The 57,671-nt window shown below is 37.1% G+C and carries 49 protein-coding genes and 1 other RNA gene (2 of these 50 cut by a window edge); 20 read left to right on the plus strand and 30 right to left on the minus strand.

Features of this window, described 5'->3' with window-relative positions:
- On the plus strand, positions 1-148 hold the 3' portion of the coding sequence (rlmB, locus tag FHT21_RS09085; protein WP_167294366.1) for a 23S rRNA (guanosine(2251)-2'-O)-methyltransferase RlmB. 620 nt of this gene lie to the left of the window's left edge; 148 of the gene's 768 nt are visible here — the last part of the coding sequence; the start codon falls outside the window, past its left edge; the stop codon is at positions 146-148.
- Between the two features lie 163 nt (positions 149-311).
- Here the strand turns inward: rlmB and FHT21_RS09090 are convergent, their stop codons facing one another.
- On the minus strand, positions 312-1,403 hold the full coding sequence (locus tag FHT21_RS09090; RefSeq protein ID WP_167294367.1) for a mannose-1-phosphate guanylyltransferase: 1,092 nt from the start codon (positions 1,401-1,403) through the stop codon (positions 312-314).
- Positions 1,404-1,418: 15 nt separating this feature from the next.
- On the minus strand, positions 1,419-2,387 hold the full coding sequence (locus FHT21_RS09095) for a KpsF/GutQ family sugar-phosphate isomerase (RefSeq protein WP_167294368.1): 969 nt from the start codon (positions 2,385-2,387) through the stop codon (positions 1,419-1,421).
- Positions 2,388-2,478: 91 nt separating this feature from the next.
- Here FHT21_RS09095 and recQ point away from each other — a divergent pair, with 91 nt between their 5' ends.
- The 5 genes from recQ to FHT21_RS09120 all read left to right on the plus strand — a co-directional run bounded on the left by recQ (position 2,479) and on the right by FHT21_RS09120 (position 9,514).
- The gene (gene recQ, locus FHT21_RS09100; RefSeq protein WP_167295535.1) at positions 2,479-4,668 is read left to right on the plus strand and encodes a DNA helicase RecQ; all 2,190 of its coding nucleotides are present in this window, start codon (positions 2,479-2,481) and stop codon (positions 4,666-4,668) included.
- 82 nt (positions 4,669-4,750) lie between these two features.
- Positions 4,751-5,563 (plus strand): 3-deoxy-8-phosphooctulonate synthase, encoded by an 813-nt coding sequence (gene kdsA / locus FHT21_RS09105; protein ID WP_167294369.1) that lies wholly within the window; start codon positions 4,751-4,753, stop codon positions 5,561-5,563.
- A gap of 221 nt (positions 5,564-5,784) precedes the next feature.
- Positions 5,785-6,408 (plus strand): 2Fe-2S iron-sulfur cluster-binding protein, encoded by a 624-nt coding sequence (locus FHT21_RS09110; protein ID WP_167294370.1) that lies wholly within the window; start codon positions 5,785-5,787, stop codon positions 6,406-6,408.
- Positions 6,405-7,388: a xanthine dehydrogenase family protein subunit M gene (locus FHT21_RS09115; protein WP_167294371.1), complete on the plus strand. Its 984-nt coding sequence runs from the start codon at positions 6,405-6,407 to the stop codon at positions 7,386-7,388. Before FHT21_RS09110 ends, FHT21_RS09115 begins: the two co-directional genes overlap by 4 nt.
- Before the next feature lie 2 nt (positions 7,389-7,390).
- Positions 7,391-9,514 (plus strand): xanthine dehydrogenase family protein molybdopterin-binding subunit, encoded by a 2,124-nt coding sequence (locus FHT21_RS09120; protein WP_167294372.1) that lies wholly within the window; start codon positions 7,391-7,393, stop codon positions 9,512-9,514.
- A gap of 100 nt (positions 9,515-9,614) precedes the next feature.
- Here FHT21_RS09120 and FHT21_RS09125 read toward each other — a convergent pair whose 3' ends face one another.
- The 4 genes from FHT21_RS09125 to FHT21_RS09140 form a co-directional block, all read right to left on the minus strand.
- Positions 9,615-11,228, minus strand: coding sequence for a S8 family peptidase (locus tag FHT21_RS09125; RefSeq protein ID WP_167294373.1), 1,614 nt, complete (start codon positions 11,226-11,228; stop codon positions 9,615-9,617).
- Positions 11,229-11,340: 112 nt separating this feature from the next.
- Positions 11,341-11,937: a DUF4142 domain-containing protein gene (locus tag FHT21_RS09130; RefSeq protein WP_167294374.1), complete on the minus strand. Its 597-nt coding sequence runs from the start codon at positions 11,935-11,937 to the stop codon at positions 11,341-11,343.
- 58 nt (positions 11,938-11,995) lie between these two features.
- Positions 11,996-12,442 (minus strand): GNAT family N-acetyltransferase, encoded by a 447-nt coding sequence (locus FHT21_RS09135; RefSeq protein WP_167294375.1) that lies wholly within the window; start codon positions 12,440-12,442, stop codon positions 11,996-11,998.
- Positions 12,443-12,500: 58 nt separating this feature from the next.
- Entirely contained in the window at positions 12,501-12,992 is a 492-nt protein-coding gene (locus FHT21_RS09140) for a YajQ family cyclic di-GMP-binding protein (RefSeq protein ID WP_113948827.1), read from the minus strand.
- 76 nt (positions 12,993-13,068) lie between these two features.
- Between FHT21_RS09140 and FHT21_RS09145 the strand changes: the two genes are divergently transcribed.
- The 3 genes from FHT21_RS09145 to FHT21_RS09155 all read left to right on the plus strand — a co-directional run bounded on the left by FHT21_RS09145 (position 13,069) and on the right by FHT21_RS09155 (position 16,734).
- Positions 13,069-13,692 (plus strand): hypothetical protein, encoded by a 624-nt coding sequence (locus tag FHT21_RS09145; protein ID WP_167294376.1) that lies wholly within the window; start codon positions 13,069-13,071, stop codon positions 13,690-13,692.
- A 100-nt stretch (positions 13,693-13,792) separates the two neighbouring features.
- Positions 13,793-15,853, plus strand: coding sequence for a polyphosphate kinase 1 (gene ppk1 / locus FHT21_RS09150; RefSeq protein ID WP_167294377.1), 2,061 nt, complete (start codon positions 13,793-13,795; stop codon positions 15,851-15,853).
- Positions 15,853-16,734, plus strand: coding sequence for an exopolyphosphatase (locus FHT21_RS09155; RefSeq protein WP_167294378.1), 882 nt, complete (start codon positions 15,853-15,855; stop codon positions 16,732-16,734). The genes ppk1 and FHT21_RS09155 overlap by 1 nt, the downstream gene beginning before the upstream one ends.
- 160 nt (positions 16,735-16,894) lie before the next feature.
- On the opposite strand, the gene FHT21_RS09160 is transcribed toward FHT21_RS09155, so the two are convergent.
- From FHT21_RS09160 to FHT21_RS09180, 5 genes are all read right to left on the minus strand, one after another.
- Positions 16,895-17,248: a DUF5655 domain-containing protein gene (locus FHT21_RS09160; RefSeq protein WP_243853936.1), complete on the minus strand. Its 354-nt coding sequence runs from the start codon at positions 17,246-17,248 to the stop codon at positions 16,895-16,897.
- A gap of 6 nt (positions 17,249-17,254) precedes the next feature.
- On the minus strand, positions 17,255-17,980 hold the full coding sequence (gene pgl / locus FHT21_RS09165) for a 6-phosphogluconolactonase (protein WP_167294379.1): 726 nt from the start codon (positions 17,978-17,980) through the stop codon (positions 17,255-17,257).
- 121 nt (positions 17,981-18,101) lie between these two features.
- Complete coding sequence (gene zwf / locus FHT21_RS09170; RefSeq protein ID WP_167294380.1) at positions 18,102-19,616, minus strand: glucose-6-phosphate dehydrogenase; 1,515 nt, start codon at positions 19,614-19,616, stop codon at positions 18,102-18,104.
- A gap of 30 nt (positions 19,617-19,646) precedes the next feature.
- Entirely contained in the window at positions 19,647-21,062 is a 1,416-nt protein-coding gene (gene gndA, locus FHT21_RS09175; protein WP_167294381.1) for an NADP-dependent phosphogluconate dehydrogenase, read from the minus strand.
- 86 nt (positions 21,063-21,148) lie between these two features.
- Complete coding sequence (locus FHT21_RS09180; protein WP_167294382.1) at positions 21,149-21,907, minus strand: ROK family protein; 759 nt, start codon at positions 21,905-21,907, stop codon at positions 21,149-21,151.
- 103 nt (positions 21,908-22,010) lie between these two features.
- Between FHT21_RS09180 and FHT21_RS09185 the strand changes: the two genes are divergently transcribed.
- From FHT21_RS09185 to FHT21_RS09215, 7 genes are all read left to right on the plus strand, one after another.
- Entirely contained in the window at positions 22,011-23,297 is a 1,287-nt protein-coding gene (locus FHT21_RS09185; RefSeq protein WP_243853938.1) for a sterol desaturase family protein, read from the plus strand.
- A 645-nt stretch (positions 23,298-23,942) separates the two neighbouring features.
- Positions 23,943-27,098 (plus strand): SusC/RagA family TonB-linked outer membrane protein, encoded by a 3,156-nt coding sequence (locus FHT21_RS09190; RefSeq protein ID WP_167294383.1) that lies wholly within the window; start codon positions 23,943-23,945, stop codon positions 27,096-27,098.
- 11 nt (positions 27,099-27,109) lie between these two features.
- A complete protein-coding gene (locus FHT21_RS09195; RefSeq protein ID WP_167294384.1) occupies positions 27,110-28,681 on the plus strand; it encodes a SusD/RagB family nutrient-binding outer membrane lipoprotein in 1,572 nt (523 codons plus the stop codon).
- A gap of 17 nt (positions 28,682-28,698) precedes the next feature.
- Positions 28,699-30,288, plus strand: coding sequence for a DUF5689 domain-containing protein (locus FHT21_RS09200; RefSeq protein WP_167294385.1), 1,590 nt, complete (start codon positions 28,699-28,701; stop codon positions 30,286-30,288).
- Between the two features lie 72 nt (positions 30,289-30,360).
- Entirely contained in the window at positions 30,361-31,770 is a 1,410-nt protein-coding gene (locus FHT21_RS09205; RefSeq protein ID WP_167294386.1) for a calcineurin-like phosphoesterase family protein, read from the plus strand.
- 147 nt (positions 31,771-31,917) lie between these two features.
- Complete coding sequence (locus FHT21_RS09210) at positions 31,918-32,817, plus strand: glycerophosphodiester phosphodiesterase family protein (RefSeq protein ID WP_167294387.1); 900 nt, start codon at positions 31,918-31,920, stop codon at positions 32,815-32,817.
- A 28-nt stretch (positions 32,818-32,845) separates the two neighbouring features.
- Positions 32,846-33,541: a GDSL-type esterase/lipase family protein gene (locus FHT21_RS09215; protein WP_167294388.1), complete on the plus strand. Its 696-nt coding sequence runs from the start codon at positions 32,846-32,848 to the stop codon at positions 33,539-33,541.
- A gap of 49 nt (positions 33,542-33,590) precedes the next feature.
- Here the strand turns inward: FHT21_RS09215 and bioD are convergent, their stop codons facing one another.
- The 4 genes from bioD to FHT21_RS09235 form a co-directional block, all read right to left on the minus strand.
- On the minus strand, positions 33,591-34,199 hold the full coding sequence (gene bioD / locus FHT21_RS09220; RefSeq protein ID WP_167294389.1) for a dethiobiotin synthase: 609 nt from the start codon (positions 34,197-34,199) through the stop codon (positions 33,591-33,593).
- Positions 34,200-35,321, minus strand: a complete 1,122-nt coding sequence (locus tag FHT21_RS09225) for a pyridoxal phosphate-dependent aminotransferase family protein (RefSeq protein ID WP_167294390.1) — start codon at positions 35,319-35,321, stop codon at positions 34,200-34,202.
- A 74-nt stretch (positions 35,322-35,395) separates the two neighbouring features.
- Positions 35,396-35,848, minus strand: coding sequence for a hypothetical protein (locus tag FHT21_RS09230; protein WP_167294391.1), 453 nt, complete (start codon positions 35,846-35,848; stop codon positions 35,396-35,398).
- A 79-nt stretch (positions 35,849-35,927) separates the two neighbouring features.
- On the minus strand, positions 35,928-36,704 hold the full coding sequence (locus tag FHT21_RS09235; RefSeq protein WP_086546492.1) for a LexA family transcriptional regulator: 777 nt from the start codon (positions 36,702-36,704) through the stop codon (positions 35,928-35,930).
- A 133-nt stretch (positions 36,705-36,837) separates the two neighbouring features.
- Here FHT21_RS09235 and FHT21_RS09240 point away from each other — a divergent pair, with 133 nt between their 5' ends.
- Positions 36,838-37,188 (plus strand): GIY-YIG nuclease family protein, encoded by a 351-nt coding sequence (locus FHT21_RS09240; RefSeq protein WP_167294392.1) that lies wholly within the window; start codon positions 36,838-36,840, stop codon positions 37,186-37,188.
- 191 nt (positions 37,189-37,379) lie between these two features.
- Here FHT21_RS09240 and FHT21_RS09245 read toward each other — a convergent pair whose 3' ends face one another.
- Both FHT21_RS09245 and FHT21_RS09250 read right to left on the minus strand, forming a co-directional pair.
- A complete protein-coding gene (locus tag FHT21_RS09245) occupies positions 37,380-40,553 on the minus strand; it encodes a basic secretory protein-like protein (protein ID WP_167294393.1) in 3,174 nt (1,057 codons plus the stop codon).
- A gap of 173 nt (positions 40,554-40,726) precedes the next feature.
- Positions 40,727-43,177, minus strand: coding sequence for a transglycosylase domain-containing protein (locus tag FHT21_RS09250; protein ID WP_167294394.1), 2,451 nt, complete (start codon positions 43,175-43,177; stop codon positions 40,727-40,729).
- 143 nt (positions 43,178-43,320) lie between these two features.
- Here FHT21_RS09250 and FHT21_RS09255 point away from each other — a divergent pair, with 143 nt between their 5' ends.
- Positions 43,321-44,199, plus strand: coding sequence for a polyphosphate kinase 2 family protein (locus FHT21_RS09255; RefSeq protein WP_167294395.1), 879 nt, complete (start codon positions 43,321-43,323; stop codon positions 44,197-44,199).
- Here the strand turns inward: FHT21_RS09255 and rnpB are convergent.
- The 10 genes from rnpB to FHT21_RS09305 all read right to left on the minus strand — a co-directional run bounded on the left by rnpB (position 44,200) and on the right by FHT21_RS09305 (position 52,122).
- Positions 44,200-44,598, minus strand: an RNA gene (rnpB, locus tag FHT21_RS09260) — RNase P RNA component class A.
- A 180-nt stretch (positions 44,599-44,778) separates the two neighbouring features.
- Positions 44,779-45,201, minus strand: coding sequence for a cytochrome c (locus tag FHT21_RS09265; protein WP_167294396.1), 423 nt, complete (start codon positions 45,199-45,201; stop codon positions 44,779-44,781).
- A gap of 66 nt (positions 45,202-45,267) precedes the next feature.
- Positions 45,268-45,918, minus strand: coding sequence for an SCO family protein (locus tag FHT21_RS09270; protein ID WP_167294397.1), 651 nt, complete (start codon positions 45,916-45,918; stop codon positions 45,268-45,270).
- 151 nt (positions 45,919-46,069) lie between these two features.
- On the minus strand, positions 46,070-46,330 hold the full coding sequence (locus FHT21_RS09275; protein WP_167294398.1) for a YHS domain-containing protein: 261 nt from the start codon (positions 46,328-46,330) through the stop codon (positions 46,070-46,072).
- Between the two features lie 87 nt (positions 46,331-46,417).
- The gene (locus tag FHT21_RS09280; protein WP_167294399.1) at positions 46,418-46,849 is read right to left on the minus strand and encodes a hypothetical protein; all 432 of its coding nucleotides are present in this window, start codon (positions 46,847-46,849) and stop codon (positions 46,418-46,420) included.
- A 10-nt stretch (positions 46,850-46,859) separates the two neighbouring features.
- Complete coding sequence (locus FHT21_RS09285) at positions 46,860-47,837, minus strand: transporter (RefSeq protein WP_167294400.1); 978 nt, start codon at positions 47,835-47,837, stop codon at positions 46,860-46,862.
- Positions 47,800-48,825: a cytochrome c peroxidase gene (locus FHT21_RS09290; RefSeq protein WP_243853941.1), complete on the minus strand. Its 1,026-nt coding sequence runs from the start codon at positions 48,823-48,825 to the stop codon at positions 47,800-47,802. The genes FHT21_RS09285 and FHT21_RS09290 overlap by 38 nt, the downstream gene beginning before the upstream one ends.
- Before the next feature lie 12 nt (positions 48,826-48,837).
- Entirely contained in the window at positions 48,838-49,608 is a 771-nt protein-coding gene (locus FHT21_RS09295; RefSeq protein ID WP_167294401.1) for an MbnP family protein, read from the minus strand.
- Positions 49,609-49,746: 138 nt separating this feature from the next.
- On the minus strand, positions 49,747-50,031 hold the full coding sequence (locus FHT21_RS09300; RefSeq protein ID WP_167294402.1) for a hypothetical protein: 285 nt from the start codon (positions 50,029-50,031) through the stop codon (positions 49,747-49,749).
- Positions 50,032-50,385: 354 nt separating this feature from the next.
- Positions 50,386-52,122: a phospho-sugar mutase gene (locus tag FHT21_RS09305; RefSeq protein ID WP_167294403.1), complete on the minus strand. Its 1,737-nt coding sequence runs from the start codon at positions 52,120-52,122 to the stop codon at positions 50,386-50,388.
- 262 nt (positions 52,123-52,384) lie between these two features.
- Here FHT21_RS09305 and FHT21_RS09310 point away from each other — a divergent pair, with 262 nt between their 5' ends.
- Entirely contained in the window at positions 52,385-53,698 is a 1,314-nt protein-coding gene (locus tag FHT21_RS09310) for an aspartate kinase (protein WP_167294404.1), read from the plus strand.
- Here the strand turns inward: FHT21_RS09310 and FHT21_RS09315 are convergent.
- Positions 53,687-53,851, minus strand: a complete 165-nt coding sequence (locus FHT21_RS09315) for a hypothetical protein (RefSeq protein ID WP_167294405.1) — start codon at positions 53,849-53,851, stop codon at positions 53,687-53,689. The two genes, FHT21_RS09310 and FHT21_RS09315, sit on opposite strands and share 12 nt — an antisense overlap.
- A 165-nt stretch (positions 53,852-54,016) precedes the next feature.
- Between FHT21_RS09315 and lysA the strand changes: the two genes are divergently transcribed.
- On the plus strand, positions 54,017-55,183 hold the full coding sequence (gene lysA / locus FHT21_RS09320; RefSeq protein WP_167294406.1) for a diaminopimelate decarboxylase: 1,167 nt from the start codon (positions 54,017-54,019) through the stop codon (positions 55,181-55,183).
- Between the two features lie 181 nt (positions 55,184-55,364).
- Here lysA and FHT21_RS09325 read toward each other — a convergent pair whose 3' ends face one another.
- Both FHT21_RS09325 and FHT21_RS09330 read right to left on the minus strand, forming a co-directional pair.
- Positions 55,365-56,060, minus strand: coding sequence for an ABC transporter ATP-binding protein (locus tag FHT21_RS09325; protein WP_167294407.1), 696 nt, complete (start codon positions 56,058-56,060; stop codon positions 55,365-55,367).
- A 12-nt stretch (positions 56,061-56,072) separates the two neighbouring features.
- On the minus strand, positions 56,073-57,671 hold the 3' portion of the coding sequence (locus FHT21_RS09330; protein WP_167294408.1) for a TonB-dependent receptor. It continues 657 nt past the right edge of the window; only the last 1,599 of its 2,256 coding nucleotides appear in the window; its start codon lies beyond the right edge, outside the window; the stop codon is at positions 56,073-56,075.

Below are 57,671 nucleotides of genomic sequence, written 5' to 3' on the forward strand. Positions count from 1 at the left end.
CTCAGAAGATGAAGGAATTTCTAACGATCTTTTAAGGGTGGCCGATCATTTAGCTAAAATACCAATGGCTGGAAAAATCGAATCGTTAAATGTTTCGGTAGCTGCCGGGGTAATTTTATACGAAGCAGTTAGACAGAGAACGGTTTAGAGCGGAAAAGGGAAGATGGGTGATAGAATTTAGATTTGCAGCTCCATCTCGCCGAGACTCGTTATCCTGAACTTGTTTCAGGATCTATAAAACGAACTTAATGTAGATAATGTAAAATGGATAATGAGAAATTATACTACATCATCCATTTTACATCATACCTTTATATAAACTTGTTTCCAAATCTGGATTTAACCTCCGCAACAAACTCTTTAACTCTTTGCTCTTCGTTTCTTGGGCAAATCATGAGCATATTATTGTTTTCAACTACAATGTAATCATGCAGCCCTTGTAAAACAACCAGTTTATCTTTTGGAACATTTACCATACAGTTCGATGAGTCGAACATCAATACCTGCTCTGAAGGAATAACGGCATTACCTACATAATCTTTCTCAGCCATTTCATAAATTGAGGCCCAGGTTCCTAAGTCAGACCAACCGAAATCAGACGGTAGCACATAAACATTCTCTGCTTTTTCCATAATACCAAAATCGATTGAAATATTGGTACATTGAAAATAGGCATTATTGATAAATTCTTTTTCGCCAGCTTTGTTCAATTCAGACCTTCCAATATTAAATATTTCGTACATGTCTGGCAGGTGTTTTTCGAAAGCGCTTAAAATCGCTTTTGCCGACCAAATAAATATTCCGGCATTCCATAAGAAATCGCCGCTCTGCAAAAATGATTTTGCCAATTCTAAATTTGGCTTTTCGGTAAAAGTTTTAACTTTATGCAGATCGGTATCTGTATTGAGCACATAATCTGTATGCTGAATATAACCATAGCCTGTATCAGGGCGGTTTGGTTTGATACCCAAAGTGATTAAACAATCATTTTTTGATGCAGCCGCTAAAGATTGCTCAATAGATGCTACAAATCCATCAATATTGGCAATGGTATGATCAGAAGGTGCAACCACAATTGTTGCATTAGGATTTAACTCAGCTATTTTTAAACTTCCATAAGCAATACAGGGTGCCGTATTTCTCATTAAAGGCTCAGCCAAAATCTGGTTATCTGTTAATAGTGGTAATTGCTCTTTAATTAAATCTGAATAAATTTCGTTGGTAACGATAAATATATTTTCAGGAGGACAGATATTTAGAAATCTTTCGTAAGTGCTTTGAATCAGGGTTTTTCCAACACCGAAAAAATCGATAAACTGTTTTGGATACTCCGTTCTGCTTACTGGCCAAAAGCGACTTCCGACACCACCGGCCATAATTAATGCATAATAGTCTTTATTCATTTTATAAATTAAAAATTACACGATACCTTCATTTAAAAGATCGTGTAAATGGATCATGCCAAAGTAAGTATTTTGTTCCAATACTAACAACTGCGTTATATTGTTTTGTTTAATAATATCTAAGGCATCAACGGCTAAAGCATCAAATTGTACGCTCTTTGGTGTTCTGCCCATGATATCTTCGGCTTTTAAGTTTGCAATAGAATTGTTATTTTCTAACATCCGCCTAATATCACCATCAGTAATGATGCCTAGTACCTTATCGTCGTTATCCACAACAGCAACAGCACCTAAACGGTTTTTACTAATTTCTATCAGCACATCTTTAACTGAGGCAGATGGATGTATAGCCGGTTTTTCGTTAGATAGAGCAAGATCGCGGGCTTTTAAATATAATTTTTTGCCTAACGATCCTCCTGGATGATACTTTGCAAAATCTGATTCATTAAAATCTCTACATTCTAATAAACAAATAGCTAAGGCATCGCCCAATGCTAACTGTGCCGTTGTACTGGTAGTAGGCGCCAAATTGTGTGGACAAGCTTCTTTTTCGAAAGAAGTGTTCAAAATCAGATCAGCCTGCTCCGCTAAAAAAGAATTCAGCTCACCAACCATTCCAATTAGAAGGTTGCCAGATGTTTTTAACAAAGGGGTAAGCACTTTTATTTCTGGCGTATTTCCACTTTTAGAGAGGCAGATTACAATATCATCTACCTGTATCATTCCCAGATCGCCATGAATAGCATCTGCAGCATGCATAAAAATAGCAGGTGTACCAGTTGAATTAAAAGTAGCCACCATTTTTTGTGCAATGATTGCACTCTTTCCTATACCCGTAACAATTACCCGTCCTTTGCCATGTAAAATGCTTGATACGACTTTTTCAAAATCGTTGTTAATATTCTTGGCAACATTTAATATTGCTGCTGCTTCAAGCTCTAATGTGCTTACAGCTGATTGGATTATTGATTTTTTACTTTTCAAAGAGAAAATAATTGTTTGTTAATACTTGAAATTCTTGTAAAATTATGTTATTTTGGATACAAAAATAGCATCGCATATTTTATTACACAAAATGGACGTGAAAAAGTCGTTATTTGATAACCTACAAAATTTCTTCGGGTTTGATAATTTCAAGGGTGATCAGGAGTCGATCATTACCAATATTTTAGAGGGCAATAACACGTTTGTTATTATGCCTACAGGCGGAGGGAAGTCTATTTGCTATCAGTTACCTGCTTTAATGAGCGAAGGAACAGCAATTGTGATCTCTCCACTAATCGCATTGATGAAAAACCAGGTAGACCAATTAAGGGCTTTTGGTGGAAATGACAGTATTGCTCATTTTCTTAATTCATCCTTAAACAAATCTGAAATTACTCAAGTTAAATCTGACCTCTTAAGCGGGCAGACTAAATTATTGTATGTTGCGCCCGAGTCTCTGGCAAAGCAGGATAATATTGAATTTTTAAATCTGATTAAAATTTCTTTCGTTGCCGTTGATGAAGCGCATTGTATTTCTGAATGGGGACACGATTTCAGACCAGAATACCGTAAGATTAAACAGGTTATTGCAGGATTGGGGAATAACATTCCAATTATTGCACTAACCGCAACTGCCACACCAAAAGTGCAACAGGATATTATGAAGAATCTTGGTATGACGGAAGCAACGTTATTCAAATCATCATTTAATAGGCCTAACTTATTTTACGAGATCCGCCCTAAAAGAGACATTACCAAAGAGATTATTAAATACATCAAGTCTAATCCAGGTAAATCAGGTATTATCTATTGCCTCAGCCGTAAAAAAGTAGAGGAAGTTGCCGAAGCCCTGAACCTCAACGGAATCAGCGCTTTGCCTTATCATGCCGGTTTAGATCCAAAGGTTAGGGCCGAAACGCAGGATAAATTTTTGATGGAAGATGCGGAGGTGATCGTTGCAACCATCGCCTTTGGTATGGGGATCGACAAACCCGATGTCCGCTTTGTAATTCACCATGATGTGCCTAAAAGTATGGAGGGTTACTACCAGGAAACTGGCAGGGCCGGACGTGATGGAGGCGAAGGTGTATGCATTGCTTTCTACTCCCAAAAAGATGTAGATAAGCTGGCCAAGTTTATGAAAGATAAACCGGTTTCTGAAAGAGAAATTGGTACACAGATATTAAAGGAGGTGATTGATTATGCCGAATCTGGCGTTTGCCGCCGTAAGCAGATTCTTCACTATTTCGGCGAAAACTTTAACGAAACAGGCTGTAACTGCATGTGTGATAACTGCAAAAAGCCTAAAAAACAGTTTGATGCCGAAAGTCAGTTATCTACCTTATTAAAGTTTATTGAGAAATCTGGAGAGAAATTCGACGATGCACATTTACTAAACGTTTTCTTAGGCTTAGAAACAGCGCAAACCATTGCCTACGAACATAGTAAGGTTCCAGAATTTGGAATTGGTAAAGAAGAAGGTGAGTTGGTGTGGAAATCGATTATCCGCCAGGCTGTTTTAAATAATTACCTTTTTAAGGATATTGATAATTATGGCTTATTAAAGTTAACTAAGCAAGGAAGAGATTTTATTGTTAATCCTTATAGCCTTAAATTTATACTAAATGAACCCATAGAGAACGGTGCTGATGACGATGATGATGATGTAAAACAAGGCACAGGTGCTTTAGACACCCATCTTTTATCATTGCTTAAAGAACTACGTAAAAAAATTGCGAAGCAGAAAAGCGTTCCGCCATTCGTAGTTTTCCAGGATCCATCTTTAGAGGAAATGTGTACCCATTATCCGATCACAATGGAAGAGCTTCGTCAGATTTCTGGTGTAGGCTCGGGTAAAGCAATGAAATTCGGGACACCTTTTATCGAATTGATCAAAAAGTATGTCGAGGATAACGATATCGAACGTCCTATTGATTTGATTATTAAAACTCAGGCCAATAAGTCGCAGATGAAAGTTTCGATCATTCAAAATATCGATAGACAGATTGGTTTGGAAGATATTGCCGATTCGAAAGGCATTACTTATGAAGAAATTCTGAAAGAAGTAGAATCGATTGTAAATTCTGGTACTAAACTTAACCTGAACTATTTCATTGATGAGGTGATTGATGATGATAGACAGGATGAAGTTTTTGATTATTTCAGAGCAGCCGAAAGCGATTCTATAGATGAAGCGCTTAATGAACTTGGCGAAACCGACTATACCCGTGAAGAAATTCAATTGATGCGGATTAAATTCATGTCAGAACTAGGAAATTAAAAACCAGATTTGAGATATGAGACATTAGATTTGAGACAAACTCATATCCAAAAGCTCATATCTCATATCTCACATCTCAAAAATGATAAACTACTTAGATAAATTAAAAAATACAGATTCAGGAAATTTCTTTTTAATGGCTGGTCCATGTGCCATTGAAGGCGAGGATATTGCCATGAGAATTGCCGAAAAGATTATTACGATTACCGATAAACTACAGATTCCATATATATTTAAAGGTTCGTACCGGAAAGCTAATAGAAGCAAAGGAAGTTCTTTTACCGGCATTGGCGATGAAAAAGCTTTACGTATTTTAGAAAGGATTGGCAGAGAATTCGGTGTACCAACTGTTACCGATATCCATGAAAGTGCTGAGGCTGCAATGGCTGCCGCGTATGTAGATGTGCTGCAAATTCCTGCATTTTTATGCCGCCAAACCGATTTGTTAATTGCTGCAGCAGAAACCGGAAAAGTAGTTAACGTTAAAAAAGGACAATTCCTTTCTGCAGTTTCAATGAAATTTGCTGTAGAAAAAGTAAGAGAAGCTGGTAACCATAAAGTAATCTTAACTGATAGAGGCAATACATTCGGTTATCAGGATTTGATTGTTGATTATCGTGGATTACCGGAGATGCAGAGTTTTGGAGTACCTGTAGTGATGGATTGTACACATTCATTACAACAACCCAATCAAAGCAGTGGGGTAACAGGGGGTAAACCAGAACTGATTTCAACCATTGCCAAAGCGGCAATTGCAGTTGGTGCAGATGGTTTATTTATCGAAACACATCCTGATCCTGCAAATGCAAAATCGGACGGTGCCAATATGCTACATTTAGACCTATTAGAAGAAACCTTAACAAAACTGATCCGGATAAGACAGGCGATATTATAATACATAAGATCGAAACAATACCTGAAGTAATTGGGTTTTATATTTATTGATGTTAGCTCCTAGGTGTAACTTTTCCTTTACTTACCAGTTTTAAGGGGGCTAGCCTTGGTTTTTTTATATTAAATTTAGAGATGGAAATACCTGGAAACCTAGCGTAGTTATATCAAAGAATTTATAAAAAAGGCGAACCTGGGCGCACATCCATATATAAATGTCCAACTATGAAATCTTCCGATCAGAAACCAAATCAAGGCGATAGCAGGCGCGATTTCCTCAAAAAAAGCTCAGTAATTACTGCCATTGCATTAACGCCCGGTGTTGCAGTTAAAGCAGCTGAAAGCAATGCGGACGAACGTTTTGCCGAACTTTTTGAAAAAATCCCCTTAAAACTTACGGTAAACAATAAAGCTTATCAAACAACAGTAGAGCCGAGGATAACACTTTTAGATTATCTGCGTGAAGAATTACACTTAACAGGTACTAAAAAAGGATGTGACCATGGCCAATGCGGCGCCTGTACCGTTCATGTTGACGGGCAAAGGATAAATTCTTGCCTCAGTTTGGCGGTAATGAATGAAGGAAAGAAAATCACTACGATTGAAGGTTTGGCGGATGGTAATACTTTACATCCCATGCAGGCTGCATTCGTTAAGCACGATGGTTTTCAGTGCGGTTATTGTACGCCTGGTCAGATCATGTCGGCTGTAGCCTGTGTACGCGAAGGCCATGCCAACTCAAGAGATGAGATAAGCGAATATATGAGTGGAAACATTTGTAGATGTGGCGCTTACCCTAATATAGTTGATGCAATTATTGAAGTGAAGGAAGGAGGTCAAATCATATGATCAACTTTCAATATCTAAGAACCACCACAGCCAAATCAGCAATTGCTTTGTTGGCAAAAGATAAAAACGCAAAATTCCTTGCAGGCGGTACAAACTTAATTGATCTGATGAAAAGAGGGGTTACTGCACCTGAAAAACTCATCGATATCAATCACGTTCCGCTAAAACAGATCGAGCAGATTGGGAATAAAATCCATATTGGTGCCCTGGCTTCCAATTCTGCGGTTGCAGATCATCCTCTGATTAAAGAAAAACTACCACTTCTTTCATGGGCTTTGCAGGCAGGGGCATCAGCGCAGCTAAGAAATGTAGCCACTGTTGGCGGTAACATGATGCAGCGTACACGTTGTGGGTATTTTTACGATATCGAAATGCCCTGTAATAAACGTCAACCAGGAACAGGGTGTGGTGCCATGGAAGGTTTTAACCGGATGCATGCTATTTTCGGAACTTCAGAGAAATGTATTGCCGTTCATCCCAGCGATATGTGTGTAGCTCTTGTTGCTTTAGATGCTGAAGTGGTATTGGCCCATGCCAAAGGGGAACGTAAAATATCATTTAAAGATTTTCATCGCTTAGCAGGAGATACCCCTCAGTTAGACAACAATTTAAAGGTTGATGAAATGATTATTCGTTTAGAAATCCCTATAAATAACCTGACTAAAAATTACCATTATCTTAAAGTTAGAGATAGGGCTTCTTATGCTTTCGCGCTCGTATCGGTAGCAGCGGCATTTGAGATCGTCAATAATAAAATTATTGATGTTCGATTAGCGATGGGTGGAGTAGCACATAAACCCTGGCGTTTAACTGCATCTGAGAATTTTCTAAAAGGAAAAGAAGCCATCTTAACCAATTTTGAGCAGGCCGCGCAATTGGCCATGAAGGATGCAAAAGGCTTTGGAGGAAATGACTTCAAACTAAAACTGGCACCCAATACGATTATTGAAGCATTAAATCTTGCAAAATCAAAAGCCTAGTTATGGAAAAGCGCATGTTAAAAGACGATAATGATCGTGTAGATGGAATCTTAAAGGTTACCGGTCAGGCTAAATATTTCGCTGAATATGAATTACCTGGCTTAACTTATGGTGTTTTGGTAACCAGTACTATTACCAAAGGTAGAATTACTGCACTAAATACTAAAGATGCAGAAAAAGCTCCAGGGGTAATTGCTGTGATTTCGCACCTGAATAAGCCATCGGCTGCTGCTTACGAGCAGGAGGGTGGTCCACAGATGAAGATTTTTTACACCGACAGGATTTTTTATAACGGACAGCCAATAGCAATCGTGGTAGCCAACACTTTTGAAAGAGCAACTTATGCCGCCTCATTGGTTAAGGCCACTTACACTAAAGAAGAATTTAATACCGATTTTGAAAAAGCGCTAAAAGATCCTAAGGCTAAAAAGCTGCAGGGGCAGGCTGATTATAAACGCGGTGAGGAAAACGCTTATAAAAATGCAGAAGTAAAGCTCGAAGAAAGATACTTTCTACCGATTGAAACACATAACCCTATGGAACTTCATGGGATTATTGCCGATTGGCGACCAAATAACCAACTCACCGTTTACGCCAAAACACAAGGGGTAAAAGCTACTCAAGGTACTATTGCAAATGTTTTTAAAATTCCGATGGAAAATATCCAGGTGAATTCGGAGTTTGTTGGAGGTGGTTTTGGCATGGCATTACGCACGTGGCCGCTTGAAATTGCAACGGTGATGGCTTCTAAACACATTGGTAGACCTGTAAAAGTGGTTATTACGCGGATGCAGATGTTTACCATGGTAGGAAATCGTCCGGCAGCGATACAAACTATTGGTTTGGGCGCAAATAAAGATGGTAAATTAACAGGTATTACGCATAGGGCTTATGGCGAAACTTCAACTTATGAGAACTTTACCGAAGGCGTGGTTAACATGGCGAAGTTTATGTACCAATGCGATAACGTAAATACTTCTTACGCGATTGTACCAGTTGACCTTGGTGTACCCATATGGATGCGCGGACCAGGTGAAGCAACCGGAGCTTTTGCGCTCGAAAGTGCAATAGATGAGATGGCGCATGCTTTAGATATGGATCCATTGGATTTTAGAATCAAAAATGATCCAGAAACCGATCAGCAGAAAAATAAACCATTTTCGAGCAAGAATATTAAAGAAGCCTATAGAATCGGGGCAGAGAAAATAGGATGGAACAACCGGAAAAATAAACCAGGCAGTTTGGTAGAAGGACCATGGCAAACGGGTTATGGAGTGAGTGTTGGCGTGTTTAACGCCAATAGAGGTAAGGCCAGCGTGAAAGGTACTTTAAAGGCTGACGGGTCACTGCTTTTACAAAGTGCAACCAGCGATATTGGTCCCGGAACAGGAACTGGTATGACTTTAATTGCCAATAAATTAATGAAGATCCCTGTAAATAAAATTACATTTGAGCTTGGCGATTCTTCTTTGCCACCAGCACCAAGTCAGGGTGGTTCGGCTACATTATCTACGGTAGGCTCGGCCGTAAACGACGTTTGTGTAGCGTTAAAATCTGCAATTGCAGAGCTGGCCGCAAATTCAAATATGGATGCAACGGCTAATTTTGTTGATGTTTTAAAAAAGAACAATCTTCCACAAATAGAAATAACCAAAGAGAGCCAGAGCGGTAAGGAAAAAGATAACTACTCCATGTACTCTTTCTCCATCCATTTTGTACAGGTAAAGGTTCATTCACTAACAGGTGTAGTAAAAGTTAGTAAAATTGTTTCTGTGGGCGATTCGGGCACCATTGTAAGTCCGAAAACAGCCCGAAGCCAGATGCTGGGTGGTGCTGTTGGCGGCATAGGAATGGCTTTAACCGAAGAATCAATAATCGATCACCGCTATGGAAGATACATTAATAACAACTTTGCCGACTACCATGTTCCGGTAAACGCCGATGTACCGGAGATCGATGTTAATTTCATTAATAAACCCGATCCCTACATTAATCCGATGGGAGCAAAGGGCATGGGCGAAATTGCCTTAATCGGTTTTTCTGCGGCTGTAGCCAATGCCGTTTTTAATGCCACCGGAAAAAGAATCAGGACATTACCGATTACACCGGATAAAATATTGGCATAATCATTCGTTGAATAATACCCATAACAAAAAATGCGTCCCAATTTTAAAATGGGACGCATTTTTATTTGTTTAAACTTCGCTCGGACAACAAACCGAATAATTATTTAGCAACAGCTTTACCTGAGTAAGTTGCCGCTAATTTTAATGCATTGTAAGCATTCACAATACCACCGCTTATACAAAGATCAGAGAAAGGAACAGAAATTTTTTCTGCACCAGGTTCTTCACTTTTGGCGTATTCTACATTATGATTAACCTTCGTAACCGATTTAACAATAATTTCTTTCACCTGGGCAGCAGATAATTTTGGGTAATAAGAGCGGATTAATCCAGCTAAACCAGCTACAACAGGAGAAGCCATACTGGTTCCATCTAAGTTTTTGTATTTAGAACCAGGTACTGTTGAATAAATTTTAACTCCTGGAGCAAAAACATCTACCTGCGTTTTGCCGTAATTAGAGAAACTGGCTTTAAGTGTTGCATCATCTTTAGGACCAGACGCACCAACAGTTATCCATGAGGCAATGGTCTTCTCATCTAAATCTTTATGATTAGGAAAATTGTTTTCCACATCAATATTTTTGTTTTCGTTACCTGCAGCCTGAACGATCAGTACATCTTTAGATGCAGCATATTTCATCGCTTCGTTAACAATGGCTTTATTCCAGCTATAAGCTTTACCAAAACTCATGTTAATTACCTTTGCACCGTTATCAACTGCATAACGGATTCCATTTGCCACATCTTTATCTCTTTCATCACCATTTGGCGTACAACGAACACCCATAATAGCCACGTTATCGGCCACGCCTAAAATACCAAGTTTGTTGGTTCTATCAGCTGCAATAATACCTGCTACGTGCGTACCGTGCATAGCATCAGGGCCTGCAACGTCGTTATTGCCATAAAATTTCTCGTTAACATTGTTCGGGTCATCACCAACAATAGCGCGCGGATCATAATCGAGATTTAAATTGTAATTAACCTGGCGGTTATAATAATCAAATCCTTCCGTAATCTGCTCTTCATAAAAATCTTTAAAGCTATTTTTTCCTAATTCCTCAATTACAACCCCTTGTACCCGGGCATCAACATCTGTAACTGGTTTAAAATTTTTAAAGTCTTCGATAGTTGGATTCTGTTTACCAATTTTTTTTACCACTGCATCTAGTGCAGCTTTGAACCCCGTTAAACCTGCAAGATTTTCTTTAGCTTCTGCCAGTTGTTTTTCTAAATCGGCTCTCTCTGCTTTGAATACAGCAAAGTCCTTTTTATCTTTTTCTGCAACATTTGCATCAGTGGTATTGGCAAAACGGTCTTGATCGCGACGAACTAAACGTGTTAACTCTAGCGTTTCAAAATTGATGGATTCTTTTGGCCCGCCAATAAAGTTCCAGCCATTGATATCGTCGATATAGCCGTTTTTATCATCGTCTTTTCCATTCCCAGCTATTTCTTTGGTATTTACCCACATTATCCGCTTTAAATCTTCATGAGTGGCTTCTACACCACCATCATTAACGGCAACGATAACTTTAACAGATTTTTTTCCCTTTAAAAGCTCTTTGTATGCTTTTTCGGTACTGATACCGAATGTACTGTCGGTTTTAAGATCAAGGTTTTGCCAATTAGTTTTTTGTGCATTGGCTAAAGTTGGTATTGCACTGATGAGCACAACACTTAAAAGCGCGCTAAAAATTCTACTCCTATTCATTGATGTATTTTTGTATTAAACGGTGAAAATTAATTTTAATTTCTCTAATAGGAAGAAATTGTATCAAAAATGATGTTTTTCACACATTTTTATCGCTAAACAAAACTTGTCGTTATTTCATATCAACAACAATCTTTTTGGCCATATCATTGTGCAATTCAATTACCTTTAAAGTATTACTTGCCCAGGTTTTAATTGCCTGATCACGGTTTTGTATACCGGTTTTAAACAGTGCAATTGTTTTTTCATGATCAGTAACCATCATATGCATATAATGTTGATCAAATGCTTCGCCCGTCATTTTTTTCATTTCATCCAAATGAATCTGCTCATCGGCAGGCAAGGCATCGGGAGTAATTACTTTCTTTTTTATAGCCAATGCTTTTAATTCTGTATTGGCTTTGGTATGGTCGGCAAGCATTTTAGCAGCGAATTCTTTCACTTCAGCACTTTTTCCATTTTTAGCTGCAATTTTTGCTGCCTCCACCTCCATAATACCACCAATCGCAGCTTTTCTTAAAAATGTGGCACCGGCTTCATCAACGCCCGATTCTGTGCTTTCAGCGCCTGTAGCGTGGTTGCCATTTATCATATTGGTATCGCTAGCAACACTATCTTTTGTGGTTGCCGATTTTTTATCTGCAGTTTGGCAGGATCCGAATGATAATATCAACGCAAAAGCTGTAGGTAATAAAAATATCTTTTTCATGTTTTCTCTATGTTTTGATGTGTTTTAAAAACAAGAGAACTTAAGAAAGGTTTTTTGCCTATTCAGCAGCTCTGGTGTAAATATCCGGAATTACGATGCCCATCTGTCTTTCCGGATGCTCAATTACCGAAAAGCCAAACTGTTCATAAAGGCCATGGGCATCCAGGGTGGCCAGTTGGTAACGGCGTAAACCCTGCAAATCGGGATGAAAGATCATAAACGACATCAGTTTCTTAGATAAACCGAAGCCACGGTAACTTTCTTTTACATAAACATCGCAGAGCCAGGCAAAAGTTGCTTTGTCTGTTACCCAACGTGCAAAACCAACCTGTTCCTGATCTTTATAAATACCAAAGCAAAGTGAATTTTCGATAGATCGTTTTACTGTATCGAATGGAATGTTCTTTGCCCAATACGATTCGGTGCTTAAGTAATGATGGATGGCCTCAATATCCAATAGTTCCTTTTTATCTGAAAATATAAAACCGTTTTCGCTGATTTCCATTATTTTTAGGTTAAGCGTATAAATCGGTTAACTGATAGAATATACTAAAACAGTTAACCTAATTACGCATGTTAATATACTGCAATGGCTGTCCGAAATCTTCGCCTCTACACAAACTGATCACCGCCTGTAAATCGTCGATTTTTTTTGCTGTTACACGTACCTGGTCGTCCATAATGGAAGGTTGCACCTTTAAACCGCTGGCTTTGATTTTCGCAACCACTTTTTTAGCAGCTTCTTTATCCAATCCTTCTTTAATGCTGATTTCTTTCCGGATCATATTGCCCGAAGCCTGTTGTTCATCACCAAAATCCAGACTTTTAGGATCAAGGTTCTGTTTCATCATTCTCGAAATGATCGAATCTTCAATGGCTTTTAAGCGCATATCATCTTCAGTTACAATGGTAATTACATTTGCTTTTTTATCCAGATCAATCGTGCTTTTCGAGCCGTTAAAGTCATAACGGTTAAGGATTTCTTTTTTTGCGTTGTTAACCGCATTGTCTAATGTTTGCGCGTCAACTTTACTTACTATATCAAAAGAGGGCATGGTTTTAGCTTTAAAGTAAAAAAATAAGTAGATTTAGTAGAAATTAATCTTACCTCACAAAAAAACGAAAAATAATATGAAAACCACTAAACCAAAGTCTCAAAAAAAGATCACCAAGAAAGAAGCCAAAAAACAATTGGAACAATCTATCACCGATAAATTTTTAGAGGTAATCAAAAGTTTAGGACATGATGTATCGGAAATCAGTACAGAGGTTGGAAAGGCGAGTAAGCGTGTGGCTAAAAAACTGACGAAAAAGTTTACCATTGTAAAAGCCGATGTGGGACAAAAAATAGATGAATTGATTCATGCATCAAAAGAGAAAGCTGTGAAAAAACCAGTTGCCAAAGCTGTAAGTAAGTCTGAAAAAACAGCTCAGAAAGTGGTTAAAAAAGCCGTTGCAAAGGCTAAACCAGTAGTACAAAGCATTAAGGTTGCGGCAATAGAAACAGAGGAAAAAGCAGAAAAAGTATTGGCAAAACCAGTAACAAAAGCAAAAGAAGCCGTAAAGGAGGCTACAACAGTTGTTAAAAAAGCGGCAACCACGGCAAGTAAAGTACCTGCAAAGGCTGCTACAACAGTTAAAAAGGCTGTAGCTCCAGCCGCTACCCCTGCAAAAGCAGCAACAGTTGTTAAAAAAACAGTTGTTAAAGCTACGCCCGCAGTTAAGAAAGAAACAAAAACACCAACTAAAAAATAAATTTGTTAACGTTAATGCGCATATGAATTAACATCGATTTAACAAATTAATGTGCAGTTTTGAACATCCCTGTTTTGGCAGGGATTTTTTATTTTTTTAAATGAGCAATAAGAAGATCCCTTTTTTAAACCGCGAAATCAGTTGGCTTTACTTTAACGAACGTGTACTGCAGGAAGCTGCTGACGAAACAGTTCCGCTGATTGAACGGATTAAATTTCTATCTATATTTTCTTCAAATTTGGAGGAGTTTTACCGTGTGCGGGTAGCCACCATGACCCGACTAACCAATTTGAACGATAAGGCTAAAGCACTTTTAGGATTTAACCCAAAGAAAATTCTGAATGAGATTAAAAATATTGTTGTAAAACAGGAAAGAAAATTCGACCAGCTTTTTCAGGCTACCCTAATAAACGAACTTGCTCAAAACAGGATTTTTATTTTAAACGATACCCAACTGAATGTAAGCAGGGGCGAATTTGTTAAAAATCATTTCAGGGATAAGATTTTATCTAATCTGGTTCCCATTATGCTGGATATGGATAAACCTTTTCCAGAATTGAAAGACCGGTACCTTTACTTTTTTGTTAAACTTTCAAAAAAGGATACAAAAATTAAAGAGAAATATGCACTCATTGAAATTCCGCCCAATTTGCCGCGATTTTTGGTGTTACCCGAAACAAACGATCTAAAATTTATAATTCTGGCTGAAGATATTATCCGATATTGTTTAGACGATATATTTTATGTTTTTACGTACGATAATTTAGAAGCTTATTCGATCCAGTTAACACGGGATGCGGAATTGGACATTGATAAAAACATTAATGATAAATTCATCGATGATTTAAAAAACAGTTTAGAAAAACGCAAAAAAGGAAAACCTATGCGTTTGCTTTATGATTCGGCTATGCCTTTAAATATGCTTACTGTACTGGTGAATAAACTTAAGCTTGAGGCCGAAAGTTTAATTCCAGGTAACCGTTACCATAAGTTTGGCGATTTTATTGCCTTCCCAAATGTGGGTAAAAAGGAATTGGAATATGCGCCGAACGTGCCACTAAAGGTACATGATTTACACAGAACCCAAAGCATGTTCGCTAAAGTTGCCCAGCGCGATTATTTGGTGAATTTACCCTACCAATCGTACGATTACATTATTCTGTTTTTGCGTGAAGCCGCAATTGATCCGAAAGTAACCGAAATACAGATTACCTTATACCGATTAGCCGAAAACTCAAAAGTAATTAATGCATTAATTAACGCTGCTAAAAATGGTAAAGCAGTTTCTGTTTTATTAGAACTTAAAGCCCGTTTTGATGAACAGGCTAATATTTACTGGACGAGCCGCTTAATGGAGGAAGGTGTTAAGGTGAATTACGGTTTAACTGACTACAAAGTACACTCCAAAATTTGTTTGGTTAAACGGATCGAAAAAGATAAGCCTGTATACTATGCAAACTTAGCAACAGGAAACTTTAACGAGAAAACCGCAAGTTTATACTGTGATCATAGTATTTTCACAGCTAAGAAAGAGATTACCAACGATCTGGTAAAACTTTTTGATGCGTTGAGTAAACGTACCGTAACCAAAGGATTTAAACACCTCATCGTTTCGCCACTGGAGAGCCGATCGAAATTGGTCAATTTTATTAATCGCGAAATCAGGAACGCAAAACAAGGTAAACTCGCTTACATCATGTTAAAGGTAAATAGTTTAGCGGATGAAGGGATTATTGCCAAACTTTACGATGCGAGCAATGCTGGCGTTAAAATTCAGCTGATTATCCGTGGCATCTGTTGTTTGGTACCGGGAGTAAAGGGCTTTAGTGAAAATATTACGGCCATCAGTATTATCGATAAGTTTTTAGAGCATGCCCGGGTTTATATTTTCGGTAATAACGGTAAAAACGACATGTATTTATCATCTGCAGATTTAATGAGCAGGAATTTCGAACACCGTGTAGAGGTAGGATTCCCGGTTTTGGATCATGATGTGAAACAGGAGATACAGGATATTATTGATCTGCAACTGCAGGATAATACCAAATCGAGACAGATCAATGCGTTAAACAATAATAAATACCATAAAAACAGATTAAGCAAAAAGATAAGGGCGCAGGTAGACATCTATAACTATTTAAAAACCAAGCATCAATCATAATGTTAAGATACGCAGCTATAGATATCGGGTCTAATGCGGTGAGGTTACTCATTGCCGATATTAGCAAACAAGACGGAAAATATAAGTATAAAAAGAACACCCTTATACGTGTGCCGCTCCGGCTGGGAGATGATGCATTCTTAGATCAATATATATCGGAAAAAAAATCTGCAGATCTGGTAAAAACCATGACTGCTTTTAAAAATCTGATGGACGTTTATCATGTTTCTGAATATTTGGCTTGTGCAACATCTGCTATGCGCGAAGCCCGTAATGGAGAAGATATTGTTAAGTTGATTAAAAAGGAAGCAGACGTTACTTTAGAGATTATTGAGGGGCAGCGGGAAGCGAATATTATTTATGCTAACCATATTGAAGAAGAGTTAGACGAAAATAAAAACTACCTATATATTGATGTTGGTGGAGGTAGTACTGAACTGTCGGTTTTCGTAAAAGGTGCGCCAGAAGCATCAAGATCCTTCAATATTGGTACAATCAGGATGCTCGATAATCAGGATAAGGAAGAAACCTGGGAAGAGATGAAAGATTGGGTAAAAGAGCATACAAAAGAATATAAACATTTAGCTGGCATAGGTACAGGTGGCAATATTAATAAATTGTTCCGCATGTCGGATGAGAAGGAAAATGCGCCTTTATCGTTGCAGAAATTAAATTCGATGTATAATAAATTAACCAGTTATTCATTGAAAGAAAGGATCAATACGCTGGGTTTAAACCCCGACCGTGCAGATGTAATTATTCCGGCCTGCGAAATTTACCTTACTTTAATGAAATGGACAGGTATAAAACAAATTTATGTACCTAAAGTGGGAATGGCTGATGGAATTATTAAGTTATTGATAGAAGAGAAATTGGATTAGAGGCATTTTACTTGTGAAGCCGTCATTGCTTCGTCGGCTGAAAAAGCCTTCTCGCAATGACGGCCATATACATGGTGTCAGATGTTTCCATCTGACACTAAAATTTATTAAACTGTCGGATGATAACATCCAACGGCACCTATGTTCTGGGGCAAGTAACTCACTCCATCGCCATCCTTAAAAAACTTTTCACCTCATCATTAATATCTTCCTCGAAATAAATCCTCAAATGGTGATTATATTGATTAATTCCTGGTACCTGTGCAATTTTGGTGAAGCAAAGATTGTTTTCATACGGTTGATTGAAAGGAATAACCACATGGATAAAGTTCTTTCCCAACTGCGTAATATATGCAAAGCTGGTTTCGGATTCGATCGAGATCATGGACTTTGTAGGCCTAAGATTTATCTCTCCTAATTCGGTCAATTGCGCAATAAAAAAACGGAACAACCCTAAGGTATATTCCGTTTTTCCGTTTAAAAAGTCTGATAAATGTTTTTCTTCAGACATCATAATTTTTTAATCTTCTAATAATTTTGTTGCAGCCTCATCTGTAAACCAGGTTAATTTACCATCAATCGGATCGATTAACTGAGAAGGGTATAAGTCAACATTTTTTTCGGTATCACCGATAACATGTTTCAGCGCTTCTGCCTTATTCTCTCCAAACACCAGGAAAGCGACGTTATCTGCTTTGTTAATTAACGGTGCGGTAAAGCTAATGCGGTAAGTATCTAATTTTTCTACATACACCGCTGCTATGTTTACTTCTTTGTCCTTAACTAACGTGGTATGCGGAAAAATTGAAGCCGTATGCGCATCATCACCCATACCTAAAAGGATCAAATCGAAAACAATATCTTCACCATTAAAATGCTTGTCGATTGCTTTTTTATATTCGATAGCTGCTTTTTCTGGAGCCAAAGTGGTATCAACGTAAAAAATATGATCTTCTTTAATACCTAGTGGATCTAAAATGGTTTTCTTGGCCATTAATCCGTTGTAGTTATCGTCATTAGCCGGAACGTTGCGCTCATCGCCAAAGAAGAAATATACTTTTTCCCAATCAATTCTGTGCTGGCCTTCTGTAGCCAGAAGATGATAGAGTGCTTTAGGAGAACTACCGCCAGTTAAAACGAAATTGAAACGGTCGTTTTCTTCGATAGACATTTCTGCAATCTTGATGACATAATCTGCCAGGTCCTGGTTAAGTTCTTCTAATGTTTTATATATGAGTAGATTCATTTTATAACTTATTAATTAATGTCATGTTGAGCTTGTCGAAACACCGATCGTTAAGTTCTTCGACAGGCTCAGAATGACAATCCGCTTATGGCTGTAATGCTATTGGGCCATTAACCTAATATTATTCCTTATTCTTCAATGGTAGGTTAAACCAGTGGAAACCATCTCTTGCAATAAGTGCTTCAGCTTCTTCTGGTCCCCAACTATCGGCAGGGTAATTAGGAAAGTTGATTGATTTTTTACTTTCCCAGGTATTTAAGATCGGCATTACCAACTCCCATGCTGTTTCTACCTGATCGCCACGCATAAACAAGGTTTGATCGCCCATCATGGCATCTAATAATAAGGTTTCGTAGGCCTCAGGGGTATCGCCCTCGTAAGTTCCTTTATAATCGAAAACCATATCAACAGGATTCAATACCATATCCAATCCAGGTCTTTTAGCCTGTACCTGCATACGGATACTCATTTCAGGCTGTATACTGATTACTAACCTGTTTTGTTGCCAGTTTTCGGTTACACCTGATGAGAAAATCTGATGAGGCACATCTCTAAACTGAATGGTAATTAGAGATGAAGTCTGATTTAAGCGTTTTCCAGTTCTTAAATAGAAAGGAATTCCTTGCCATCTCCAGTTATCGATATGGAATTTAACAGCAGCAAAAGTTTCAGTATTAGAATGTGTATCAACACCTTTTTCCTGACGGTATCCAGGTACTTCCTTACCTTCAACCCAGCCTTTACTATATTGACCGCGAACAGTATGAAAACGGATATCTTCTGCAGAAAAAGGACGCATCGCTCTTAAAACCTCAACCTTACGATTTCTGATTTCATCGGCATCAAAATTAATTGGTGCTTCCATTCCAACCAAACAAAGCAATTGCAACAAGTGATTCTGAATCATATCTCTCAAAGCGCCAGAACCTTCATAATAACCTCCACGATCGCCCACACCTAACTGTTCGGTTACCGAAATTTGAACGTGATCGATATAAGATCTATTCCATAACGGCTCGAACAATGCATTGGCAAAACGGAAAGCCATCATATTTTGAACGGTCTCTTTACCTAAGTAATGATCGATACGATAGATCTGTTTTTCGGTAAAAATGGTACTCAATAATGTATTCAGTTCTTTTGCAGATTCTAAATCATGACCGAAAGGTTTCTCAATAACGATGCGGCTGTTATCTTCATCTTGCGTAAGTTTATATTTCTGCAAACACTCGGCAATAATAGGGAAGAAGTTAGGCGCAACAGCCAGGTAGAAAATTACCTGCGTACCAGCACCAAAGTCTTTTTGGTATTTTTCTACAGTTGCCTTAAGGTTTTCGAAAGTTTTTGGCTGAGCAAAATCGGTAGGACAGTAACTCATAGTTTTTCCAAAATCGTCCCATTTATCTTTTTTTACTTTTCCGCTGCGTGAAAACTGGTTTACAGCATCTTCTAAAGCAGCTTTGTAGCTATCGTCGGTAAATTCGGTTCTACCGGTACCAATAACGGCAAACTTATCTGGCATGTAACCCTCTATAAACAAGTTATATAGGGCAGGTGCTAATTTTCTTTTGTTTAAATCACCTGTTCCACCAAATATTACAAAAATGGTAGGGTTTAATGCGGTTTTGGTTTTCATTTTATGTTCTTGTTCGTGAATCTAATAGGTTTATGATAATTTATTCCAATCAGCGTGGAAAACACCGTCTTTATCAATGCGCTCGAAAGTGTGTGCACCAAAGAAATCTCTTTGTGCCTGGATTAAGTTAGATGGCATTCTAGCTGTGGTAATGGTATCGAAATAGGTTAGGGTAGATGCAAATGCAGGAATGCCTAAGCCAGAATTGATACATGCACTGATTGTTTTGCGTGTGCCTGCTAAAGTGCCTTTAATGATATTCTGGATGCCAGCATCACCGAATAAATGTTCCAGAGAATTGTTTTTATCATAAGCCTGATAAATATCTTCCAAAAATTTAGCCCTGATGATACAGCCTCCACGCCAGATTTTGGCAATTTCCTGTAACTGTAAGTTGTATTGGTATTCTTTTGATGCCTGAACCAATAAATGCATTCCTTGTGCATAAGCACTAATCATAGAGAAGTAAAAAGCATCTTCCAGTTCATCAATGGTAACAGCAATTTTGGTGTCTTTTTTCCCGAATGCTTCTTCTAAAGAAACTCTTAGTTTTTTGAATTTAGATAAATCCCGGTTAGAAACAGCCTCGTTAATGGTTGGTACAGGTAACTGAAGTTCCATCGAAACCTCTGATGTCCATTTCCCAGTACCTTTTGAACGTGCTTCATCTTTGATCTGATCTAAAAGATCATTTTGTGTTTCAGTATCTTTAACAAGGAAGATTTCGGCAGTAATTTCTAATAAGAAAGATTGTAACCTGCCTTCGTTCCATTTTTTGAATACCTTATATATTTCTTCGTTGGTATAACCCAATCCATTTTTAAGGATGCCATAAACTTCGGCAATAAGCTCCATTATGGCATATTCGATTCCGTTATGTACCATTTTAACAAAATGGCCAGAAGCACCAGGGCCAATGTAAGTTACACAAGGATCGGTTCCAACTTTTGCAGCTACGGCATCAAAAACATCTTTAACTACGCTATAAGCTTGTTTATCGCCACCTGGCATCATACTCGGACCAAAACGTGCTCCTTCTTCACCACCAGAAATGCCCATTCCGAAGAAATGTAAGCCATCTTTCTCCAGTTCGTCAACACGGCGGTTTGTATCGGTAAAATGTGAGTTTCCACTATCGATAATAATATCGCCTTTGCTTAAAAGCGGTTTTAATTCTGCAATAACGCTATCTACAATCGGTCCGGCTGGTACTAATAAGATTAATGTACGTGGTGTTTGTAAGCTAGAAATAAAGCTTTCAATATCGTCAAATCCTTCTAAGTTGTGCTTCTTGCCTTCTTCTTCAAGTTTCGAGATCATTTTTCTGTCTTTATCGTAACCAGTTACAGAGAAGCCTTTATCAGCCATGTTTAATAATAAGTTCCGGCCCATGGTGCCTAAACCGATCATTCCCAATTTATATTTTTTTGAATCGTTATTTGCCATTTTTTATTTTTTATAATGTACCCAAAATTAGGGTTTACAAATTAATATTGCAGCTATTGTTGTTAAAAGATTGTAATAAAGATTAATTATTTTTTAGGCTCAACAGTAAAGATGTTGTACTTGTCGGCCAGTTTCCAGAGTTTTGCGCCACCTTTAATGCCGTCTCTGTTGGTTACAATTTTAATATTGCTTTCCAGTTTAAAATCTATTTGTTTAGAATTGCCACCACCAATATATAAGGTGTCATAATTGAAAACCGTTTTGTAGATTTCGATTACTTTTTTGAGCCTTTTATTCCAACGTTCAGTTCCAATTTTTTCGAAAGCCTTATTTCCGATATAATCATCGTAGTCTTCTTCCTTATTGATCGGGAAATGTGCGAGTTCTAAATGCGGCAGTAATTCTCCATCGAATAGTAAAGCCGTTCCAAAACCTGTACCTACTGTAAAAACAATTTCAAATCCTTTGCCCTCAACCACACCTAAGCCTTGCTGATCTGCATCGTTTACCAAACGTACTGGTTTACCTAACTCATTGGCTACACGCTGAGCGAGATCAACATCTGCCCATTTGTTTTTTGCCAGGTTAGGGGCGGTTTTAACAATTCCGTTTTTAACATAACCCGGAAAACCGATCGATACACGGTTGTAGCTAACAGGAAAAGGCTTAATCAACTCAATAATTCCAGAAACAATGTCTTTTGGAGTAGCTTCTGGTGGGGTTTTGCTTTTTAAATATTCGGTAAGCATATTTCCACTTTCATCCAAAAGAACCGTTTTAATGCTTGTGCCGCCTATATCAATGGATAATATATTGTTGTTTTCAGCTTTTTTATCTGTAGCCATAATGGTGTATTTATAATTTCGAAGTTCTACAAATAAATTAAAACAACAAACATAAAATGAAGATCGAAGTAATTTAGGTGTAATAATATATTCTATAAAATCTATGTATTTAATAGAATATATTTATGTTTGTTCCGTTAAACTAAAAAAGACCACTACAGTTATGACGGTAAACTACCTTGCATTTGCTATACCAGCATTTTTTATTTTTGTATTTATTGAGTTTAAGATCGCCCAACATCAAAAAAAAGCGAAAATTTTCAAATATGAGAGTACGGTTGCAAATTTTAGTGTAGGTATTGCTGAAAGGTTACTCAACTTATTTATTGCGGCCAGTTTTTACCAGGTTTATAATTGGGTGTATGCGAGCTATGCTATTTTTGACATTCCTACCAAATGGTATGTATGGATACTTTTATTGCTTTCTACCGATCTGGTTTGGTACTGGTACCACAGGTTGGGGCATGAGATCAATTTTTTATGGGCGGCACACATTGTTCATCACCAGAGCGAAGAGTTTAATTTATCTGCAGCAGCTCGGATTACCACGATACAGGCCATTTTCCGTAATGTGTTCTGGTGCATCCTGCCACTGATCGGTTTTCATCCGAATATGATTATTACCATTCTTCTGGCGCATGGTGCTTATTCGTTCTTTACACATACACAATTGGTTGGTAAACTGGGCTGGCTCGAAAATATATTCATTACACCATCTTTACACGGCGTTCACCATGCATCGGATGAGAAATACCTCGATAAAAACTATGGTGATGTATTTGTTTTTTGGGATAAACTCTTCGGTACTTTCCAAAAGGAAGAAGAAGCTCCAAAATACGGCCTAACACATCCCATTAAGAGTTATAGTTTTTTATGGCAACATTTCCATTATTATTTGGAGATAGCAGAAGCTTACAGGCGGGCAAATGGATTTAAGGCAAAATGGGATGCTGTTTTTGGTAGTCCGGCTTTAATGGACCAGAATATCAGGCCGATTTTGGAAGAACGTTATTATCAGAATAAAATACAAGATGAGACAAAGCCTAAACCAAAGTTTAAAATCTATCTGAATATCCAGCTGATAATGGTGGTAGCAATGCTTACAGGTACTACCATGTTTTACGAATCGCTAACCTTAGTACACAAAACTGCCATATTGATTTTTATCCTGGTTACCCTGATCAATATCGGTGCTTTATTAGAGCAGCGCAAATGGATTTATTACCTCGAATGTTTCAGATTGATATTAATCTTTGGCTATTTTTTCTACGCTTTAAACCTGCTTGGTTTTTTAATATTTCCGGTGATTATCTTAATCGCGCTGGAACGGACATTCTCTTTACGTAAACTTTACATGAAGCATGTATTTGAGTACGCAAAGATAGGTTAGTCATGTTTCTTTATCTTTCGGTTTTGGTTGATATATAAATGTTACAACAGGATGTTTCGTTTTGTTGCTCTATTTATTTTCCTGGCACCATACCTTGTAATAAAATTATTACGTACCTCCCTTGTGTCAATGATTTAATCAGGCATTGCCTCCTTTTTCTTTATTTATAGCTAAATATTCTATTTTTTGCTTTATTTAGTATAACTTAGTTATCCAATTCTTTTTGCGATCATCAATATTTCTGTCTGTTTAAACATTCAATTAAAAAATATTTCTTGCTGATTTATTTTATTGTTTTTAGTTTCGATTTGTTTTGTTAATTTTAATTAACGAAATATATAGTAAGTAAAACCAAATAAATCGCAATATATTTAGGTTGCTTTTTAATACGTTAATGTTTGCTTAATATATTTTTAACATAAACAGACTTACTTTGCCCGCAAATCCGGACAAAATAAATCGCACATATGAACCCCATTACTAACCGGATATACTATAATAATTATGATCAAAAATTTTACTCAACAGATTTCGTGGCATCATTGCGTTCTGCATGTAAAGCAAAGTAGCCCTCATAATCACCAAACGAAAAGTCGAACTTTTTTTAAGGGCAAACTAAAACGCTTTAGTTTTTTAGTTTGTGTTATGCTGCTACAATTAATTTGTATTAACGAAAGTTTTGCACAAACTCCTGCGCAAAATATTGTAATTAAAGGTACTGTGTTAGATGACCAGGACGGACAAATATTAATTGGAACCACGATAACGGATAACAATAAAAAATTTTTAGGGGTAACCAACGAGAAAGGAAATTATATCATCACTATTGCTAAAGGAACAACCGTTTTATATAATATGGTGGGGTATACAACCTTGCGGAAAACGTTTAATAATAACGAAAACAATGCAACAATAAGGTTGGCTTCATCTACCAGCCAGTTAAGCGAAGTGGTAGTTACGGCACTAGGAATAAAACGTGAAGAAAAAGCATTGGGTTATGCCGTAACAAAGGTTGATAGCACACAACTCACCGATGCAATATCAAGCAACTGGACAGACGCATTATCTGGAAAAGTTGCCGGATTAAATCTTGTTAGAAACAGTGGACCCGCGGGTTCTAATAAGATTATTTTAAGGGGCGAGAACAATCTTACCGGGGATAATGAGGCGCTTATTGTGATTGATGGAGTAGTAGCAAGTAGCAGCTCAAGGCGTACTGCAGCAACGGGCGGTGGAGTATACGGAACATCGGGCGATATTATGCCGGTAGATTTTGGTAGTGGTATTAATGATTTAAATCCTGATGATATTGAGAGCGTAACGGTGTTAAAAGGTCCCGCAGCTTCTGCACTTTATGGGCAACGAGGCGCCAATGGAGCGGTTATGATTACAACTAAATCAGCTAATAAAAATAAAAAGAAGTTAGGAATTTCTTTTACTTCTAATAGCTCTTGGGAGGATGTTAATCGTGGTCCTGCCAGACAAAATGAATTTGGAGCCGGTACAGATGGTACTACAAGTTATCAATTTGGTACAGGTAATACAAGTTCAACTTATGGCCCGGCTTTCGCTGATGGATATATGTTTTTCCAATATGATCCTGCAACTAAAGCAAAAGGCTTAACCAAAACACCATGGGTAGGCTATGGAGACCCTGTTGATGGTTTTTTTATCACAGGTTTCGAATCTACCAATTCGGTTAGTTTAGATGGAACACTTAAAAAAGTAGGTCTTCGTTTCTCGGCAAGCCACGGTAATAATGAGTGGATTGTACCGAATACCGGTATGGAAAGAACAAATGTTTCGCTAAACGCGAATACGAATATTACCAAAAGATTAAGCTTAAATTTAAAAGTACAATATAGTAACAGGAACAGTGATAATTTGCCTGCCACAGGTTATGGCAATCAATCGTTAATGTATTGGTTTATGTTTGCACAGCCTAACATTAATCCAGATTGGTACCGGGATTATTGGGCTCCAGGTAAAGAACTACAACAGTTTGTAAATTTAACAACCTCTTTTCCGGAAGGCCCTTATGCTATTTCAGAACAGTATTTAAATGGACAAAAACGTAACGGCTGGTTAGGAAATATACAAGCTACCTATAAATTTACTGATGAATTGAGTTTAATGGTGCGTGCATCTGGAGATTATAATAAAGATAGACGTGAAACCATGCGTCCTTGGGATACTTCATCAGGCGGTATGTTTGCACAAGGATCTTATCGTGTAGCTGATATTAAATCGTATGAAATTAATGCCGATTTTATGTTGAAGTACGATAAAAAACTAACAAAAGATTTTAATTTATCAGCAAGTGTTGGAGGTAGCCAAATGCGTAACGAATATAGTAAGTTAGAAACCCGTGCAGATGGTTTAAAAATACCAGGGTATTATAGCTTAACCAATAACATTAACAAATTGGTTTATGTGCCAGATACCGCCCGTTATAGAATTAACAGTCTTTATGCAATGACATCGCTGGCTTACAAAAACTATTTATTTTTAGATTTAACTATCCGTCAGGATTGGAACAGTACATTGGCTACTTTAACAAGAAAAGATAATGTTGGTTTTTCTTATCCATCGGCGAGTTTAGCTTTTGTAGCGTCAGATTTTTGGGAAATGCCAAAAGCAATAAGTTTTGCAAAGTTAAGAGCATCTTATGCACAAGTAGGAAGTGGTAGTACAACTCCTTATCGTACTGCTTACAACTACTTAATAGCTGCCAATGGTGTTTACCCTGGCAATGCAATGACGAACCCAAGGATTTTACCAAATCCAGATTTAAAACCATTAATGACGACAACCATTGAATTGGGATTGGATTTGAAATTATTTAAAAACAGGTTAAATTTTGATGTTGCCGTTTATAGTGGTAATACAAAAAATCAAATACTTAGTCGTGTACTCGATAAATCATCGGGTTATGATATTGGTATTTTTAATGTTGGTAGAGTAAATAACAAAGGTTTAGAAATGTCAGTTAATGCTACGCCATTAAAAACTAAGAAATTTACATGGACATTGAATGGTACATTTAGCGCTAACCGTAACGAAATTAAAGAATTAGCAGATAGCTCGGTAATTTTGCGTACAGGTGGTTTTGGCAACTCGGGGCAAGTGGTTGCGGCAGTTGGCGGCAGTATGGGAGATTTGTATGGAACTGGCTTTTTACGTTCTCCTGATGGTCAGATAATTTTTGATGCAGTAACAGGCTATGCCAAACCAACTGCAGAAGTAAAATATTTAGGTAATACTTTACCTAAATTTAGGTTTAGTTTTGGTACTGGTGTAACCTATCAACAAGTAAGTATGAGTGTTTTATTCGATGCACAATTAGGTGCTGTTGGTCACTCGTTTACTTTTGCCCGTATGGCTTCATTGGGTAAGTCAACAATTACTTTACCTGGTAGATATAATGGTATAATTGGTGATGGAGTTGTAGATAACGGTGGAGGTACCTATCGTAAAAACGATATTATTGCTACAGATATAGAGGGATATTACAATTCATTATATTACAACCAAGCAGAAGGAAGTATTTTTAGTACAGATTATTTAAAATTCAGAGAAGCAAATATTACTTATGCTTTTAATAAGAAATTCCTGAGCAGAATTGGCTTTAGTAAACTAACAGTAGGCGCTTACGGTCGTAATCTGTTCATTTGGTCACCTTGGCCTGCATTCGATCCAGAGTTTGGAACTTTAGCTGGCTCAGATATTCAACAAGGGTTTGAAACCGGTCAACTTCCCTCTACAAGAAATTATGGAGTGCGTTTAGTTGTTGGTTTATAAAAATTATAGTTATGAGAAAGAATAAAAACATTATTATATATATCATCCTGGCAGGATTGAGTTTATCAACACTCTCTTGCACAAAAGATTTTAATGAAGTTAATACTGATCCGCTTGGAAAAACAGAAGTAAATGCCGATCAGCTATTGGCGCCAACATTAGTAAACCTAATGTCCACCAATATGTTGCGTAACCGTAACTTTAATAACGAGTTAATGCAGGTTACTGTTGATTTAGGCGATGCTGAAGGAAAAACGTTTAGATATGATATTAGACGAAGCGCTGCTGATAACACATGGAACAATTGGTATTTAAATTTAACCAATATTGTTGATATTCAGAATATTGCGAGTAAACCAGAAAAATTAAATAAATCATATCAAGGTATTTCTCTTATCATACAATCTTGGATATATTCTTTACTTACAGATACTTATGGCGATGTACCTTTTACAGAAGCTAATAAAGGAAAAGAAGGTAATTACCAACCGGTTTTTGATAAGCAAAAAGATATTTATTTAGGAATGTTTGAGAAACTTGAACAGGCTAATAATTTATTGAAAGATGGAACACCAATTGTTGTTACCAGCGATCCTGTTTTTTACGGAGATGTAAGTAAATGGCGTAGATTAGGTAATTCACTGTATTTAAGATTATTGCTTCGCGTATCGGGCAAAGCCGAAGTTTCACCAACTGTTATTGCTAAAATAAAGGATATCATTGATGTTAATTCTGCTAATTATCCAATCATGGTCAATAATCAGCATACAGCTAAATTACAATGGACAGGTTCTAATGTAAGCAATGCATTACTTACATCACCCTTTATGGCAAATGTACGCGTTAATGATTTTTACGTGCCTGCACTTGGTGAGTTTTTTATAAATAATCTGGTAGTATGGAATGACCCCCGCATTCTTCAATCTTACGGTACAAGTGGTATTAATCGTTTCCGTATTAGGCCAGGTACTAATGGATATGCAGGTGTGCCAAGTGGTTATGTACCAGGTAACGAGCCTGCAAAACAATCTAGTTTTTATTCGGCAAGTGATAATGCAGTTTTATCTCTTCAAACCGATCCTTATACAGGGATAATTATGAATGCTGCCGAAGTAGATTTTATTTTAGCAGAAGCAGCCGCCAAAGGATGGATAAGTGGAAGTGCCCAAACTTATTATTACAAAGGAATTGCAGATGCGATAAATTATTGGTTACCTACGGTAATGACTGGCGGTGCAACCGATCCAGCAGTAACTGCTTATGTTAATGCAGCTGACATTGAATGGAATAATGCATTACCATTAAACAGCGCATCGCCTAACACAATGAGTAAAATGTTGTTAATCCATCAACAAAAATATTATGCATTGTTTTTGGTCGATTTTCAGCAATGGTTCGAATACCGTCGTAGTGCATACCCAATTTTGCCAAAAGGTTTAGGTTTGCTTAACAATGGGATAATGCCTGCCCGGTTATTTTATCCAGTGGTTACTCAATCAGCAAATCCTACCAATTATAAAAATGCGGTAGCGACGCAAGGTGCCGATGCAATCAGTACACAAGTTTGGTGGCAAAAACCTTAATTTTAAGCTAAATTAATATGAAAAATACATTAAAATATATAAATGCTTTCGCTGTTATTGCATCTATATTAATCATAGGATGTGATAAACAAAAAGATGAATTTGTATTAGGTACAATAAGTCCTTTTATCTCTAATTTTGATTTAAAGAAATCTTATAAAGAAACCGATTTGGTACTTAATACAACTGTTATGAAAGGTGCCTCCTCTATAAAAGGAGTAGTAATATCTGATTTTGTGGCGGGGAATACACCAAAAAATTTATTAGTTGTTCAAAACTCAAGAATTGTTGGTAATGGTATTGACTCGGTACGAGGGATAGCCATAAATATTGGTGCAGATGCAGCTAAATACACAGTAGGCGATTCGGTGCACATTAAAGTAGAAGGTGGGATTTTAAAGCGTGTAGATGGTGTGCTTCAAATTGAAGGTGTAAATAGCACCGCAGTTAACAAAATTGCTTCTGGTAAAAACATTAAAGTGCCAGTTGTAAATATTGCTAATTTAATAGCTCAACCTTTAGTGTACGAAAACACATTGGTTACCGTAAGTAATACCGTAGTAGAACCCGAGCCGATACAGGGCGATACTTTTTCTGGCGATAAAACCATTAATGACGGTTTTGGTAAAGCAAGACTACATACCGAAGCTACAGCCAATTTTTCTGGTAATCAATTACCTTCTGCTGCAAATTTTACTGGAGTTGCATATTTTAAAACACAAAACAACCAGCCCCAGCTTTCTTTATGGGTGCGTAATGCGAATGATGTATTTGCCTTGCCATTAGTAAAGCCTTCTCCAATAATTATTTCTGGCTACTTAACCAATCCCGGAGGGAGTGAAGCTGTAACTAGCGGAACTCAAAAGGGAGCATATGAATATGTACAATTATTGGCAACAAAAGATATCGATTTTTCAGTTACTCCATACTCTTTAGTTACTACTAATAATGCAGGTTCTGCAAATCCGGCTCCTGCAAATGGATGGGCAACTGGTGGGGTACGTACCTATAAAATTAACATTACATCTGGTACTGCTAAAAAAGGTGATTTTATTTATGTTGGCGGTTACAGCAAATTGATATGGGGTTTTGGCTCAACAAATATTTCATCAGCAAACTGGGTGGCCGCAGTAGATTATGCAAATAATGATGGCGCAAACTTTGGAACTAAAAACACAAATTTATTAGCAAATAGCGGTAATGTAGCAGGTATAGCTCTTTTTGAAGGTACCACAGTTAATGCAAGTACAGTGCCAGTAGATGTGATTATGTATGGCGGAGGAAATCCAAATTCTGGAAATGTATATGCTGCAGGCCCACCAGAACTTGGTTATAGAATTACAAATACAGATTATTACACTACAATAAATCCTTCTTCTCGCTTACAGCAAAACTTCTTTGGTGCTGGCAGCAATACCAATCGCTTAGGTTTTCAAGTTGAGCAGACCGGCACAAGTGGAGGTGGTTTTATCCAACTTGGTGGTATATATATAACAAGTACAGGAAGATGGGAAAAAGGTAGATTACTTACAAATATTGTAATGTCTACAACTGCTACTATTTCTGATTTGCAAACCGGAGCAGGCGTTACTGTTTTAAAGAATTAATTAAAAATAAATGAATATAACAAGGATAGTAGTATGCTATCCTTTGTTAGTTAAAATAGGTGCTCAGCAAAAATGGATAGAAGATCATTTATACAAAAATCAACTTTATTAACCACCACCTTATTTGTTAGCTTAAAATCCTTTCCTTCATCGCTTTTTTCTGTTGATGGCCTAGTAAGCGGAACGGTAACTAGCAAAGGTAAATCTGTTGCCGGTGTGGTTATTTCTGATGGCTACAGCGTGGTACAGACAGATACAAATGGTAACTATGAAATTAAACTGCATGAGCTTTCCCGTTTTGTTTGGATCAGCACGCCTTCGGGTTACGAGTTTAAAACGGAAAGCAGCATTGCGCGCCATTATTATAAACCAGATACCGCTGGTAAGTTGAATTTCGATCTTAAACCCCTAAAACAAAATGATAACAAACATAATTTTATCATTTGGGCAGATCCTCAGGTGAAGAATAAAAAGGATGTTCAGCAAATGATGGAAACTTCGGTTCCTGATACAAGAGAAGTAGTAAAAGCAATGGGGAAAACACCTGTTCATGGAATCGGTGTTGGAGATTTGGTTTGGGATAATTTTGATCTTTTTCCTGCATATGATGAAGCCATTGCCAAAATTGGGATTCCATTTTTCCAGGCATTAGGAAATCATGATCAGGATTACAGGCTGGGTGGTGATGATACCTCTGACCGTACCTTTCAGGCACATTATGGCCCAACTTATTATTCTTTCAATAGGGGAAAGGCCCACTATGTGGTTTTAGACAACGTACGCTATTTAGGTGTAGAAAGAACTTATGATGGGTATATTACCTCAACACAGTTAGAATGGCTGGCCAAAGATTTACAATTGGTACCTAAAGATGCTTTATTAATTATATGCCTACATATTCCGGTACACAATTCGGTAAAAAACAATGATGATTTTTATGCTATTTTAAAGGATTTCAAAAACGTACATATTATGTCTGGTCACACCCATTTTAATAAAAACGTAATTAAAAATGGTATTTACGAGCATAATCATGGTACAGTATGCGGTGGTTGGTGGACAGGACCAATCTGTGGCGACGGCACACCGCGCGGTTATGGTGTTTACGAAGTAAATGGAACAGATTTAAAATGGTACTACAAATCAACTGGCGAAGACCGTAAAAAACAGTTGAGCATTTACGTAGATTCCCTAACCAATCAGAAAAGATTGATAGCCAATGTGTGGAATTATGATCCTGAATGGAAAGTAGAATATTTTTTGGATGGAAAAGCGATGGGTACTTTGACAACCCAGGATGGATTTGATCCTTTATCAGTTAAATTATATAAAGGAGATAAATTGCCAAACCCTAGGCCATTTGTTGAACCGATCTCTACAGATCATTTATTTTTGGCACATTTTGAGCCTTCAGTTAAAAAAGTGAAGGTAATAGCAACTGATCGTTTTGGAGAAAAATTTGAAGCAGAAATAGAAGCCTAATAATGCTTTCAGATGACTCTGGTTATAAATTTAATATAGATTTAATTAACCGCGTTAATTGGTAACACGTAATACCATTATCTTGTAGATTAATTAATAGCGTTGGATGTTAACGTTCAACGCCACCGTAAAATCCCTCTTTTGGATATGAAACTTAAAAAAACAGCAATTTTGATTCTTTTATCCGCATTTGCAGTAAAATCGAATGCTCAGGACGTTAAATTCCCTGTATTTAGTGCAGAAGCACATCGTGGTGGAAGAGGGCTTATGCCCGAAAATACTATTTTGGCTATGTTAAACGCCATGAAAATAGAAGGCATTACCACTTTGGAAATGGATACCCACATTTCTAAAGATGGTAAAGTCGTGGTAACGCACGACGATTATCTGAGTCCGGCATTTATGCTTACCCCAGAAGAGAAAGACATTCCGGTAACAGATGCCAAGAAATATCCGATTTTCGGCATGAATTACGATGAAATTAAGCAGTTCGACTTGGGCACCAAATATTACGATCTTTTTCCTCAGCAAAAAAAGGAAAAAACGTATTTACCTTTACTTGCTGATTTAATTGATGCCGTTCAACGCGATATCAAAACCAATAAACGCAAACAGTTTTTCTACAATATTGAAACTAAATGCAGCGAAAGTGGTGATGGAATTACCAATCCTAAACCTGAAGAATTTGTCAAACTTTTGATGGACGTCATCATAAAGAAAAAGGTTACTGATTTTGTGGTGATTCAATCTTTCGATAAACGTACCATTCAGATCATCCATGAGAAATACCCAAAAATGAAAACTTCCTTTTTGGTTGCCAATAAAAAAACATATGAAGAAAATATTGCCGATTTAGGCTATAAGCCTTTTATTTTGAGTCCGGTTTGGCAAATGGTGAACGAAGAGTTCGTAAAAAAGGCACATGCTGATGGCGTAAAAATCATTCCTTGGACCGCCAATACTTTAGCTGATATTCAGAAATTAAAAACCTTAAATGTTGATGGTATTATTTCTGATTACCCTGATATTTTAGTTCAGGCAAAATAGTATTTTCGACTTTGTAAAAAAATAGAAAATGAAGGCACTCTTAAATAAGCTATTCGTAACTGCTGTTGTATTTACCATAAGCTTCGCAACAGCTTCGGCTCAGGTGGTTAAATGGGACAGCACCTATCGCCCGGGGAAATATATTGAGCAGGTGGCTAAATTTAAAGCCGATCCAAAATCTAAAAAAGATATTGTTTTTTTAGGTAACAGCATTACTGCCGGAACAGATTGGGCTAAACTTTTAGATCTTCCACAAGCAAAAAACAGAGGGATTTCTGGTGATATTACTTTTGGCGTTTTAGAGCGTTTGCAAGACGTGATTGATGGTAAACCTGCAAAAGTGTTCATCCTGATTGGTATAAACGATATTTCCAGGAATATTCCAGATAGCGTGATCTTAAGGAATTATAAAACAATGATTGCCAGAATCAGAAAAGGGTCGAAGAAAACAAAAATATATTTTAATACACTTTTGCCTGTTAATGCGGCCTTCGAAAAGTTTAAAAACCATTATGGTAAAGATGAACACATTCTTTGGTTAAACGATGAAATCAGAAAATTTGATGCTAAAAATGTAACGGTTATCGATCTGTATCCAAATTTTACCGATCAGGACAAACATTTAAAAGCAGAGCTTACCAAAGATGGTTTACATCTTATTCCTGCCGGATACCAGGTTTGGGCCGACCTTCTTAAAAAGTCTGGTTATTTAACCCAGAAATAATGTGATTTAATAGATGTCAAATTTTTAAAAATTGACTTCTCTGAAGTGATTAAATGAAAAGATTCTGGCCAGCAGCCTTCACCTTTTCTTTATCAATATTTTTTAAGCTAGGTATACTACCTAGCTTTTTTATTTTGCTATATTGAAGAATAAACCTTTCCGTTTCTGCATTCTCATCGCCATTAAAAATGATTCCTTTAATAGGAATTTCGTACTGTTTAAGCAGGTTGACTGACAATAATGTGTGGTTAATGCTTCCTAAATAATTTTGTGAAACCAGTATTACTTCAACCTCCAGCTTTTTGATCAGATCGATAATCAGTTCTTTTTCGTTTAAGGGTACCATTAAACCGCCAGCCCCTTCAATAATTAAATTATTATTTGTTAAAGGCGTATTGATTTTGTTCAGATCAATCTCAATCCCATCTAATCTCGCCGATAAATGCGGCGAAAGGGGCTGCGTTAACCTATAGCTTTCTGGGTGGATAACCGTTTGTGTGTTGCTAATTAAACTATCTATTGTGATACTATCACTTGTATCTAAATCTCCCGATTGGATCGGTTTCCAGTAATCAGCCTTTAATTTTTCTGTTAAAATGGCACTGATCAATGTTTTTCCAATACCTGTTCCAATACCCGTAATAAAATATTTAGTCATTTAATGTAATTCTTTAAGATGATTAACCAACGAGATAATTTCCTCGTCGGTATTAAAGGCATGAAGGCAGATCCTGAGCCTTTCTTTGCCTAGCGCAACTGTTGGGCTTAATATTGCCCGTACATCAAAACCTTTGCTTTGCAAGTTAGCAGCGGCAAGTTTGGTTGCTTCGTTTGATGAAAACAAAATACCCTGAATGGTACTTTTGCTATCGAGTGCGTTAATGCTTTGTTCTTTTAACGTTTTTCTAAACAACGCAATTTTTTGGTGAACCAGCTGATGATCAATTTTATTTAAGTATTGATATGCCGATCTAACTGCAACAATATTATGAATGGGGGCAGCTGTGGTGTAAATGAACGATCTTGCAAAATTAATAAGGTAATGCCTTAAGTTTTTGCTTCCTAAAACAATGGCTCCGTGTACGCCTATGGCTTTTCCGAAAGTTACAATGCGTGCGAATACCCGATCAGTTAGGTTGAGTTGATTGATTAATCCTTGGCCATTTGTGCCAAAAATGCCTGTAGCATGGGCTTCATCTACAATCAGGTTGGCCTTGTAGCGCTCGCAGAGATTCGATACCGCTATTAATGGCGCAATATCTCCATCCATAGAATAAACACTTTCTACCACTACAAATATGTTTCCTTTTGCTAGTTTTAGTTTGGTTTCAAGATCATTAATATCGTTATGATTAAATTTATAACGTGTAGCATGGCTTAATCTACAGCCATCTATAATACTCGCGTGAATCAATTCGTCGGCGATAATCGTGTCGCCACGTTGCGGCACGCTAGATAGTAGCCCAACGTTGGCATCATAACCGGAGTTAAAGATTAATCCGCTTTCAGCCAGATGAAAATTGGCAATAAACTGTTCGGTTTCTTCAGTAAATTTGGTATTTCCGCTTAACAGTCGCGAACCACCAGCTCCATTCAGATAATTAGGCAGTGCTGCCAGGGCATCATCGATCATTTTTTTTAATTCGCCAGATCTGGCAAAACCTAAATAATCATTAGAGCAAAAATCAAAAGGAGGGATGTTCGTTGATAAATTTCTGATCGAAAGCTTATCTTTTCGTTCCTGAAGTCTATCACTAATAAACTGTTCAATTTTGCTCATCGCTCAAAAGTAAAAAAAGCGTCCCGAATAATCGGAACGCTTTCAAAAATATAATTAATTAATGTTTGTACTATTTATCCTTGTGCAGGAGGATTAGAGACTACAGGTGCTTTGTCTTTTTTACCTCTGCTACCTAATCCTTTTCTCATTTTCTCACCTTTTTCTTTAGCTTCGGCACGAAAGGCATCCATTTTAGTTTTTTGTTCAGCAGTTAAAATACCATCTATTTTAGCTTTTTGCTCATCAATAGCTGCTTTACGTTCTTTCATTTTGCCTTTCATATCACCTTGATCAGCAGATCTCCAAGCCTCCATTTTCTTTGCGTTTTCCAATTCAATGGCATAAATTTTGGTTTTTTGATCAGCGGTTAAGCTTAGCTGTTTCTCTAATCTTGCAGTTACCTTTTCTGCTCTTTGCTCTGCAGTCATTTTAGGCATTGCCCGTCTTACCCGCTTTGTAGTGTCTTGAGCAAATGCAGCGGTAAATCCCATTACTGCAATTGCTATTGTTAAAATTGCCTTTTTCATGTTATGTTTTTTTATGTGTTTGTTAAATCAATAGATACATAAAAACGCAAACGGTTTAATCGGCCCTTGTTAAAAATTGTTAATTTTTATTTAGCTGAGAGATTGATTTCTGCATTTGCGCCATCATCTGTGTCAGGGTTTCCATTGTTGGGTCTGGTGCAGGCTCAGGCAATGAAGTTGATATATAGGCTTTGGCTTTCCAGATTTCAAGGATATCATCGGCAGCAATGGTATAAGCATCGTATACTTTATTATCTGATATCAATTTCAAATCTTTATTCTCCCTGAAACGGTTACCTGCTCGTTTATATACTACGCCTTCATTTTTACTAATCACAATGTATGTTTCACCAGTTTTTACCTCATTCCAGTTATCAAGGTACTCACCAATAATTACACTGCCCGGTTGAACAGGCAACATACTATCGCCCATAATTTCAAAAGCCCTAAAGGTACCTTGTCTTAATGCAGCTAAGGGGAGTTGAAATTTAGGCAGGTCGCTAATATATTGAGGATCTGAAAAACCGTTCAAATAACCGGCACTCGCTTTAACCGGAACCAATTCGATGTTTTCGCGATCGTTCTGATCAACAGAAATACTCAGTACCCTGAGGTTAGATCCCTGGCTTTTTGGCTTAGGTTTCCAGCTGTCAGATATTTTCTCATTGATGAATTCATCGATGGTAAGATCAAAGTATTCGGCTATTTTTTTTAGCAAATCATATTTAGGTTCCGCCCGGTCTTCCTCGTAAGCCCCGATGAGCGATCTCTTGATTTCCATAATATCAGCGAAATTTTGCTGTGTATGGCCTTTTTTCTTCCTGAGGTACTTTAAATTATTTGAAATATTTGACATAAAAATAAATTTTAAAATAAATTTGGAATTACTAAAATAGTTAGTAATTTTATGCTCATAAAGTTAGTAATATTATTTTGAATTGCAAGAGGGTATACTAAATAGTTTAGTTTTAAGTTTTAAACATAAGATCATGAAAAAGTTTGTTTATATCGTTACCGACAGAAATCGTACAAGTATGCACGTGGGCATGAGCTCTGATTTAATGAAGACACTGGATTTCTATAAACAGATGCCAAACTTATTTTTTGATAATGGGCACCAGTTAACCCGCCTGGTTTATTTTGAAGAGTTTAAAACAGAAGCACAAGCTTTGGTTCGTTTTAAATCAATTAGCCGCTTTACGCGCATGCAGAAAGAGCGTTTGGTAAGATCTTGTAATCCAGATTGGATTGATTTAACTATAGGCCTTGATTTCGAAAATATTCTTTTGCGTAGAAATACCTCCAATCAGGTAAAACTATCATTTACAAGTTTATCTTAATCGATTTTTAAACCTTAATATTTTGCAGATCGAATTGGAAATAATAATTAATAAATATCTACCTATAAAAAATGCTTGAATGATAGGGATCATCAACACCCAATCATTCAAGCAATCATTATTATTTGTTATTTATTTAATTCATAAGAGATTTATTTATTCCGTCATTTAATTAATCTCTCATTCATTTTTTACCATCCTGGCGCAAATGTTAAACCGAATACTCCAGTTTTAACATCTTTTCTTTGGAAAGGGATGGCATAGTAAGGTTCTAATACAAAATAACCAAAAATATTTACTCTTACCGATACACCAACACTCATTGCCGGTACACGTTCTGTTGTAGCCTGATAAGTAACTGGTTTCCCCTTATCATCAAAAACTGGCTGTTTATTTGCATCTAAAACAGGTTCGGTAGTGTATGTTGGTTCACTTTTAAATTTTACTTTGGTATCATTTGTCCAGGCTATACCAGCATCAAAGAATAAATTTAGATCTGAGAATAAAAACTTAGAAGGTATTGCAGCCAATTTTTTAGGGCCTGTAAATGGTAAACGGACTTCAAAATTAAAAACAGCTATTTTACTCCCTGTTAATTGGTTAATATCAAAAGATTCTGATGATTGGGCCGAAGTACTTTTGTAAATTGAGTTTGATTCGTAACCTCTAATCAGATAAGGATAACCAAGATACATTGGGTAAAGCCTGTCAGCATCTTTACCAATTCTTAAGGTGTTATAACTTCTTACTGCAAAGGTTACGGGCTTAGCTCTCCAATATTTACGAAGATCTGCTGTTACACCGGCAAAATTATAAGTACCAAAATATTTTTCACCGCTCACACGGTATCTGAAACCATCAAGTGGACCAGTAAGACCAAAGATTGAGTTGTCGCCTATAAAACCAGCGTTTAATTGATACAAGGTAAAAGAATTAAAAGGAATGCCGTAATCCTGAGAAGCAACATCGTTAGAAATTCTGCTTTTGTCTGAACCTATGTAATTACCTACCGAATTGTAATAATTGCTATATCTATCAACTCTGTAACTATAGTGGGAAAATGAACCGCCTAACTCAAAACGGTGTATTTTACTAAATGGATAAGCCCCGAAAATCTGAAGCTGATCTTCGAAAGTTCTAATAATATCTGTTCTGTCTGCCAAGGCTTTAATACTTGTATTATCTCCTGTTGGGACATTTTCATATCCGTAAGACCTAAAACCAGATACATATGGAATGTGCGAAACGGCAGCGCCCCAATTTATTCTACTTTTCTGATTAATGTAACCCACTAATCCACCGGCATCATAAATTTCACCATTTACAGAAATATTTGCTATAATCTGATTAGTTCCTAATATGTCGCTGAACATCCCTACAATACCTCCTGAAACACCCGTTCCGAAGCGGCTGGTAGAAACACCAACACCACTATTGGCTAAATAATCTAACCTGAATTTTGGTCTGTAAGGTACCGTTTTCATCGAATCGGCTGTTGTTTTTTCGAAACGGTCAAAATTATTTAGGTTAGAATTGATGATGTTTACCCCAATATTTTCCATTGGAGGAAGGATAGCCGCATCAAAATTTTCTTCCTGGTTGCCTATTCGTTTCGCTTTAAAGCTACTTAGTTTAGCATTATACAGGGTATAACGCTGGTAACGATAATAGCTGTACACAATATCATCAGTTGTAGAGACAGAAATTGCAGGCGAAAACTCAGTAATCCCACTAATTCCAGTAAAATAATCGGTCAACTGATCAACAGTATTATCTACTAAATTGTATTTGTATAAATTTCTAAATCCATCTCTGTTCGAGAGGAAATAGATATTTTGACTATTTGAAGAGAATTGTGCATTTAGGTTATTCGCTCCGGGAAAAACATCTAAATTACTCACCGTTTTAGATGCAATATCGTAAATGGCAAGGTTTATCGGCAAAACTGCATTAACTACGTTGGCCTGGATTGCTGCTCTATCTGATGAAAACACCAGTTTTTTACCGTCAGGTGAGTAACTCGGTGCATAATCAGAATATACGTCGTTAGTAATTTGGGTAACTGTTTTAGTGTCTAAATTGTAAGAGAAGATATCACTCTGTCCTTCAACCATCCCCGAGAAAGCGATATCTTTTCCATTTGGCGCCCAGGTTAAATTACCAAACTGTTGAACCTGATCCATCGCTGTTTGAGAAACTGTAGTTCCGTTTGAAACATTGATAATCATCATCTGATTTTTACCCTGACTGAAGATACTAAAGGCAAATTGTTTACTATCTGGCGACCATGCACCGGCTGATTCTATAAAGTTGAAATCATCAATGTGACCATTAGAAATCTGACTGCTTAGCTTTCGGATAATTCTTCCAGTTTTAGCATCTGCGAGAAATAAATCTATACCAAAAAGGTCTTTTTCAGACATAAAGGCTAAGTATTTCCCATCTGGACTAAGGGCAGGGGCAACGTTCATATTGCCTGCGTTTTTATTGTCGATGATTTTTGTACCCGTAATTTTAATCTGCGAACTATCTGCTTTTAACATTGGTTTATAGTGCGCATCGATGGAATTTTTCCATAAACCCGATAATGTTTTATCATCATATCCGAAAGTATACCTAATGGCATTTTCGTAACCGTATTTTGCGGTATTCTTAAATAATGGAACAATGGTAGTATCGCCGTATTGGGAACCTATGTAAGTCCAAAATGCCTGACCATAACGGTAAGGGAAATATTTATTTGAGTTTGTTAAATCTTTAAGCGAGGGAATATCACGGTTTAACATCGCGTCGCGCATCCACATGGATGTAAATGCATCCTTTTTCCCTATTGAAAGATACTCGGCCATACCTTCAACCATCCACAATGGTGTTTGGCCAACGTTTTCTAAACTAATTGAATCTTTTTCGAGCAAAAGGTGATATTGAAAAGCATGGACAAGCTCGTGACCTAAAACGTGCCTTGTTTGACTATTCAGTTCCATAACAGGCATAATCACCCTGTTTTTTAGCGCCTCGGTAACCCCGCCGGTACCAATTCCAATTTCACCGTTAAGTACTGTTGTTTGCTGGAAATCGGGATGGTTATTGTATAGAATAATAGGGTTTTTCTTTAAAAAAGTATCTCTAAAAACTTCCTGATGCATTTTGTACCAGGTTTCGGCATCTTGCGAAAAACGTTTTAAAAGTTTTTCGTTTTTGATGTAGTAATAAATCTCAAAATGGGGTGTTTGCAAAACCTTAAAGTCGAGTTTTTTATACCTTACCTTGTTTTGTCCGAAGTATTGGGCCTGAACTGAAAAAGAAAGAATAAGCAGGAGCAATAAAGAAGAATATCGCTTTAATAAAGTAGAGCCTATTTTCATATGTGTGGTTTTAGTAATAAAGTTCAATAATTTACGAAAATGAATTGTAAGAGATCTGGAAAATAAAAATAGTAATTGTTTAAAACAGTATTAAAATTTTAACATTTTTTAAACGTTTTTCTACTAAAAAGCATAGATAGGTGATATATCAGGCTTATTTACTGCAATAAAAACTAGGGCTGATTATTCTCGTTCTTTTTCCTTTCTTTTTCTTCCTGGCGCTGTTTTCTTCTCAATTCTCTTTCTTCCTTTTTAGTTAAAGGAACAGTAGCTGCTGGGGGAGTTTGAACGGGTTCAGTTTTATTTTCTTCCTTTTTTACTTCTGGTTCAACAGTTACGGGAATAACTGTTTCTGGTGTTTCAGGTACAGTAAAATCTGTAGAATCTACCGCTAAACTATCCGTTGATGTGGTATCTCTAATAATCCGCGGGCTAGGGCAGTTGTAGGTTCTGGTAATATTAACAGTCGCTTTTGGAAACGGGCCATAAGTATAACCTGAACTTGGATCGAGGTATACCTTTTCCATAAACTTAGCGAAAATAGGTAGAGCTGTTCTTGAGCCTTCTCCCTGTTCACCGTTTTTAAAGTGTGCAGTTCTTTCATCACAACCTACCCAAACACCAGTGACCAGATCTTTAGTTAGCCCCATGTACCAGGCATCTACATAATCAGATGAAGTACCTGTTTTACCACCAATTTGATTGTTTTTTCTAAACAGATCTGGCCATTCCCATAATGCCTGTGATGTACCTTCTGGCTCTTCCATGCCACCACGGAACATATAAGTCATTAACCAGGCAATTTCTTCTGTTAAAACCCTTTTTGTTTTAGGTTTAAACTCATCAATTACATTGTTATCCTGATCGGTAATTTTCTCCACTAAAATAGGATCAGTTTTAATCCCCTTATTCATAAAGGTAGCGTAGGCTTTTACCATTTCGTAAACGGTAACATCGTTTGAGCCTAAACTTACTGATGGTACAGATTCTAAATGGCTGTCGATTCCACACTCGTGTGCATATTTTACAACATTATCCCAGCCCACCTTTTCGGTTACCTGGGCAGTAATGGTATTTACCGATTTTGCCATTGCCCACCTTAAACTCATTTCGCGGTATGAAACACTGTAATCGGCGTTTTTTGGCTCCCAGTATTTCGTTTGACCTTTATCCTGATAAGCAATTTTAACAGGTTTATCGGTAAATTTATCACAAGGGCTCATGCCTTGTTCTAAAGCTGTTAAATAAGCAAATGGTTTAAAAGTAGAACCTGCCTGACGTTTAGATTGATTAACGTGATCGTATTTGAAAAACTTATGGTCTATACCACCAACCCAAACCTTAATTTTACCACTTGCAGGTTCGATGGTCATCATTCCGGTATTCATGATTTTCCCATAATAACGGATCGAATCTAAAGTAGAAAAGGAAGTATCTCGATCGCCTTTATAAGTAAAAATCTGCATTCTTTTCTTTTTATTAAAATAAGCAGTAACAGAATCAGGATTGTTAGGGAATTTCTTTTGCAAAAGCGTATAAATTGGTAATTTTTTCATCGCTCTATCTGGATAATCAACCTTTTGCTTTTCAGAATCATACCAGGGATCTTCGTTACCCCACACACTATAAAACCTGCGCTGCAAGATCCTCATCTGATCAGCAACTGCATCCTCAGCATATTTTTGAAGTTTAGAATCGATAGTCGTGTAAATTTTTAATCCATCTTCATAAAGGTCGTAACCATTATCAGTGCACCATTTCTCTAAATATTTTGCTACAGCAGCCCTTAAATAAGAGTCGCCATCGCTACCATCCTGCATTTTACCTTCTTTTAGTTTAATAGGCTCCTTTGATAATTCAGTTAAACTATCTTTGCTCAGGTACTTGTACTTGTTCATCTGTGCAAGCACTATATTTCTTCTTTCTAAAGCTTTTGCCGGGTTTTTGGTTGGATTATATAACGTTGTACCCTTTAGCATACCCACAAGCATGGCTGCATCTGTTGTGGACAAATCTTTAGCTTCCTTATCAAAGTAAATCCGGCTGGCTGTTTTTATGCCATAGGTATTGTTACCGAAAGAAACGGTATTCAGGTACATGGTGATAATATCATTCTTAGAATAGTTGGATTCTAACTTTACAGCAGTCATCCATTCCTTTAATTTTACAATTAAAGTTCTTACCAAAGGTATTTTGATCAGCAATCCCTGCGATTTATTATAACGCGTACGATAAAGGTTTTTTGCCAATTGTTGCGTAATGGTACTTGCACCTCCATCTTTTCCTAAACCAACAACTGCACGGCCAACCGCTTGCACATCAATACCCCAGTGTTTGTAGAAACGAACATCCTCGGTAGCAACCAAAGCTTGCACTACACTTGGCGCAATTTCATTATAATTTACAGGCGTTCTGTTTTCTTTAAAGTACCTGCCAATCAGTTTTCCATCGGCAGTGTAGAGCTCTGAACCCACACGAAGGGTAGGTGCTTTGATATCTCGAACACTTGGTGAATAGCCAAATAGCCACAAAAAGTTTAGTTGAAGGGCAGAAAAGAAAATTATTATAAAAAATAAAACTATTATCGAATAACGTAAGTACTTGTTTTTTATCTCTTTAAACATACTGAATAGAATGATCTTTAGGTAAAAGCTGTGGCGTTAAATATAAAAAACTCTATATGCAAATTAACGTATTTAATTTACTTATTTTTTAGTTCTATATTTAAATTATTGATGCATCGATTTATCTAAAACAATACATGATTATGAAAAACGAATTTAAAGGATTAATTGTACAGGGCGATAAGAAATTTTCTTTAAAAAACCATAAAACAGATTTTACCGGCGGTTATAACAAAGAAAAAGCTAAAGATGCATTGGTGAATTCGAAAATAGAGCTAGACCATTTACAGGAGAAATTATATGCATCTGGAAAGCATTCTGTTCTGATTATTTTTCAGGCGATGGATGCTGCTGGGAAAGATAGTGCAATTGAGCATGTAATGAGTGGACTAAACCCACAGGGATGCCAGGTATATAGTTTTAAAGTACCTACACCTGAAGAATATGAGCATGATTTTTTGTGGAGACATTATAAAGCTTTGCCGGAACGAGGTAGAATAGGCATTCATAACCGTTCGCATTATGAAAACGTTTTGGTTTGTAAAGTGCATCCCGAATATATTTTAAGTGAAAATATCCCAGGTTTTAATGATATTAAAAAGATCAATAAAAGCTTTTGGCAACAGCGTTATAAGAGTATCAAAAATTTTGAAGAGCATCTAACGGCTAATGGAACTGTAATTTTAAAGTTCTTTTTAAATGTGAGCAAGGATGAACAAAAACAACGTTTTTTAGAACGTATTGATGATCCTACTAAAAACTGGAAATTCTCGTCTGGCGATATTAAAGAAAGGGCCTTGTGGGATAAGTATATGGAAGCCTATCAGGATGCAATTAACGAAACAAGTACAGCAGAATCGCCTTGGTACATCATACCAGCTGATAAAAAATGGTTTGCACGGTTGGCAGTAAGCGAAATTATTCAAGATAAATTAAAAAGCCTTGATCTGAAGTTTCCTGTTTTGGGTGAAGAAGAAGTGGCCAAACTCGACGAAACAAAAAATATTTTATTAAGTGAATAAAAAAAATGCAGGTCTATAAGCCGGGTTCTGTTTCCTGATTGCTCAGGATTTCTATCATTTATCCACTATAAACGTTGCCGTTTATCTCTAACGACCTACCCACTAACATCGGACGGGCAGCCCTTTATCCCGACGTAAAGTCGGGACGTTAGCCTATTTGGTCTTTCAACTCTCGGGGTTTACAAACCATTACAGTCGCCTGTAATGCTCGTGCGCTCTTACCGCACGTTTTCACCCTTATCCCGGTTAAAGCCGAGACGGTATATTTTCTGTTGCACTAATCCGTAATTCAGGTCTTCATTCCTGAACCCCTTTCCGTTAGAAAGCGAGATGCCCTGTGTTGCCCGGACTTTCCTCTCTTCCGATTTTACCCGAAACAGCGATAGAACAACCTGCATTTTGTGCAAAGATGGTTTTTTTTAAGCATAAAGGTACAAAGAATAGGAAGATTTATCTCTTGATATCGCCATGCTGAATTTATTTCAGCATCTGTATTAATATTTAAGACCCTGAAATAAATTCAGGGTGACGTACTCAGTAAAAGAAAAATAGCCGAAATAGAAAATAATTAGAACCAGCCTATTTACAATTCTGTAAATCTTTTGAAACCTGCGAGTAAGGTACAAATCCCTGCTTGTTGCCAAACGAATTGGTGATATAAACCACCACCTGTGCTACATCAATATCAGCTAGCTCGGGGAAAGCAGGCATTTTTTCCTTATATTCTTTACCATGAATGATCAAAGCTTCGTTCGCTCCATTTTTGATAAAACAGGCCAAACGTGTTTTGTTTGCTTTTAAGAAAACAGAATCAGTTAGGGGAGGTGTAAGTTGGCCCAATCCCTCACCATTTTCGCCATGGCAGTTCTGGCATTTGGCTTTATAGATATCTTTTCCATTCGACATATAATTTTGCAGATCAATTGTTTCTTGGTTTTGGCAGGAAACAATGATGGCAACCAGGGAAAGAAAAAATATAATATTGATAATGTACTTGCGCATGGGTGTTTTGTAAAGGAAACCGTCATCTCGCTGTACTTCAGTTAAAATGACGGTTAAATTATAGCTCTATTTATTGTACTCTGCTAATAAAACCGGAATATCTTTTATTAATTGTTCTACTTGATCTTCCTTAGTACCATCGTAAGCCCCACGGATATGCCTGTCTTTGTCTATTAAAACCAAATAACCTTGATGAATATAGCCATCTTTTGCTGTACTATCTTCACCAACAGCAACTAAATAGTTTTTCTCTGCCAAGGTATAAACGCTATCCTTGCTACCATAAAGAAATAGCCATTTCGGTCCATCTACACCAAGTTTTTGCGCATATTTTTTTAAAACACTTGGTTTATCATATTTAAAATCGATTGTGTGTGATACAAACATCACATCGGGGTTGAGTTTAAATTCGCTGAAAACCTTCGCAAGATTTCGGTGCATGGTAGGACAGATAGTTGTACATGAAGTAAAAAAGAAATCGGCTACATAAATTTTGCCATCAGTTGCTTTGTTTGTTGTTACCACACTATCCTGGTTCAGGAAAGACCAATTTGGAATAGTTTGGTAAACAGTATCAATTTTCTCTATGCCTGCCGCGTCTCTAACAGTTTCGGCATGACGCTCGCCATAAAATGGAAGTGTTCTTTCTTGTTTGCAAGCGCTAAATATAGAAACAGCTAGCAGGGATGTAGCTAAATAAGCAATGATTTTATTCATGATGTTATTTTAAAAATGTAAATATACAATGTAATTTAGTCTAGAACGTTAATTGTTTGGAAAAGTCTGAGGGTGAGAGTCCGGAGACAGTGGCCAGGATGTTCAAACAATTTGATTCCGTAGTTTTTAACTTCGATCTTTAGCCCCCGACTTATTTTTTGACATACTTTGCAGGTTCAGCCACAAATTTTTGCTTACAGCTTTCTGAACAAAAATTATAAGTAACGTTATTGTACACGGCATTTTTTGAAGCACCAGCCTTCACCTTCATTTTGCAAACGGGATCTACCAATACTTTCTTTACCGAATCGATGAGTTTGTTTTTTTGCTTGTCGATTATCGGATTTGCATTTGATTTTAGCGTTATTGTGATCAATCCAAGTAGGATTACCAGAAGAATTAATTTTTTCATGTTTGATTATTAAAAGTCAGAAATCCGAATACTGATGTTTTTGATATTTCGCTTGCCAAACTTCGGACCTCCGACCTGTAGACTAATTTATTTAACTTGATATATGGCTATCAACGAATCAGATTCTCTGGTAACCTTAATGTAGCTATCCTCAACAGCCCTGATTTTGATCATTTCAGTTTTGTAATACTCCAGATCTTCTTGTTCTGTTTTCCCTTTAAAATCATCTTTAAAGAAATGCATCCAATCCATCATTTTTTCATCAGCAGCATTTAACCGTGTAATTAAGTCACTAATTTTTTGCTTTTGTTTAGTCGAATCTGGAGAAAGTTTAATCTGATCTGAAACCAGGAGCGTGTCTAACTTCATTTTATTCTTGATTACTTTTTCGCCATCAATCATCAGTTTATCATGGATATTGAGCACTTCTTGACGGACTGCTTTAGCATCAGGTTCTGTTTTGCAGGAAATAAACAAAACCGTTATAAAACATAGCATTGCAATATTTAATCTGTTCATATGCTGTAATTTAAAAATTATAAGTAATTCCAACGTAAGCCTTTCCTGCACTCATCGGGTGATCGGTTTCGGCTTCCCAGATATTCTTTTGTACTCCAGCGTTTAAAGCAATATTTTTATAAAAAACATCTATACCTACGCCCCCCATTAGGTTATTCATTACATGTTCTCCGGTTTTTTGACCTTTATACTTTTCTCCACCAGAATATTCATAAAAAAACTGGGCAGAAGGCATCAGCTGAACATCTTTACCAATTCTTTGGGTATAAAAAATATTCAGGAAACTGGTGGTGCTGTTGGCAATACCTTCATCGCGGCTGTTGGTCCCGTTAACCTTGTAAGAAGTGTTCAGGCTAGCACCAAATTTACCCAAACCCACCATATAGTTGAGGTATACAAAGCCATCGGTACTTCCGGTTCCAGCCTGCATGAGTGAGGAATAACGGATACCTGCTGTATTTTTGAAGTCATTTTTACCTGTTGGTAATTTTATCCCTGCTCCGGCAATTAACTGTTGTTTGAAATTATCTTCCAGTTTCTGAACCAGGTGATAGCCCGCATATAGATTAACATCACCAACACTTGAGATAGAAGAGGTATATCCGTTGTAGCGCTCACTATTAGAAACATAAGGTAAAATAGCATTGATTTCGAGTTTGCTATTGATGAAATATTTTCCCCTTATTTCTAAGGAGCGGTAAAGTTCATAGTCATCAGGATTACCATTGTGATTAGTTATCGGCGAATCCTGACTTCGTGCCGGGATAAAGAAACTTCCTCCATTCGGAAATAAAGAATGCGATTGTCCTTCGTAACCATTAAATGAGCGATAGCGATACAAAAGGCTAATACTATTTCGGTTATAGTATGGAGTAATCCCCATAAAACAGCCACATATATCACAAGCGATAACCTGGCTGCTCATGAGAACGAAAACTAAAATCAATAATTTACGACTCGCTGTATAGTGTATTTTTGATAAATTCATTGTCTGTTAATGTTTTTAAAAAAGCTTTAATCTGTTCCTTTTCTGTTATATTTAATGGGATACCTGTTTTCAATTGCACATCAAGATTTGTGGAGGCTTTTATGCCAGAACTGTAATGTTCTAAAACTTCATCTAGACTGTAAAAACGCCCATCGTGCATGTATGGACTGGTATATTCGATGTTGCGTAAGGTAGGTACACGGAATTTTCCAAAGTCTGCAGCTACTCCTGTAATGTGCGAACGGCCCTCATCTGCACTTAGCAGATCCAGGCCATTACTTCGGTAAGAAAAATCTGTAAAAAATGGCTCTGCATGGCAAGAGGTGCATTTTTCTTTGAACAGGTTATAGCCAGCCAGCTCTGTAGAGGTAAAAGAAATGCCACCCTCTTTGCGCATCACCTTATCATATTTCGAATTGCCTGAAACTAATACTGCTGTAAATTGAGCAATCGACTTTAAAATCAGCTGTGAGTTGATTTCTGTTGAACCGAAAGCCTGTTTAAACAAATCAGGATATGGCGCCGTATTTTTCAGGAAGGCAACAATGGTTTGTATATCGGTACCCATTTCGCAGGCATCGGTAATGGCATTTAATGGTGATGTTTCGATATTTTTTACACCACCATCCCAGAAGAAAGCTTTTTGCCAGGCCAGATTGAAAAGGGGTGGGGTGTTCCGCTTTCCCTGGCAGTTGTTTACGCCATGGCTTACTTTATGATCAAGCTGTGTAAAGGCAGCAAATTGCTGGTGGCAACTTCCACAAGAAACACTTTTATCTGCCGATAATCTGGCTTCGTAAAATATTTTTTTGCCTAGTGCAAAACCAGCATTACTTAATTTATTGTCTTCGAAATTGTATACCGGAGCAGGAAAGTTGGAAGGAACTGAAAAGGTAATTTTCTTTTCTTCCGGAGTTACTTCTTCTTCACTCTTGCTACAGGCATACATCAACGCAATGCTTAAAAAAAGCATTGCGAAGACTGTCATTTTCCTTAACATTTAGTTGTGAATATGATCTAACCGGAATAAACCATTTGCATAGTTGTTGGCAACAATTACAGAATTGGCACCACCCATGGTGAGATATAAGGTAGAGAAACTAATATCAGTTTTACCTGTGAATAATGCGGCCGCATTTACTTTGAAATGCATATTTGGCTTACCATCTGTTCTTACACGAAGTGGATTTGCAGCATTAATTTCTGTAGCAAATGTTCTGATTGTATTATTTGGATCGGTAACGCCACCGATATGGAAAGTAAGTGCATTTCCTGTTGCTGGCGATTGTGGCGAAGTTCCTTCTAGTTTAACAAATATGTAACCACTGTTCCATGTCCAGAACATGCCGTTGATTGGATCTAAAGCACCGGTTTGCGCACCAGCAAAATTACGGGCATAATCTACGCCGATTGTATATTCAATTTTGGTATAATCACCCGTTGGCACATCTTTTAGCGTAATGTTGGTAGATTCTTCTTTAGATGCATCGATTAAAAAATAACTCTCTGGAATTAAATAAGTTGTTCCATCTGCCTTGCTTAATTTAATATTGCTTACATAGTATTTAAATACGTTGATTTTGAAATCTTCGCCTTTAGCATTTTTGTAAGTGGTGGTATTTAGAACCAGCGGACTTCCATTTACCTGGTTTTCGAATTCAATTGAGAAAGAAGATTTAGTATCTGCTGTAACTTCATCGGCGCCTTTTTTGCAAGAAGATAATAGTATAATAGGGCATAACAATGCCAAAAAGTATTGTGATAATTTCATTTTAAGAAAATTGGATAAATAAATTTTAAAGAATTCTAATAGGAGTCGTCATGCTGAATTCAATTCGGCATCTTATAACTAAAAATGTGATAGACCCTGAAATAAATCCAAGGTGACGATCCAGAAAAAGGAATTTACTTAAACCGTTTTCGGTGGATGAAAAATAGAGATGGAAAGATCTTTAACCGGTTTTTCGATGTAAAGATTTTCTGAAGTAATAATAAAATAAGGAAGATGGTGATTTACTGCTATTGTCTGAAACCTTGGTTCAGCCTCTGCAACTCTTTTCAGATTTTCCTGAGCCTGTTTATTTTTACCTTCAAGCTCTTTTAACTTCTTGGCAAGGAAACACTGTCCATCACAATGCAATTCGGGATGTTCTTTATTGATACAAAATACGCTGGTAATGTATTCTTTGTTCATTTTATAACCAGAATAAATCACGAGCTGCATGAAACCGTTGCTAACGGTGCATGTAATGATTAGATATATTAAGATTTTTTTGAACATGGGTATTGCGCTGCAAAAGTATTAAAGAAATTGATTGCGGCAAAGAAAAAATAAGAAAGACGCAGTACTTTTTGATACTAACAACTTATTTTGAAATTGCTATGCCTAAAACGGCTTACAAATTGCATATTTCAATCCAGTTACGTCATGTTAGTTGCTGCGCTTCAGTAGAGATGATGACACTAATAAATACTGAATAAACAAAAAACACAGATGAATGATCTTCATCTGTGTTTTTCCTTTTTATCTATGGTTAAAGCTTTCTGATCAGGCCTGTAAATCAGCCATTACCGCTTTGATTTTATCATCAAGCTGTGCATTAACAGATTCGAAATCTTTTCTATCGGCTAAAGGTGCATTTACACTACAATAGAATTTGATTTTTGGCTCTGTGCCGCTTGGGCGTGCAGAAACAATACTGCCATCTTCTGTAATAAACTGTAAAACATCAGAAGTCGGATAGTCCAGTTTACTTACTTTTCCGGTTGCTAAATCTGTTTCCTGGCTCAATTCATAATCTTTCAATACCGAAACTTTCGAACCGCCTAATGTTGCAGGCGGATTTTCTCTAAACTTAACCATCATGGCTTTAATTTCTTCAGCTCCTGATTTACCTTTTTTGGTTAACGAAACTAAATCTTCTTTGTAAAGGCCATATTCTACATACATATCTAACAATGCATTGTATAAACTTGCACCCTTATCCTTATAATAGGCAGTCATTTCAGAAATAAAAGCTGCAGAAACCACCGCATCTTTATCGCGTACCAAATCGCCAATCAGATAACCGTAGCTCTCTTCGCCGCCACCAATAAAGTATTTTTTACCTTCCAGTTCAGTCATTAACTGACCGATGTATTTAAATCCTGTTAAGGTATTATAATAGGTAACATCTTTTTTCTTTGCGATTTCTTCGATCAGATTAGAAGTTACAATCGTTTTAACAATAAACTGATTACCATCTAATTTACCACGCTCTTCCCAGGCAGATAAAAGATAATTGATTAATAAACTTCCGGTCTGGTTACCATTAAGTAATACCCATTCGTCATTATTATCTTTTACGGCAATTCCTACGCGGTCGGCATCAGGATCTGTTGCTAAAACTAAATCGGCATCAATTTCCTTTGCCTTGTTCATGGCCAGGGTTAACGCATCTTTTTCTTCTGGATTTGGATATACTACTGTTGGGAAATTTCCATCCGGTGTGCTTTGCTCTTCAACTAGAGTTACATTAGTAAAACCAAATTGGGCTAAAGCTTTAGGCACCAAAGTAATTCCTGTTCCGTGGATAGGAGAATATACGATTTTTAGATCATGTTGTCTTTTAATAGCATCCGGAGAAATCGAAAGTGCCGTAATACCATCTAAATAAAGTTTATCTACATCTTCACCGATCAGTTCGATATTCTCATCTACACGGTCGAATTTCACTTCATCAATACTTTTGATCTTATTTACTTCATCAATTACCAATTTATCATCAGGAGAAGTAAACTGGCCACCATCAGCACCGTAAGCTTTATAACCGTTATATTCTTTAGGGTTATGCGAGGCGGTTAACATTACACCACTTTTGCAACCAAAATGACGTACAGCAAAAGAAAGCTCAGGTGTTGGTCTTAATGAAGAGAAGAAATATACGTGTATGCCATTTGCGGAGAAAACGTCAGCTGTAATTTTCGCAAAATAATCAGAGTTATTGCGACTATCGTGTGCAATGGCAACTTTAATTTTTTCATTCGGGTATTTATTGTTTAAATAGTTGGCTAATCCCTGTGTGGCCGTTCCTATCGTGTATTTATTTATACGGTTAGAACCCGCACCCATAATGCCGCGTAAACCGCCTGTTCCAAACTCTAAACTTCTATAAAATGCATCTGTTAATTCTGTAGTTGCGTCTTTGTCTACAAGGGCCTGAATTTCTGCCTTGGTATTTTCATCATAATTCCCACTTAACCACTGATTGATTGTGTCTTGTGTTGATTGGTCAATTGCCTGCATTGAGATTTTTTTTTAATTTAATATCTGGTGTTGAACAAATTTTAATGAATGATGTTTGGTTGAAACGTATTTATTTCAACTCATCCAAATTTTATTTTGTTGAGGGTGTTGCTTTTAAGCTGCTTTTGTTTAATTTCACGCCCCGATACAATAATAAAGAAAATCCAGTATTAATGTGAGGCGATTGTAACTTTTTTAAAATAGTTGCAGAAACAACTAGGTTACCGTTGCTTGATCATGGATAAAAACAATTTATAAACAGATGAAAATATTAAAATTTGGGGGTACTTCTGTAGGTAGTCCCGAGCGCATGACGAAGTTGTTGGATATCATTAATCCAAATGAAGAGCAGATTGTAGTTTTATCAGCAGTGTCTGGTACTACAAATAGTTTAGTAGAAATTGCAAATTATTTTTTAGCTGGAGATAAGAAGAAGGGAAGCGAGTGTGTAGAAAACCTATATCAAAAATATAAAGCTTTTGTTATTGAATTATTACCTGTTGCCGAATTTCAGGAGCAGGGAAATGAAGTAATTGATTATCACTTTGGTTTCCTGGCAGGTTTAGCGAATGATATTTTTACTTCAATCGAAGAGAAAGTAGTATTGGCGCAAGGTGAGTTATTATCTACCACACTATACCATATTTATTTAAAATCAATCGGTGTATCATCGGTGTTGCTTCCGGCTTTAGATTTTATGAAAACGGATGAAGATAACGAACCAGATATTCCTTTTACCACAAAACATTTAACGCCGCTTTTGGAGCAGCATAAAGACAATAAATTATTTATTACACAAGGTTATATTTGCCGTAACAGTTTTGGCGAAGTAGATAACTTGCGTCGTGGAGGAAGCGATTATACAGCATCTTTATTGGGTGCTGCAATTTTGGCTGAAGAAGTTCAGATCTGGACGGATATAGATGGAATGCACAACAACGATCCACGTATTGTAAAAGGAACCAAGCCGATTGCTCAGTTATCTTTTGATGAAGCAGCTGAGTTGGCATATTTTGGTGCAAAGATTTTACACCCTCAATCTGTTTTCCCTGCACAGAAATACAAAATTCCTGTTCGTTTATTAAATACGATGGAGCCCTCTGCAGCGGGTACTTTAATTACCCATAATAGTGAAAAAGGTAAAATTAAATCAATAGCTGCTAAAGATGGCATTACGGCAATCCGTATCCAATCGAGCCGTATGTTGTTAGCCTATGGTTTCTTACGTAGGGTTTTCGAGGTTTTTGAGCGTTACAAAACGCCAATTGATATGATTACCACTTCGGAGGTGGCTGTATCGCTAACAATAGATGAAACAGCACACTTGCCACAAATCATTGAGGAACTGGAGAGTTTCGGAACAGTAGAAGTAGATACTGATCACAGTATTGTGTGCGTAGTAGGCGACTTCGGTTCGGAAAAACATGGTTTCGCCAGCAGGGTTTTAGAAGGTTTAAAACACATTCCCATCCGCATGATTTCTTACGGAGGTAGTAATTATAACGTTTCGCTTTTAATCCTAAGCGAGCATAAAACGGAGGCTTTAAGAAGCTTGCACAATAGATTATTCGAATAGGAGAAAAAAGGCGCCGATGATGACCAGCAACCCGATAAGGAAGTGAATAGCCAGGAAGCTTGATGGTAATAATCCGTTTTTATATTTTTTGTAGGAGTTATACAATCCTGCAGAAAGAATGAGGACGATAAATATGGCGGCTGCTATCTTCATTTTTTGATAAATAATAAGAACAATACAATGAGGAGTAATACGATAAAAAATCGAATTTTTCCATTGTATTGTTTCTGGGTAATTCTTCCATGCTTTAAATCCAGGTAGTTACCCAAATAAATTAGCCCAAAGAATAAAATTAAAATTATAATAAGGAATTTGAACATGTTCGCCGATAAAGATATATCAAAGTTTAACAATATTGAAACGCCTTTTTACTACTATGATACCGATCTGTTGCAAAAAACCTTGCACACCTGTGCAGATGCCGCAGCTCCATATCAATTTCATATCCACTATGCACTAAAAGCGAATTTCAATACTGTACTGTTAAACCAGATCAGAGAAATTGGTTTTGGTGCAGATTGCGTGAGTGCCGGTGAGGTAAGAAGAGCAGTTGAAATTGGCTTTGATCACAAAAAAATTGTATTTGCCGGAGTTGGTAAATCTGATAAAGAAATTAATGAGGCATTAGATCTGGATATTTTCTGTTTTAACGTAGAATCTATCCAGGAATTAGCGGTATTAAATGAACTTGCTGGTAAAAAAGGTAAAACCGCTCAGGTGGCTATCCGTATCAATCCGAATGTTGATGCGCATACCCACCACAACATTACCACTGGTTTAGACGAAAATAAATTCGGGATCAATTCATGGGATTTACCAGAATGTGCCGAAACTTTAAAAGCTTCACCAAATCTTAAATTTATCGGCATTCATTTTCATATCGGTTCGCAGATTACCAATTTGGATGTTTATAAAAACCTTTGCGTTCGTGTAAACGAATTTGCTGCATGGTTTGAAGATAAAGGCTTTAAACTTAAGGTATTGAATGTAGGCGGTGGTTTAGGTATCGATTATTACAATCCTGATCATCAAATTCCTGATTTTGGATCTTACTTTAAAATTTTCAATGAATTCTTAACCGTTAAACCTGGTCAGGAAGTACATTTTGAATTGGGTAGGGCTTTGGTCGGTCAATCAGCATCGCTAATTACAAGAGTCCTGTATGTAAAAAACGGTAAGAAGAAAAATTTTGTGGTACTGGATGCAGGGATGACCGAATTGATGCGTCCGGCATTGTATCAAGCGTATCACAAGATCGAGAATCTTAGTAAGCAGTTTCCAGTTGACAGTTCACAGATTGTTAAATACGATATTGTAGGGCCGATCTGTGAGAGTACAGATTGTTTTGGCAAAGAGGTTGAGCAACCAGAATCTTTCAGGGGCGATATTTTCGCAATCCGTAGTGCTGGTGCTTATGGAGAAGTGATGGCTTCTAAATATAACTTAAGAGATGCAATAAGATCGGTTTATAATTATGAGATATAGTTTTTTCAGTTTTTGTTATCCTAAATGCAATGAAGGATCTTTAACCAAAAAATACCTGCTAATCTAATTAATGGAGCCTTTTTTCGTCATTCCGGAATATGAAACTGGTAAATCAACACCCTGAATTAAATTCAGGATGACGACCAGAACGATATCCTGGAATGACGATTTTTTCTTTCAATCAAATCGTCTCCAAATACAGTTTCTGAAGATCAACTGCCGAAATATCCTTGGCATCCAAAGTATACACCAGCGTTCCCTGTCGCATAATTCCAATCCTGCTCCCTACATTTACCGCGTTAAAAAGGTCATGTGTGGCCATAAAAACACTCCGGCCATCCTGCGAAAGCTGTCTTACAATTTCACTAAACTCATTGGTAGCTTTAGGATCGAGACCACTTGTTGGTTCGTCCATCAAAATAACTTTGGCATTTTTAGCTACTGCAATGGCTATACCTACCTTTTGCCGCATGCCCTTACTGTAATTGCCTAGCCTTTTATGAAAAGCATCCGGCTGAAGACCGGCTTGAAGCAAAAATGCTTCAAGCTCATTTATTTTATAAGTATAACCAGCAATGCGGCTAAAAAAATCAAGATTTTCAATGCTACTCAGGTGACCATAAAGCATTACCACTTCGGGAATGTAGGCTAAAAACTGTTTGGTTTGCTCATTGTTGGGGCTAACCAATATATCGTTTATCCTGGCTTCGCCACTACTGGCTGCTGTAAAGCCAAGAAAAAGATTAATGGTAGTGGTTTTACCCGCACCGTTCTGTCCAAGCAAACAAAATACTTCTCCAGCCTCCACTTTTAAATTCAGGTTATTTAAGGCAACGTGGTCCTGGTATTTTTTGGTTAATCCAATGGCTTCTAACATATAAAGAAAAAATTAAAATTTTACACCCAAAGAAAGCCTGATGGTAAAAGGCTCGCCTTCTATAAAGAAATAATTATTGCCCGGATAAGGGAAATCAGTAGTAATATCGCCCGAAGCCATATAACGTTTGTTGGTTAAATTATCGGCAATAAGTCTGAACATATATTTAGGATTGCTAAAACTCAATCCTGCATCAAATTTGGTGTAATTGGGTAAGTAGGTATCGCGCTGACTAATAGCCGAAAGTTTGGTAATGGTGGTTTGGCCTGCGCTGATTGAAATTTTGTTATAACCTTTTAAAGGAATACTATATTGCAACCAGGTATTAAACACCTGTTGAGGAACATCGGGCATTTTTTGTCCTACAATTGAAGGATCGTCGGCTGTTGGATTTAGGTTATTATCTTTGGTAATTTTGGCATCTACATAAGTATAATTGGTAATCAGCGACAGGCAATCGGTAATATTTCCGATTACATCAACTTCAAAACCATTGCTCACTACTTCGCCCAATTGAAGATAATAGGCTATTGCCCCTGCAGAGGCGGCGTAATTCCTGAAATCTCTTGCCGCTACATTTCTTTTTACTGTATGAAAACCATTTACTGTCGTCAACAAACGACCATTAAACCAGTTCTTTTTGAGGCCAATTTCAAGGTTGGTGCCTAATTCGGGTTCAATAGGTTTTGATGCTGTAACAGTTTTTTGTCCGGCCTGCGGACCATCGATGGTTTCGGTAACTACCTGACCTGTCTTAGGCACAAAGGATTGGTCAAATAGAAAATAAACGGAAGATGTAGAGTCAGGCATAAAACTTAATGCTGCACGGGGTGAAAATGCATGTTGTTTATAGTAGTCGGGCACACGCGGACCTTTGGTTGTGGTTAAAATATTGCGGTTGCGGTAATCCGTATAACGTGCACCAACAGTCAGTAAAAATTTATCCAATGTGATATTATCATAAATATAAGCTGCAGAATAGTGAATGTGATTTTCCTGCCTGATTGATCTTTTGGTAATACTCACCATATTCGGATCTACATAAAAATTAGGGCTATTCCTATCAAATGGAGTAGAAACGGTACCGTAGTAGGTAGATAAAGAGTCGTTTCCCTTGGTATAATCGCTTCCGATCAGTAAATTATGCTTAAATACACCGGTTTTAAATTTCCCAGATAAAAACAGATTGGTATTATAGGTTTCGCCCAACAGGTTCGAGTTGCTGGCAATGCGGTTGGTTTTACCCTGGTCGTTAAAACTGATCGATGTTCTGTTATTTGCCGATACCATATACCATTGGTTGGCTGGCGATTTGACAAAATTTGACTGGGAGGTAAGCTGCCAGTTTTCATTGAATTTATGAACGGCGCTAAATCTGAAAGTATGTGTTTCTGAAACACTCAAAGGTAATCCTTTACCTGCACTGAAATTTAGGCTGACCGGATCCTGTAATACATCTTTATCCTGACGTAATTTGTTAATTGATGAACCGTTTTTAACCTCTCCGCGGATGTAATTGTATTCGGCAATCAGGTAAGTGCGGGGGCTTAAATTGTATTGTAGCACAGGTGCAATTACATATTTGGCGGTTTTCATGTAATTCAGGTACGA

It is taken from the genome of Pedobacter sp. SG908 (assembly GCF_011759615.1).
GTDB lineage: Bacteria > Bacteroidota > Bacteroidia > Sphingobacteriales > Sphingobacteriaceae > Pedobacter > Pedobacter riviphilus.

What these genes read in the sequence shown, in the direction of transcription:
- FHT21_RS09090 (WP_167294367.1), bottom strand. Translation starts at nt 1,403, where the DNA reads ATGAATAAAGACTATTATGCATTAATTATGGCCGGTGGTGTCGGAAGT.
- recQ (WP_167295535.1), top strand. Translation starts at nt 2,479, where the DNA reads ATGGACGTGAAAAAGTCGTTATTTGATAACCTACAAAATTTCTTCGGG.
- kdsA (WP_167294369.1), top strand. Translation starts at nt 4,751, where the DNA reads ATGATAAACTACTTAGATAAATTAAAAAATACAGATTCAGGAAATTTC.
- FHT21_RS09110 (WP_167294370.1), top strand. Translation starts at nt 5,785, where the DNA reads ATGAAATCTTCCGATCAGAAACCAAATCAAGGCGATAGCAGGCGCGAT.
- FHT21_RS09115 (WP_167294371.1), top strand. Translation starts at nt 6,405, where the DNA reads ATGATCAACTTTCAATATCTAAGAACCACCACAGCCAAATCAGCAATT.
- FHT21_RS09120 (WP_167294372.1), top strand. Translation starts at nt 7,391, where the DNA reads ATGGAAAAGCGCATGTTAAAAGACGATAATGATCGTGTAGATGGAATC.
- FHT21_RS09125 (WP_167294373.1), bottom strand. Translation starts at nt 11,228, where the DNA reads ATGAATAGGAGTAGAATTTTTAGCGCGCTTTTAAGTGTTGTGCTCATC.
- FHT21_RS09130 (WP_167294374.1), bottom strand. Translation starts at nt 11,937, where the DNA reads ATGAAAAAGATATTTTTATTACCTACAGCTTTTGCGTTGATATTATCA.
- FHT21_RS09135 (WP_167294375.1), bottom strand. Translation starts at nt 12,442, where the DNA reads ATGGAAATCAGCGAAAACGGTTTTATATTTTCAGATAAAAAGGAACTA.
- FHT21_RS09140 (WP_113948827.1), bottom strand. Translation starts at nt 12,992, where the DNA reads ATGCCCTCTTTTGATATAGTAAGTAAAGTTGACGCGCAAACATTAGAC.
- FHT21_RS09145 (WP_167294376.1), top strand. Translation starts at nt 13,069, where the DNA reads ATGAAAACCACTAAACCAAAGTCTCAAAAAAAGATCACCAAGAAAGAA.
- ppk1 (WP_167294377.1), top strand. Translation starts at nt 13,793, where the DNA reads ATGAGCAATAAGAAGATCCCTTTTTTAAACCGCGAAATCAGTTGGCTT.
- FHT21_RS09155 (WP_167294378.1), top strand. Translation starts at nt 15,853, where the DNA reads ATGTTAAGATACGCAGCTATAGATATCGGGTCTAATGCGGTGAGGTTA.
- FHT21_RS09160 (WP_243853936.1), bottom strand. Translation starts at nt 17,248, where the DNA reads ATGATGTCTGAAGAAAAACATTTATCAGACTTTTTAAACGGAAAAACG.
- pgl (WP_167294379.1), bottom strand. Translation starts at nt 17,980, where the DNA reads ATGAATCTACTCATATATAAAACATTAGAAGAACTTAACCAGGACCTG.
- zwf (WP_167294380.1), bottom strand. Translation starts at nt 19,616, where the DNA reads ATGAAAACCAAAACCGCATTAAACCCTACCATTTTTGTAATATTTGGT.
- gndA (WP_167294381.1), bottom strand. Translation starts at nt 21,062, where the DNA reads ATGGCAAATAACGATTCAAAAAAATATAAATTGGGAATGATCGGTTTA.
- FHT21_RS09180 (WP_167294382.1), bottom strand. Translation starts at nt 21,907, where the DNA reads ATGGCTACAGATAAAAAAGCTGAAAACAACAATATATTATCCATTGAT.
- FHT21_RS09185 (WP_243853938.1), top strand. Translation starts at nt 22,011, where the DNA reads ATGTATTTAATAGAATATATTTATGTTTGTTCCGTTAAACTAAAAAAG.
- FHT21_RS09190 (WP_167294383.1), top strand. Translation starts at nt 23,943, where the DNA reads ATGCTGCTACAATTAATTTGTATTAACGAAAGTTTTGCACAAACTCCT.
- FHT21_RS09195 (WP_167294384.1), top strand. Translation starts at nt 27,110, where the DNA reads ATGAGAAAGAATAAAAACATTATTATATATATCATCCTGGCAGGATTG.
- FHT21_RS09200 (WP_167294385.1), top strand. Translation starts at nt 28,699, where the DNA reads ATGAAAAATACATTAAAATATATAAATGCTTTCGCTGTTATTGCATCT.
- FHT21_RS09205 (WP_167294386.1), top strand. Translation starts at nt 30,361, where the DNA reads ATGGATAGAAGATCATTTATACAAAAATCAACTTTATTAACCACCACC.
- FHT21_RS09210 (WP_167294387.1), top strand. Translation starts at nt 31,918, where the DNA reads ATGAAACTTAAAAAAACAGCAATTTTGATTCTTTTATCCGCATTTGCA.
- FHT21_RS09215 (WP_167294388.1), top strand. Translation starts at nt 32,846, where the DNA reads ATGAAGGCACTCTTAAATAAGCTATTCGTAACTGCTGTTGTATTTACC.
- bioD (WP_167294389.1), bottom strand. Translation starts at nt 34,199, where the DNA reads ATGACTAAATATTTTATTACGGGTATTGGAACAGGTATTGGAAAAACA.
- FHT21_RS09225 (WP_167294390.1), bottom strand. Translation starts at nt 35,321, where the DNA reads ATGAGCAAAATTGAACAGTTTATTAGTGATAGACTTCAGGAACGAAAA.
- FHT21_RS09230 (WP_167294391.1), bottom strand. Translation starts at nt 35,848, where the DNA reads ATGAAAAAGGCAATTTTAACAATAGCAATTGCAGTAATGGGATTTACC.
- FHT21_RS09235 (WP_086546492.1), bottom strand. Translation starts at nt 36,704, where the DNA reads ATGTCAAATATTTCAAATAATTTAAAGTACCTCAGGAAGAAAAAAGGC.
- FHT21_RS09240 (WP_167294392.1), top strand. Translation starts at nt 36,838, where the DNA reads ATGAAAAAGTTTGTTTATATCGTTACCGACAGAAATCGTACAAGTATG.
- FHT21_RS09245 (WP_167294393.1), bottom strand. Translation starts at nt 40,553, where the DNA reads ATGAAAATAGGCTCTACTTTATTAAAGCGATATTCTTCTTTATTGCTC.
- FHT21_RS09250 (WP_167294394.1), bottom strand. Translation starts at nt 43,177, where the DNA reads ATGTTTAAAGAGATAAAAAACAAGTACTTACGTTATTCGATAATAGTT.
- FHT21_RS09255 (WP_167294395.1), top strand. Translation starts at nt 43,321, where the DNA reads ATGAAAAACGAATTTAAAGGATTAATTGTACAGGGCGATAAGAAATTT.
- FHT21_RS09265 (WP_167294396.1), bottom strand. Translation starts at nt 45,201, where the DNA reads ATGCGCAAGTACATTATCAATATTATATTTTTTCTTTCCCTGGTTGCC.
- FHT21_RS09270 (WP_167294397.1), bottom strand. Translation starts at nt 45,918, where the DNA reads ATGAATAAAATCATTGCTTATTTAGCTACATCCCTGCTAGCTGTTTCT.
- FHT21_RS09275 (WP_167294398.1), bottom strand. Translation starts at nt 46,330, where the DNA reads ATGAAAAAATTAATTCTTCTGGTAATCCTACTTGGATTGATCACAATA.
- FHT21_RS09280 (WP_167294399.1), bottom strand. Translation starts at nt 46,849, where the DNA reads ATGAACAGATTAAATATTGCAATGCTATGTTTTATAACGGTTTTGTTT.
- FHT21_RS09285 (WP_167294400.1), bottom strand. Translation starts at nt 47,837, where the DNA reads ATGAATTTATCAAAAATACACTATACAGCGAGTCGTAAATTATTGATT.
- FHT21_RS09290 (WP_243853941.1), bottom strand. Translation starts at nt 48,825, where the DNA reads ATGACAGTCTTCGCAATGCTTTTTTTAAGCATTGCGTTGATGTATGCC.
- FHT21_RS09295 (WP_167294401.1), bottom strand. Translation starts at nt 49,608, where the DNA reads ATGAAATTATCACAATACTTTTTGGCATTGTTATGCCCTATTATACTA.
- FHT21_RS09300 (WP_167294402.1), bottom strand. Translation starts at nt 50,031, where the DNA reads ATGAACAAAGAATACATTACCAGCGTATTTTGTATCAATAAAGAACAT.
- FHT21_RS09305 (WP_167294403.1), bottom strand. Translation starts at nt 52,122, where the DNA reads ATGCAGGCAATTGACCAATCAACACAAGACACAATCAATCAGTGGTTA.
- FHT21_RS09310 (WP_167294404.1), top strand. Translation starts at nt 52,385, where the DNA reads ATGAAAATATTAAAATTTGGGGGTACTTCTGTAGGTAGTCCCGAGCGC.
- FHT21_RS09315 (WP_167294405.1), bottom strand. Translation starts at nt 53,851, where the DNA reads ATGAAGATAGCAGCCGCCATATTTATCGTCCTCATTCTTTCTGCAGGA.
- lysA (WP_167294406.1), top strand. Translation starts at nt 54,017, where the DNA reads ATGTTCGCCGATAAAGATATATCAAAGTTTAACAATATTGAAACGCCT.
- FHT21_RS09325 (WP_167294407.1), bottom strand. Translation starts at nt 56,060, where the DNA reads ATGTTAGAAGCCATTGGATTAACCAAAAAATACCAGGACCACGTTGCC.